Origin of the sequence: Algibacter lectus (genome assembly GCF_900112395.1) — a bacterium.
Taxonomy (GTDB): domain Bacteria; phylum Bacteroidota; class Bacteroidia; order Flavobacteriales; family Flavobacteriaceae; genus Algibacter; species Algibacter lectus.
Genome location: NZ_FOLN01000006.1, coordinates 230,685 through 288,355, shown reverse-complemented (window position 1 = coordinate 288,355; position 57,671 = coordinate 230,685). Strand labels below are relative to the sequence as shown.

The 57,671-nt window shown below is 31.8% G+C and carries 54 protein-coding genes, 1 tRNA gene and 1 pseudogene (2 of these 56 cut by a window edge); 46 read left to right on the top strand and 10 right to left on the bottom strand.

Annotated elements, in window-relative coordinates:
* Positions 1 to 1,747 carry the 3' portion of an HAD-IIB family hydrolase gene (locus BM246_RS12645; RefSeq protein WP_074938354.1) on the top strand. Its footprint begins 341 nt before the window's first position, so the window shows 1,747 of its 2,088 coding nt (coding positions 342-2,088); its start codon lies beyond the left edge, outside the window; the stop codon is at positions 1,745 to 1,747.
* A 16-nt stretch (positions 1,748 to 1,763) separates the two neighbouring features.
* Positions 1,764 to 3,047, top strand: a pseudogene (locus BM246_RS12640) (glycosyltransferase); the annotation flags it as partial.
* A 14-nt stretch (positions 3,048 to 3,061) separates the two neighbouring features.
* Here BM246_RS12640 and BM246_RS12635 read toward each other — a convergent pair.
* The 3 genes from BM246_RS12635 to BM246_RS12625 all read right to left on the bottom strand — a co-directional run bounded on the left by BM246_RS12635 (position 3,062) and on the right by BM246_RS12625 (position 6,236).
* Entirely contained in the window at positions 3,062 to 3,634 is a 573-nt protein-coding gene (locus tag BM246_RS12635) for a YdeI/OmpD-associated family protein (protein WP_042500170.1), read from the bottom strand.
* 5 nt (positions 3,635 to 3,639) lie between these two features.
* Positions 3,640 to 5,253 (bottom strand): M1 family metallopeptidase, encoded by a 1,614-nt coding sequence (locus BM246_RS12630; protein WP_074938353.1) that lies wholly within the window; start codon positions 5,251 to 5,253, stop codon positions 3,640 to 3,642.
* A 236-nt stretch (positions 5,254 to 5,489) separates the two neighbouring features.
* Positions 5,490 to 6,236 carry a hypothetical protein gene (locus BM246_RS12625; protein WP_074938349.1) on the bottom strand — a complete coding sequence of 249 codons (747 nt, stop codon included), beginning with the start codon at positions 6,234 to 6,236 and terminating at the stop codon, positions 5,490 to 5,492.
* A gap of 201 nt (positions 6,237 to 6,437) precedes the next feature.
* Between BM246_RS12625 and BM246_RS12620 the strand changes: the two genes are divergently transcribed.
* The 5 genes from BM246_RS12620 to BM246_RS12600 all read left to right on the top strand — a co-directional run bounded on the left by BM246_RS12620 (position 6,438) and on the right by BM246_RS12600 (position 11,118).
* The gene (locus BM246_RS12620; RefSeq protein ID WP_074938347.1) at positions 6,438 to 7,304 is read left to right on the top strand and encodes a PPK2 family polyphosphate kinase; all 867 of its coding nucleotides are present in this window, start codon (positions 6,438 to 6,440) and stop codon (positions 7,302 to 7,304) included.
* A 202-nt stretch (positions 7,305 to 7,506) separates the two neighbouring features.
* Positions 7,507 to 8,919: a M20/M25/M40 family metallo-hydrolase gene (locus BM246_RS12615; protein WP_074938345.1), complete on the top strand. Its 1,413-nt coding sequence runs from the start codon at positions 7,507 to 7,509 to the stop codon at positions 8,917 to 8,919.
* The gene (locus BM246_RS12610; RefSeq protein WP_074938343.1) at positions 8,920 to 9,387 is read left to right on the top strand and encodes a type II secretion system protein GspG; all 468 of its coding nucleotides are present in this window, start codon (positions 8,920 to 8,922) and stop codon (positions 9,385 to 9,387) included.
* Between the two features lie 3 nt (positions 9,388 to 9,390).
* A complete protein-coding gene (locus BM246_RS12605) occupies positions 9,391 to 9,942 on the top strand; it encodes a hypothetical protein (RefSeq protein ID WP_074938341.1) in 552 nt (183 codons plus the stop codon).
* Between the two features lie 177 nt (positions 9,943 to 10,119).
* A complete protein-coding gene (locus BM246_RS12600) occupies positions 10,120 to 11,118 on the top strand; it encodes a T9SS type A sorting domain-containing protein (protein ID WP_074938339.1) in 999 nt (332 codons plus the stop codon).
* Positions 11,119 to 11,167: 49 nt separating this feature from the next.
* Here BM246_RS12600 and BM246_RS12595 read toward each other — a convergent pair whose 3' ends face one another.
* The gene (locus BM246_RS12595) at positions 11,168 to 12,106 is read right to left on the bottom strand and encodes a sterol desaturase family protein (RefSeq protein ID WP_042506518.1); all 939 of its coding nucleotides are present in this window, start codon (positions 12,104 to 12,106) and stop codon (positions 11,168 to 11,170) included.
* A gap of 136 nt (positions 12,107 to 12,242) precedes the next feature.
* Positions 12,243 to 13,478 carry a diaminopimelate decarboxylase gene (gene lysA / locus BM246_RS12590; RefSeq protein WP_042500254.1) on the bottom strand — a complete coding sequence of 412 codons (1,236 nt, stop codon included), beginning with the start codon at positions 13,476 to 13,478 and terminating at the stop codon, positions 12,243 to 12,245.
* A gap of 194 nt (positions 13,479 to 13,672) precedes the next feature.
* On the opposite strand from lysA, the gene sucC reads away from it, so the two are divergent.
* Both sucC and BM246_RS12580 read left to right on the top strand, forming a co-directional pair.
* On the top strand, positions 13,673 to 14,863 hold the full coding sequence (gene sucC, locus BM246_RS12585) for an ADP-forming succinate--CoA ligase subunit beta (protein WP_042500186.1): 1,191 nt from the start codon (positions 13,673 to 13,675) through the stop codon (positions 14,861 to 14,863).
* Between the two features lie 146 nt (positions 14,864 to 15,009).
* Positions 15,010 to 15,972 (top strand): D-2-hydroxyacid dehydrogenase, encoded by a 963-nt coding sequence (locus BM246_RS12580; RefSeq protein ID WP_074938337.1) that lies wholly within the window; start codon positions 15,010 to 15,012, stop codon positions 15,970 to 15,972.
* Positions 15,973 to 15,996: 24 nt separating this feature from the next.
* Here BM246_RS12580 and BM246_RS12575 read toward each other — a convergent pair.
* Positions 15,997 to 16,082 (bottom strand) — tRNA-Leu (locus BM246_RS12575).
* A gap of 69 nt (positions 16,083 to 16,151) precedes the next feature.
* The gene (locus BM246_RS12570) at positions 16,152 to 16,547 is read right to left on the bottom strand and encodes a hypothetical protein (RefSeq protein WP_042503288.1); all 396 of its coding nucleotides are present in this window, start codon (positions 16,545 to 16,547) and stop codon (positions 16,152 to 16,154) included.
* Between the two features lie 123 nt (positions 16,548 to 16,670).
* Between BM246_RS12570 and BM246_RS12565 the strand changes: the two genes are divergently transcribed.
* The gene (locus BM246_RS12565) at positions 16,671 to 17,111 is read left to right on the top strand and encodes an Lrp/AsnC family transcriptional regulator (RefSeq protein WP_074938334.1); all 441 of its coding nucleotides are present in this window, start codon (positions 16,671 to 16,673) and stop codon (positions 17,109 to 17,111) included.
* A gap of 10 nt (positions 17,112 to 17,121) precedes the next feature.
* On the opposite strand, the gene BM246_RS12560 is transcribed toward BM246_RS12565, so the two are convergent.
* Both BM246_RS12560 and BM246_RS12555 read right to left on the bottom strand, forming a co-directional pair.
* Positions 17,122 to 17,508 (bottom strand): VOC family protein, encoded by a 387-nt coding sequence (locus BM246_RS12560; protein WP_074938333.1) that lies wholly within the window; start codon positions 17,506 to 17,508, stop codon positions 17,122 to 17,124.
* Positions 17,505 to 18,722 (bottom strand): MDR family MFS transporter, encoded by a 1,218-nt coding sequence (locus BM246_RS12555; RefSeq protein WP_074938330.1) that lies wholly within the window; start codon positions 18,720 to 18,722, stop codon positions 17,505 to 17,507. The genes BM246_RS12560 and BM246_RS12555 overlap by 4 nt, the downstream gene beginning before the upstream one ends.
* 292 nt (positions 18,723 to 19,014) lie before the next feature.
* On the opposite strand from BM246_RS12555, the gene BM246_RS12550 reads away from it, so the two are divergent.
* Both BM246_RS12550 and BM246_RS12545 read left to right on the top strand, forming a co-directional pair.
* The gene (locus tag BM246_RS12550; RefSeq protein ID WP_074938327.1) at positions 19,015 to 19,536 is read left to right on the top strand and encodes a DUF4252 domain-containing protein; all 522 of its coding nucleotides are present in this window, start codon (positions 19,015 to 19,017) and stop codon (positions 19,534 to 19,536) included.
* Between the two features lie 5 nt (positions 19,537 to 19,541).
* Positions 19,542 to 20,147: a DUF1684 domain-containing protein gene (locus BM246_RS12545; RefSeq protein WP_074938324.1), complete on the top strand. Its 606-nt coding sequence runs from the start codon at positions 19,542 to 19,544 to the stop codon at positions 20,145 to 20,147.
* Between the two features lie 56 nt (positions 20,148 to 20,203).
* On the opposite strand, the gene BM246_RS12540 is transcribed toward BM246_RS12545, so the two are convergent.
* Complete coding sequence (locus BM246_RS12540; protein WP_042500199.1) at positions 20,204 to 22,069, bottom strand: ABC-F family ATP-binding cassette domain-containing protein; 1,866 nt, start codon at positions 22,067 to 22,069, stop codon at positions 20,204 to 20,206.
* Positions 22,070 to 22,174: 105 nt separating this feature from the next.
* Here BM246_RS12540 and BM246_RS12535 point away from each other — a divergent pair, with 105 nt between their 5' ends.
* From BM246_RS12535 to BM246_RS12370, 34 genes are all read left to right on the top strand, one after another.
* Positions 22,175 to 22,978: a polysaccharide biosynthesis/export family protein gene (locus BM246_RS12535; RefSeq protein WP_042503273.1), complete on the top strand. Its 804-nt coding sequence runs from the start codon at positions 22,175 to 22,177 to the stop codon at positions 22,976 to 22,978.
* A 9-nt stretch (positions 22,979 to 22,987) separates the two neighbouring features.
* Complete coding sequence (locus BM246_RS12530; RefSeq protein ID WP_074938321.1) at positions 22,988 to 25,438, top strand: exopolysaccharide transport family protein; 2,451 nt, start codon at positions 22,988 to 22,990, stop codon at positions 25,436 to 25,438.
* 73 nt (positions 25,439 to 25,511) lie between these two features.
* Positions 25,512 to 26,333, top strand: a complete 822-nt coding sequence (locus BM246_RS12525) for an ABC transporter permease (protein WP_231961856.1) — start codon at positions 25,512 to 25,514, stop codon at positions 26,331 to 26,333.
* 1 nt (position 26,334) lies between these two features.
* Positions 26,335 to 27,609, top strand: coding sequence for an ABC transporter ATP-binding protein (locus tag BM246_RS12520; RefSeq protein ID WP_074938318.1), 1,275 nt, complete (start codon positions 26,335 to 26,337; stop codon positions 27,607 to 27,609).
* Positions 27,610 to 28,374, top strand: a complete 765-nt coding sequence (locus BM246_RS12515) for a TylF/MycF/NovP-related O-methyltransferase (RefSeq protein WP_042503265.1) — start codon at positions 27,610 to 27,612, stop codon at positions 28,372 to 28,374.
* Positions 28,375 to 28,378: 4 nt separating this feature from the next.
* A complete protein-coding gene (locus BM246_RS12510; protein ID WP_074938316.1) occupies positions 28,379 to 29,083 on the top strand; it encodes a class I SAM-dependent methyltransferase in 705 nt (234 codons plus the stop codon).
* On the top strand, positions 29,084 to 30,187 hold the full coding sequence (locus BM246_RS12505; protein ID WP_074938313.1) for a glycosyltransferase family 4 protein: 1,104 nt from the start codon (positions 29,084 to 29,086) through the stop codon (positions 30,185 to 30,187). It begins immediately after the preceding gene.
* A gap of 2 nt (positions 30,188 to 30,189) precedes the next feature.
* Complete coding sequence (locus BM246_RS12500) at positions 30,190 to 31,137, top strand: glycosyltransferase family 2 protein (protein WP_074938310.1); 948 nt, start codon at positions 30,190 to 30,192, stop codon at positions 31,135 to 31,137.
* Positions 31,138 to 31,144: 7 nt separating this feature from the next.
* A complete protein-coding gene (locus BM246_RS12495; protein WP_074938307.1) occupies positions 31,145 to 31,459 on the top strand; it encodes a hypothetical protein in 315 nt (104 codons plus the stop codon).
* Entirely contained in the window at positions 31,456 to 32,508 is a 1,053-nt protein-coding gene (locus BM246_RS12490; RefSeq protein ID WP_074938304.1) for a glycosyltransferase, read from the top strand. The genes BM246_RS12495 and BM246_RS12490 overlap by 4 nt, the downstream gene beginning before the upstream one ends.
* Positions 32,509 to 32,519: 11 nt before the next feature.
* Positions 32,520 to 33,203 carry an FkbM family methyltransferase gene (locus BM246_RS12485; RefSeq protein ID WP_074938301.1) on the top strand — a complete coding sequence of 228 codons (684 nt, stop codon included), beginning with the start codon at positions 32,520 to 32,522 and terminating at the stop codon, positions 33,201 to 33,203.
* Positions 33,204 to 33,206: 3 nt separating this feature from the next.
* Positions 33,207 to 34,028 (top strand): alpha-1,2-fucosyltransferase, encoded by an 822-nt coding sequence (locus BM246_RS12480; RefSeq protein ID WP_074938298.1) that lies wholly within the window; start codon positions 33,207 to 33,209, stop codon positions 34,026 to 34,028.
* 1 nt (position 34,029) lies between these two features.
* The gene (locus BM246_RS12475) at positions 34,030 to 35,061 is read left to right on the top strand and encodes a glycosyltransferase family 2 protein (protein WP_074938295.1); all 1,032 of its coding nucleotides are present in this window, start codon (positions 34,030 to 34,032) and stop codon (positions 35,059 to 35,061) included.
* Between the two features lie 7 nt (positions 35,062 to 35,068).
* Positions 35,069 to 35,398 (top strand): hypothetical protein, encoded by a 330-nt coding sequence (locus BM246_RS12470; protein WP_074938292.1) that lies wholly within the window; start codon positions 35,069 to 35,071, stop codon positions 35,396 to 35,398.
* On the top strand, positions 35,399 to 36,355 hold the full coding sequence (locus BM246_RS12465) for a glycosyltransferase family 2 protein (RefSeq protein WP_074938289.1): 957 nt from the start codon (positions 35,399 to 35,401) through the stop codon (positions 36,353 to 36,355). It begins immediately after the preceding gene.
* Positions 36,355 to 37,302: a glycosyltransferase family 2 protein gene (locus BM246_RS12460; protein ID WP_074938286.1), complete on the top strand. Its 948-nt coding sequence runs from the start codon at positions 36,355 to 36,357 to the stop codon at positions 37,300 to 37,302. Before BM246_RS12465 ends, BM246_RS12460 begins: the two co-directional genes overlap by 1 nt.
* Positions 37,302 to 38,453, top strand: coding sequence for a glycosyltransferase family 4 protein (locus BM246_RS12455; protein WP_074938284.1), 1,152 nt, complete (start codon positions 37,302 to 37,304; stop codon positions 38,451 to 38,453). The genes BM246_RS12460 and BM246_RS12455 overlap by 1 nt, the downstream gene beginning before the upstream one ends.
* Positions 38,454 to 39,338: a glycosyltransferase family 2 protein gene (locus BM246_RS12450; protein WP_074938281.1), complete on the top strand. Its 885-nt coding sequence runs from the start codon at positions 38,454 to 38,456 to the stop codon at positions 39,336 to 39,338. It abuts the gene before it with no gap.
* Positions 39,339 to 40,778, top strand: a complete 1,440-nt coding sequence (locus tag BM246_RS12445) for an MBOAT family O-acyltransferase (RefSeq protein WP_074938278.1) — start codon at positions 39,339 to 39,341, stop codon at positions 40,776 to 40,778.
* Between the two features lie 2 nt (positions 40,779 to 40,780).
* On the top strand, positions 40,781 to 41,683 hold the full coding sequence (locus BM246_RS12440; RefSeq protein ID WP_074938275.1) for a hypothetical protein: 903 nt from the start codon (positions 40,781 to 40,783) through the stop codon (positions 41,681 to 41,683).
* 94 nt (positions 41,684 to 41,777) lie between these two features.
* Positions 41,778 to 42,932, top strand: coding sequence for an acylneuraminate cytidylyltransferase (locus BM246_RS12435; RefSeq protein ID WP_074938272.1), 1,155 nt, complete (start codon positions 41,778 to 41,780; stop codon positions 42,930 to 42,932).
* An 8-nt stretch (positions 42,933 to 42,940) separates the two neighbouring features.
* Entirely contained in the window at positions 42,941 to 43,816 is an 876-nt protein-coding gene (locus BM246_RS12430) for an N-acetylneuraminate synthase family protein (RefSeq protein WP_074938269.1), read from the top strand.
* 15 nt (positions 43,817 to 43,831) lie between these two features.
* Positions 43,832 to 45,232: a glycosyltransferase family protein gene (locus tag BM246_RS12425; RefSeq protein ID WP_074938266.1), complete on the top strand. Its 1,401-nt coding sequence runs from the start codon at positions 43,832 to 43,834 to the stop codon at positions 45,230 to 45,232.
* 13 nt (positions 45,233 to 45,245) lie between these two features.
* The gene (locus tag BM246_RS12420; protein ID WP_074938264.1) at positions 45,246 to 46,205 is read left to right on the top strand and encodes a hypothetical protein; all 960 of its coding nucleotides are present in this window, start codon (positions 45,246 to 45,248) and stop codon (positions 46,203 to 46,205) included.
* Between the two features lie 5 nt (positions 46,206 to 46,210).
* On the top strand, positions 46,211 to 47,365 hold the full coding sequence (locus BM246_RS12415; protein ID WP_074938261.1) for a glycosyltransferase family 4 protein: 1,155 nt from the start codon (positions 46,211 to 46,213) through the stop codon (positions 47,363 to 47,365).
* A 7-nt stretch (positions 47,366 to 47,372) separates the two neighbouring features.
* On the top strand, positions 47,373 to 48,920 hold the full coding sequence (locus BM246_RS12410) for a glycosyltransferase family 2 protein (RefSeq protein WP_074938259.1): 1,548 nt from the start codon (positions 47,373 to 47,375) through the stop codon (positions 48,918 to 48,920).
* A gap of 1 nt (position 48,921) precedes the next feature.
* Positions 48,922 to 49,782 carry an FkbM family methyltransferase gene (locus BM246_RS12405; RefSeq protein WP_074938257.1) on the top strand — a complete coding sequence of 287 codons (861 nt, stop codon included), beginning with the start codon at positions 48,922 to 48,924 and terminating at the stop codon, positions 49,780 to 49,782.
* Positions 49,775 to 50,800, top strand: a complete 1,026-nt coding sequence (locus BM246_RS12400; RefSeq protein WP_074938255.1) for a glycosyltransferase family 47 protein — start codon at positions 49,775 to 49,777, stop codon at positions 50,798 to 50,800. Before BM246_RS12405 ends, BM246_RS12400 begins: the two co-directional genes overlap by 8 nt.
* A gap of 6 nt (positions 50,801 to 50,806) precedes the next feature.
* Positions 50,807 to 51,805, top strand: coding sequence for a glycosyltransferase family 2 protein (locus BM246_RS12395; protein ID WP_074938253.1), 999 nt, complete (start codon positions 50,807 to 50,809; stop codon positions 51,803 to 51,805).
* Complete coding sequence (locus BM246_RS12390) at positions 51,805 to 52,926, top strand: glycosyltransferase family 4 protein (protein ID WP_074938251.1); 1,122 nt, start codon at positions 51,805 to 51,807, stop codon at positions 52,924 to 52,926. The genes BM246_RS12395 and BM246_RS12390 overlap by 1 nt, the downstream gene beginning before the upstream one ends.
* Positions 52,926 to 53,996 (top strand): glycosyltransferase, encoded by a 1,071-nt coding sequence (locus BM246_RS12385; protein ID WP_074938249.1) that lies wholly within the window; start codon positions 52,926 to 52,928, stop codon positions 53,994 to 53,996. Before BM246_RS12390 ends, BM246_RS12385 begins: the two co-directional genes overlap by 1 nt.
* A 6-nt stretch (positions 53,997 to 54,002) precedes the next feature.
* A complete protein-coding gene (locus tag BM246_RS12380) occupies positions 54,003 to 55,334 on the top strand; it encodes an O-antigen ligase family protein (RefSeq protein ID WP_042503222.1) in 1,332 nt (443 codons plus the stop codon).
* Positions 55,318 to 56,256, top strand: coding sequence for a glycosyltransferase family 2 protein (locus BM246_RS12375; protein ID WP_074938247.1), 939 nt, complete (start codon positions 55,318 to 55,320; stop codon positions 56,254 to 56,256). Before BM246_RS12380 ends, BM246_RS12375 begins: the two co-directional genes overlap by 17 nt.
* Positions 56,257 to 57,671, top strand: partial view of a hypothetical protein gene (locus BM246_RS12370; RefSeq protein WP_074938245.1) — the 5' portion only. The gene runs 184 nt beyond the window's last position; the window shows 1,415 of its 1,599 coding nt (coding positions 1-1,415); it begins with the start codon at positions 56,257 to 56,259; its stop codon lies beyond the right edge, outside the window.

Here is a 57,671-nt window from a genome sequence, read left to right as displayed (position 1 = left end):
CGACGGCCCAATAAACGAACAACCAAGTAAATATCAGCATGATTATAAGCGTAGTTATTATTTTCACAATGCTACAGAAGCTGTTATTACCGAGATTGAAAATACTTTTGTTAGAGCCAATATGGATATTAACGTGGTATATTCTCAAGAGCAATTTCTAGATATTCTTCCTAAGTGGGCCAATAAAGGAAATGCGTTACAATGGCTTCTACGAAAACTAAATTTAAAAGCTTCGAATGCTTTAGTTGCTGGAGATAGTGGTAACGATTCTGCTATGTTCGATATGGAAGATATTAAAGGAATCGTGGTAGCGAATGCTCACGAAGAACTTTATAAATATACCAAATACCGTCAAATCTACCATGCAGAAAAAGATTGTGGAGATGGAGTTATAGAAGGTTTAGTGTATTATGGTATTCTGCCCGAAGAGGCTATTGTATCAAGCAATACAGACCATACCGAAGATTATATTATTCAACAGGAATTAAATAGTATTGCTTCCGAAGATGATAAAGAAAAACTAGATCTTATTTTAGAAGGCTACGAGAAAGCCATTATTGCTCTAAAGAAAAATATAACACCTCTTGGGTTTTCCGCATGCTCTATTGAAGATAATATTACCCATGGAACCGATGAAAACTACCATAGTGTTTGGGCCAGAGATGGCGCCATTACAGTAATTGGTTCTTTGTCTTTAGTTGATGATGAAGAGATACATAAATGTCAACGGCAGACTTTAGTAACATTAATTGAGAATAGCTCGAGAAACGGACAAATCCCTTCTAACGTACGTTTAAAAGATAAGCAACCCGATTATTCTGGAGTAGGTGGTATTTGCTCTATAGATAGCGGTATATGGGTTGTAATTGCATTTTACGAATATGTAAACGTTACAAAAGATATTAAGTTTTTACGTAAATATATTGGAGATATTAAAGAAACCATGCGTTGGCTTGGTGCGCACGATAGTAATAATGATGCTTTATTAGAAATTCCTGAGGCCGGAGATTGGACGGATTTATTTGGCGGAAGCTACAATATTTTATATGATGAAATTCTTTGGTATCGCTCTAATGTGTGTTTTGGTAGAATGTTAGAAATGCTCGGCGATTATGATGAAGCTGGAGAATACATCCGTTGGTCTCAAGTTATTAAAAAGGAAATTTTACAGAATTTCTGGCCATCTACCCAACAGAAATTATTTCAAACGGTGTCATTCGCAGAGCGTCAGTTTACACTAGGTGATACCCCGTATTTAATTCAACAAACTACTCCATTCGATTTTAGTTGGCGTTGTGATGTTTTCGGAAACGTGCTCGCCTTTTTGTTTGGTACAGTCGATGCAGAAAAAGCGCATCAAACCTTTAAATTTATGTTAGGCGTAGGGGTTAACGATCCTTTTCCGGTATCTAATGTGTATCCGGTTGTAACACCAGGAGATCCAGATTGGAAACCCTATTACACCGTTAATTTATTGAATTTACCAAACCATTATCACAACGGGGGTATTTGGCCTTTTGTAGGTGGTTTTTGGGTGAAGTTTATCGGGAAACTTGGTTTTAGAGATATGGCTATTTCTGAGTTGCATAAGCTGGCATTAATAAATCAGGAAGGTTTAAATGATGAGTGGGAGTTTAATGAATGGGCACATGGTATCACCGGAAAAGCTATGGGGAAAGCTTATCAAGCTTGGTCTGCTGCACAGTATATTTCGGCTTGTCACGATTTAAAAATAATTAAGAAATAATTTAACAAACTATAAAACTATGAAATCAATATTAATGATCTCTTTACATGGATATGTAGGAGCAAATCCAGAACTTGGTAAGCCTGATACAGGAGGGCAAGTAGTTTATGTTTTGGAACTTGCAGAACGTTTTAGTCGGTTAGGTAAGCGGGTAGATTTGGTAACACGTCAATTCGAAGATCAACCGGAGTACGATAATGTTCATGAAAATTATAGTGTTTGGCGAATTCCTTTTGGAGGTAAAAAATTTATTAGGAAAGAAGATATGCACGACCACCTTAAAGCTTTTGTAACAAATACTTTGGCTGCCATAAAAAAAGAGAATAAAAAATATGATGTCGTGTATTCGCATTACTGGGATGCCGGTTGGGCAGGTCAAAAAATAGCTGAAGAATTGGGCATATCTCACGTACATACACCGCATTCTTTAGGTTGGTGGAAACAGCACAGTATGGGAAGCGATATGGACGAAAAGGAAATGGAAAAGACTTATCGTTTTAAAGAGCGCATTAGAAAAGAATATTTTGTTTACCAAATGTGCAACCATATTGTGGCAACTACTTTGCCTCAAGTCGATTTATTGACTCAACAATACGATGTGCTGTCTAAAAATTGCACCATGATTCCTCCTGGTATTGATGAAAATCGTTTTTACCCAGTGCCTTCCAAAGAGAATGATAAAATTAGAGCAAAATACGATATACAACCTACCGATATTCTTGCTTTAGGTAGAATGGCGCATAATAAGGGTTACGATTTATTAATTAGAGCGCTCCCAACAGTTTTTGAGCTTTGTCCAGAAGCACGATTAGTCGCAGCCATTGGTGGTGACCAGTCTGAGCAAGATGATAAAGGTGTTGCAGGTTTAAAAAAATTAGCTAAGGAATTAGGGGTTTTAGATAGAATAACATGGAAAAATTATATCGCTGATGAAGACTTAGCCAACGTCTATCGCGCAGCTAATATTTTTGTAATGCCTTCACGTTATGAACCTTTTGGTATGGTAGCCATTGAAGCTATGGCGTGTGGAACACCGAGTGTGGTAACTGTGCATGGTGGCTTATACGATTTAATAGATTTTGGAAATCAAGCATTATTTGCAGATCCACATAGACCTACAGAATTTGGAGCTATGATGGCCATGCCTTTATTATATCCTAAAATGCGAAATGAGCTATCTGTGGAAGGTGCTCGTTTTGCTAGACGTAATTTTGGATGGACAGGTATTGCCAAACGTATGTTGCAAGTATTTACAAGTTCTATCAGTCAAAACACCATGGAATCTAATCTGTTTTATTAATAGAAATTCTTAATTTACCAGGTATCTCTACTTTTGATATTATTAGCGCATAATCGAATAATTTCGGTTATGCGCTTTGTTTTTGTAGCCTCTCGTTTAGCGCTATGCAACCAAAATAAATAATGTTTTTTATAGGAAGGGGCAAAGTTTTCGTAATTTTTAAAAGCTTCAGGGTTTTCATCAAAGGCTTTTTTTAAAGCATCTGGTATAATGCCTTTTTCAACAGAATCAAGTGCAGTCCAGCTGCCGTTTTGTTTACCTAGATTTATAATGTCTAATCCAGACTGATGCATTAATCCTTCTGCAGTAAGCGTTTTAATATACTTTTTGTTTAAGGCGCTCCAAACGCTTTTTTGGTTTCTTGGAGAGAAATATTGTTTGCGTTTTCCATCTCCCAAACTTTTTACTGTAGAATCTATCCAGCCATAACAAATGGCAACTTTTACGGCTTCTTCCCAGCGCATCGAAGGCTGTTCATTTTCAACTTTATAAAAAATCAAATAGACACCTTTAAATTCTTTATGGTTTTCATGTAGCCATTCGCGCCAAGCGGTGTCTGTTTTAAAATAGAGTTCTGGAGTTTCCAAAGGTATTATAGTTTCTTGGTTTCAACATAAAAATCAATATCCACATCGAATGTTGAAATGTTTGAGTTAAAGTCTAATGTTTTCCATTCAGAAGTTGGTTTTAACCAAACGTCTTCATCATTTATTTTAACTTCAAGAGGCATATCAAAATTGGTAACAATGTTTGTCCATCGATATTTTAGTGTTTTCTTGTCAATAGAATATTCTAAAGTAGGGACTTTCACAGATCTTAAATATTGATTGAAAAATGCTGTTAAATCAATGCCTGATTCTTTAGATAAATAATCTTCAATTTGCTTAGTAGTTACTGTTTGGTGATAGAATGTTACGTTCATTTTACGTAATATTTGTCTCCATTTTTCATCGTCTTCAATGAGTTGACGTAAGGTGTGCAGCATATTGGCACCTTTGTAATACATGTCTCCAGAGCCTTCTTTGTTTACGTTGTAATTTCCAATAATTGTGCGGTCGTTTCTAATGCTGTTTCGAGTTCCAACTACATATTCCGAAGAGGCTTGTTTTCCGTAGTAATAATCTAAAAATAAATTTTCCGAATACGCTGTAAAACTCTCATGGATCCACATATCGGCAATGTCTTTATTCGTAATATTATTGGCAAACCACTCGTGTCCCGATTCGTGAATAATGATAAAATCGAATTTTAAGCCCCAGCCTGTTCCCGATAAATCTCGGCCTAAATATCCTGGTTTGTATTGGTTGCCATAAGTAACCGAGCTTTGGTGTTCCATGCCTAAATAAGGTACTTCTACTAGTTTGTAGCCGTCCACATAAAAAGGATATTGCCCAAACCAATGTTCAAAAGCTTTCATCATTTTTGGCGCGTCTTTAAATTGTTCTTTGGCTTTTTCTAGGTTATCTTTTAAAACATAATAATCCATGTCTAGGTTTCCTCCTTGGCCATCATAAACTTCAGAAAAATGAGCATAATCGCCAATGTTTATATTTACACCGTAGTTATTAATAGGGTTTTTTACAAACCAACTATATGTTTTGGTATCTCCAATACGCTCTTCAAGTCTCAACCTTCCGTTTGATACATTCATTAAATCTTTTGGCACGTTTACGCTAATAAGCATACTGTCTACTTCATCGTACATATGGTCTTTACATGGCCACCAAACGCTAGCGCCTAAACCTTGGCAAGATGATGCAATAAAATCATTTCCATTCGAGTCTTTTTTCCAAGAAATTCCGCCATCCCAAGGTGCGTTAACGGCTTCTTTCGGGTTGCCTTCATAATATACATCTAAACTTTTTACAGTGTTTAAATCTTGGTTTTCTTGAAGTTTAATAAAGTGAGCATTGCCATCATGTTTAACATCAAGTTCGATGTTATCTTGAACAACTTTAGTTATTTTTAAAGGTGATTGTAAATCAATTTGCATTACAGAATCGGCTTTCAATACTTTATATTGAATAGTGTTTTTTCCAGAAATAAATTTATTTTCCGGGTCTACTTTTATGTCCAAGTGATAATAGGTTAGATCCCACCATTCGCGCTCAGGAGTAATACTTCCGCGTAGCGTATCTTGCCTTGTGAAATTGTGTTTTTCTTGCATTAATCCTTGTGAAAACAACGATATAGAAAATAGAAACATTAAGGAGCAAACAGGCCATTTAAATTTCTGAGTAAACATGCTTTTGGGGTATTTGTTGGTTAATATGTTTTGCGCTTATACAATAGTATTATTTTTTACGGCTCGAACCAAATATATTCTATAACTGATTAGAATATATTAAATCTATTTAGTTCTAAAATATTTCAATTCAGACTATAAAAAAACGCCTCAAAAATAAATTCGAAGCGCTGTGTTTTAAGTTTGGAGTAACAGGTTTAGTTGGAGCACAAATCTAACTGCGTAACATAATCTGAAGCTAATTTTTTTAAGCTCGAAATATAGTGCGCCTTAATAGTTTCCATGCTTTCTTGAGATACATCTGTATCTGTAGCTGTTAACTTATTGTTACTGTTACACAATTTTAAACTTTCATTATAAGTTTTAACTGTAGAGCTAATTGCTAGTTTGTATTTGCCTATAAGTTGTTTCTTTTCTAAAGCCAAAGCTTCCGTTTGTTGCTCGGCTAATTTTTGTTTTATTTCTTGTTCCTTAAGTTTTAAAGCTGCTTGTTGTTGCTTTAATTGCTCTTGCTCTTTTTGTAAATTGGCTAAGGCATTATTTTCGGTTGAAGTCTCTTCAACTTCAATATTATTAGCATTGTTGTAGGCACATTTGTCAATTTCAATAACGCTTTGTTTACTTAAATCTCTGGCGCGTTTTACATAAAATCGGCCATCTTCATTTGTCGTTGCAGATTCTACCTGAACTAACAAATCTGAAACTTGATTAGCTAAATCAAGGGCTTTTTGACAATTACAATCTGCTAAATTTTGCTTAGATAATTTTATAGATTCTACCGAGCGGTTAGAGTAGTATTGTAAATGGCTAATATTGTTAGAGTCATAAGCATCCTTAACATGCGAGTAAGAATTAATTAAGTAAGCACTTGCATCTTCGCAATTTCCTTGGCCCTGCATGGCGTAGGTTAAAAATAAAATAGGTAGGAGTAAAAGGGTTTTCATAATAAGTAGGTATTAATAGGGATTTGGATGGGCTAAAGTATTAAAAACAATTTGGTCGAGGGTGCAGTTTGTCGAAAACACAGATAATACTTGGTTTTGTCCTTAAAATTCGAGCAGTTCACCATTTCTAAATTAGGTTAGTAAGTGGTTTTGTAAATTCTTTATTATATTTATAAAAATTAATTTCCGCAATACTATCATATGAAAAATATTGAAATAGATAAATTCAAAGTAACATCAAATATTTCCCTGAAAAACTTAGAAACTAAATTGGTAATAGACGATGCTAAAAGTGAATTAAAAAGCATTCGTAAAAAACTAGGTGAGTGGCAAAACATAATGTATGCGCACGATAAACACGCGGTTTTGGTCTGTTTACAAGGTATGGATACCTCAGGAAAAGATAGTTTGGTGCGCGAAGTTTTTAAAGAATTTAATGTGCGTGGTATAGAATGCCATAGTTTTAAAGTACCAACCGATTTGGAGCGCGGTCACGATTATTTATGGCGTCATTATTTAGTACTTCCACAACGTGGTAAATTTGGTGTTTTTAACCGCACACATTACGAAAATGTATTGGTAACTCGAGTGCATCCCGAATATATTTTGGGTGAAAATATTCCTGGAATAGAAACCGTAGACGATGTAAATGAAGCCTTTTGGGATAAGCGTTTCGAGCAAATTAATAACTTCGAAAAACACCTAGCCGATAACGGTACCATAATATTTAAGTTCTTTTTAAACTTATCTAAAGAAGAGCAAAAAAGCCGATTATTGCGCCGTTTAGATAAGCCTGAAAAAAACTGGAAATTCTCGCCCGATGATCTTAAAGAACGTAAGTTGTGGGACAAATACCAAGACTGCTATCAAGATGCCATAAATAGAACCTCTAAGTCACACGCGCCTTGGTACACTATTCCTGCCGACGATAAACCAACAGCGCGCTTATTGGTCGCGAAAATTTTACACGATAATTTAATTAAATATACCGATATCACAGAGCCAGAATTAAACGATAAAATTAAGGCTAATTTAGAGAGTTATAAAGCTCAGTTAGCTAATGAGTAAAAGGTTTTGGGCGTTTTAACACGCTTTCACTACTCGCTCCCTTCCGCTGGTCGGGGAGCTTAAACAGGCCGTTCAATCGTTAACGCAATTTCGGCTGGTTAATTAACAAAAAGTTATAATTTTCAATCAAGCTCGGTTTTGATGAAATATTATCTTTAACAAAAAAAAACTAACCCATATTAATAACCAAAGTATATTACTAATGATAAAATTAAAAAGAGTTTTAACAATTGCAATGGCTTTAAGTTCTGTTGTTTTAGTTGCCCAAAGTGATGAAGATGTACTTAAAACCATCTACAAGCAATCTTTAACAAACGGACAAAGTTACCAGTGGTTAAATCACCTTTCAAATCAAATAGGGAGTCGTTTATCAGGGTCTTTAGGTGCAGAGAAAGCAGTGGCTTACACCAAAGAAGAACTCGATAAATTAGGATTAGATAAAGTTTGGTTACAACCTGTAATGGTACCACGTTGGGTACGTGGAGCAAAAGAATATGCTTTTATAGAAACCGAACGCGGTAAAACAAACACGGTAAATATATGTGCCTTGGGAGGTTCAGTAGCTACGCCAGGTTTAGGTTTAAAAGCTAATATAGTTGAGGTTAAAAACTTTGAAGAATTAGAAGCTTTAGGGAAGGCTGAGGTCGAAGGTAAAATAGTGTTTTACAATCGCCCAATGCAGGCCGATTTAATTAGCACTTTCGAAGCTTATGGTGGTTGTGTAAATCAACGTTACAGCGGAGCTGTTGAAGCAGCAAAATATGGAGCAGTAGCAGTAATAGTGCGTTCTATGAATTTAAGACAAGACGATTTGCCACACACAGGAAGCATGACTTATGGTAATTTACCAGTCGATGAACGTATTCCTTCAGCAGCCATAAGTACTAACGATGCTAATTTATTAAGTACTATGTTGCAGCTTAATAAGGACATTAAATTCTATTTTAAGCAAAGTTGTAAACAGCTAAAAGATGTACAATCTTATAACGTTATCGGGCAAATTACCGGGAGTGAATTTCCAAATGAATATATGGTCGTTGGTGGTCATTTAGATTCATGGGATTTAGGCGATGGATCTCACGATGATGGCGCAGGCGTTGTACAATCTATGGATGTTTTACGATTATTAAAAGAATCTGGAATAACACCAAAACGTAGCATAAGAGTGGTGCTTTTTATGAATGAAGAGAATGGTTTACGTGGCGGAAAAAAATATGCCGAAGTTGCTAAACAAAAAAATGAAAATCATGTATTTGCTTTAGAAAGTGATTCTGGTGGATTTACACCTAGAGGTTTTAATTTCGATTGTAGTGATGCTAGTTTTAGTCAAGTTTTAAGCTGGGAGCCACTATTTAAACCTTACCTAATTCATTATTTTGAAAAGGGTGGAAGTGGAGCAGATGTTGGTCCGTTAAAAACAGAAACTAATGTGTTGGCGGGTTTACGTCCAGATTCTCAACGTTATTTTGATCATCATCACGCTAGTAACGATACTTTCGATGCTATTAACAAACGTGAACTAGAATTAGGAGCAGCAACCATGACATCTTTGGTTTATTTGTTCGATAAATACGGCATTAACCCAATAAATACCTCAAGGAATATTAAAAAATAAATGTGGCTACTTCTAGCAGAATTAATAGCCGATTTATTACTCTTGTTTCAAGATATTAAATTTTGGTTAAAAAAAAGAAAACGGCGCAAATTTGAAAAAGAGCATGGACTTCCTAAAAAGTTCATGCTTTATCCTTCTCAAAAAATAATGCTAATCGTTTTTCCTATTTCCTTAATATTATTCATTTCAGGGGGATTACTATTTACAAATTCTAATCAAGGTTCTACACGCAGTAAAATAATAGAATTAGCAAAAATACTAGAAAAAGAAAAACAAGATATAGGTCGATATCCAGAAAAAAATGGTGATGTTGTTAGGAATAATCCGTTGAGACAAAATGTAATATTCGATTCGTGGAAACAAGAGTTTCACTATGAATCTCTTAATAACGGAACCGAATTTAAACTACAATCTTTAGGAAGTGATGGTGAATTAGATACAAGTGATGACGTTAAACACAATAAATAAATTATGAAATTAAAACTTCTTATTTTACTAATAACAATAAGCGGAGTGGCTATGGCACAAAACAAAGAATTACCTTATTATGAAATTCCAGAAATGACAGAGGCTTATACTGCCGGAACTGTGGCGGCTAGAATGGTTGACGCCTTAGGTTTTCGTTTTTTTTGGGCAAGTGAAGGCTTACGTACTAAAGATTTAGAATATAAAGCAAGCTCGTCAAGCAGAACAAGCGCGGAAACTATTGAGCATATTTTTGGAATGTCTCAGTTTATATTGAATACAATTTCAAAGGAACCAAAGACAACCAATAAAGAGCCATTGTCTTTTAAAGTGCAAAGAGAACAAACCTTATTGAATTTAAAAAAAGCATCAGATATCTTGAGAGTAAGTAATAATTTGGAGCAATATGATACAGAAAGAGTTCAGTTTTGGAACATGATAAACGGACCAATTTCTGATGCTATTTGGCATTGTGGGCAATTGGTAACACTACGCCGTGCTTCGGGTAATTCATTTAATTCTAATATTAATTTGTTTAGTGGGAAAATTCGTAATTAGGTAGTAGGTTTTAGCGAGATTATTTAAAAATTCGCTTTAAAAATGATAATAATAGGGTTTTTCTGAAAAGTAAAAAGATAATCTGTAATTTCTATGAAACGCTGTTTTTCATCGATTTAGGGGAGAGCGTTTTTTGTAAGTTTGTGCTACAATTAATCCTATAAATTACAAATTACTATGAAATTAAAATTACTTTTATTACTTCTCGTTACGAGTTTGGGATATTCCCAAAATTCGATTCCTACGTTTGAGAGTGCGGCAGGTTCTGAATTTGCTGTTGTAAGCGCTCCAACAGACCAAAGTGCTGCAGGAGCAAATGCTACTTGGACTTTTAATGTTACTTATGACAATCAAAATACATCTGATGAGTATTCTACAACAGATGCAGCAATTTCTAACTATCCCGGTTCCACAGCTGTTATAAATACTAGTGTTGGTAATAGTCCAATAAGTAAGATTTTTTTAGAAAAAAGCGGAACATCTATTTCGTTTACTGGTGCAGAGAGCAATGGTTTCACTCTTGTTTACACAGATAAAGGTGAATTAGGTAGTTTTCCTTTAAGTTATTTGTCTGCTCCTAGTAATGATAATATAAGTGGTACTTTTAATTATTCTTCATATAATGGTACTTTTTCAGGTTCATTAGTTCGAACTGTAGATGCTAAAGGAACTTTAAACGTAAACATAAGTGGTTTGGCTGGAGAAAATTTTAGTGGAGGAGTAACTCGGTTAAAAACCGTTCAAGATATTCAGTTGTTTATTAGTTTTGGTGGGTTTCCAGTTAAAGCGGCAGATTTGACACAGACTTCTTACTATTATTATAAAGATAATGGTGATTTGGTGTTTAGAAGTACTAAAATTGATGTTTCTGGGGATGCTATAAACGACTCTTTCGAAACAGCTGAAAGTTTAATAACTAGTACTCTCGGTTTAGGTGATCATACAATAAGTGATGCAGATTTTTCTATTTTAACTAACCCTGTAAAGGAAGAGTTAAACATTAATGTTAAAGCAGAAGTAGAGTCTATTTCAATAGTAGATCTCTCTGGTCGTCAAGTTTTAAACGTAAAAACTAACGAAAGAAAATTAGTTGTAGATCAATTGAAATCTGGTTTATATATTGCAAATATCGCTACAGATAAAGGTATGTTCTCTCAAAAATTTGTGAAGCAATAATAAAATATTCGTATTTACATTTTACACAAAAAAAAACAAAACCTGAAAATTAAATTTTCAGGTTTTGTTTTTCTAATAGTTTTCTTTGTTGCTTAATGGTAAGCGAACTTCCATCATGGCTCCAACCAGGAGCGGCAAATGCATACATAAATTTATGATACCAGTTTTTCGATTTTTTCATATCGTTCCAGATATCTTTGTATTCGTGCGTTAAAATCACCAAAGGATTATATGAGTTTGGTGCATGTGTAACACCGTATTTTATTTCTATATTTTCATCTAGTTCTTTCCAAGTCCCAAATATTTTATCAAAAATATTTAAGAATCCACCGTGGTTTTTATCCATGTATTCAAAGTTTTGAGCATGGTGTACTTGGTGCATGGTGTGTGTGTTCATAAATTTTTCTATAATTCCCATTTTAGGAATATAAACAGAGTGTAATTGAAACTGCCAAAGCGCTTCAATACCTAAACAAACTACTAACATTTCTGGCGGAAAACCAATAGCAACAATCCACATATAGAAAAAAGGTTTGTATAAAATAGTAAACCAACCGTTTCTTACAGCAGTACCTAAATTAAAATTATCTGATGAGTGGTGTACAATGTGAGCGGCCCATAAAAAACGAACGTTATGGTTTTGTCGGTGGAACCAGTAATAACTAAAATCGTCTAGCAATTGGCAAATAATCCAGATGTACCATGCGTATCCAAAAGATTCATAACCCATAATATTGGTGCGTACACCATCTACTATAGGATTGAAAATTTCGTATACATAGTTAAAAAGAACAATAGCTGCTATGGTTTTTGTAAGTGGAGCTAAAACAGCGGAGCCAATCCCCATAGTAAGGCTGGCAGCTAAATCTTTCCAGTTGTATAGTTTCTGACTTCGTTCTTCTTTACGATGCTTACTGTATGAGAGTTCTAATAATATGAGTCCTAAAAAACAAGGAACTCCATATACTAAAGGGTTTGTAAAATCCATTAAAAAATATTTGTTTGTCTCCAAAAATAGCGTGATTTTGCTCGAAAACCTTAATAAAAATAGTTTTTTTGAATAAAAAAATCCGTTTTAAGATAAATTTACCTCAAAACGGATTTAAAATTTTATAAAAAGTAACTTACTTGGCAGCTACAGTTTCTTTTTGTTCAGAAAAATCGACAGCTATTTGATTGTGTAAAATATCATCAAAAGTTTCTCTTTTTCTAATTAAATGTGCTTTTTCATTGTACCATAAAACTTCCGCAGGGCGCAAACGTGAGTTGTAATTGCTCGCCATAGAGAAGCAATAAGCGCCTGCATTTTTAAAGGCTAAAATATCACCTTCATTTATTTCGTTTATTCTTCTGTTATTTCCAAAAGTATCGGTTTCACAAATGTAACCTACCACGGTGTAAAAACGCTCACGACCTTTTAAGTTCGAGATGTTAGTGATTTCATGGTGAGATCCGTAAAACATTGGGCGGATTAAGTGGTTGAATCCAGAATCTACCTGTGCAAAAACAGTTGATGTAGTTTGTTTTACCGCATTTACTTGCGCTAAAAAGTAACCCGATTCGCTTACTAAAAATTTACCTGGCTCAAAGGCTAAGGTTAATTCTTTACCGTAATCTTTACAGAAATCGTTAAATCTTTTTGAAAGCTTTTTTCCTAGCTCTTCAATATTAGTTTCTATATCGCCTGGTTTGTAAGGCACTTTAAAACCAGAACCAAAATCGATAAACTCTAAATTATCAAATTGTTTTGCGGTTTCAAATAAAATTTCACTTGCATAAAGGAATACTTCAATATCTAAAATATCACTTCCCGTATGCATGTGGATACCGTTAATATTCATTTTAGTATTTTCAACAATACGTAAAATGTGTGGTATTTGATGAATTGAAATTCCGAATTTAGAATCAATATGTCCAACAGAAATATTTGCATTTCCACCGGCCATAACATGTGGGTTTATTCTAATACAAACCGGTGTGTTTGGGTGTTTTGCACCAAACTGCTCTAAAATAGAAAGGTTATCAATGTTTATTTTAACACCTAATTTAGCAGCTTCTTCAATTTCGTTTAAAGAAACTCCGTTTGGTGTGAAAATAATTTGCTCAGGCTTAAAACCAGCAGCTAAACCTAATTGCACCTCTTGTATAGAAACGGTATCAATACCAGAACCTAAACTATGTAAAAGCTTTAAAACAGAAATGTTTGATAATGCTTTTACCGCATAATTAAGTTTTAACTTCTTAACATTTTTAAAAGCACTAGTTAAGCGTTTATACTGGTTCTCAATTTTATGACCATCATAAACATATACAGGGCTGCCAAATTCGTTGGCAATTTTAAGCAATTGACTCTCTTGCATGGTTTTTATAATTTTTGTCAAAGATATTTTTTTTGCTTCAATAAAAAATAAATAAAGTAAAAATTATACAAATTAAACATTTTGTTAATTATTTAACACTGAAAAATGGATAAATGATAATTTCCGCATAAAATAATTAGTGTAATTACCAACGATTATTTACATTTGTTGCACTTAAAATTATCAAGCAGATTATGAATTTACACGAATATCAAGGTAAAGAAATATTAAGCAGTTTTGGTGTACGTATCCAACGTGGTATGGTTGCTCAAAATGCACAGGAGGCAGTTGCTGCCGCAAAACAATTAACTGAGGAAACGGGAACAGGCTGGCACGTGATTAAAGCACAGGTTCATGCAGGTGGTCGTGGAAAAGGTGGCGGAGTAAAATTAGCCAAAAACCTTCAAGAAGTTGAAGACATTGCAGGACAAATTATTGGGATGGACTTAGTAACACCTCAAACGTCTGCTGCTGGTAAAAGAGTACACCAGGTTTTAGTTGCTGAAGATGTTTACTATCCAGGTGAAACTGAAACAAGTGAGTTTTATGTATCTGTTTTATTAAATAGAGGTACAGGTCGTAACATGATTATGTATTCTACTGAAGGTGGGATGGATATTGAGACGGTTGCTGAAGAAACTCCACATTTAATTTTTACTGAAGAAATAGATCCAAATACAGGTTTATTACCATTTCAAGCAAGACGCGTAGCATTTAACTTAGGGTTATCTGGTTTAGCGTTTAAAGAAATGACAAAGTTTATCACTAATCTTTATACAGCTTACGTAAAATCTGATTCTTCATTATTTGAAATTAATCCTGTTTTAAAAACAAGTGATAACTTGATAATGGCAGTTGATGCTAAAGTGACTATCGATGATAATGCACTTTACAGACATAAAGATTACTTAGCTTTACGTGATGTACGTGAAGAAAGTGCTATTGAAGTAGAAGCTGGAGAGCTTGGCCTTAACTATGTAGACTTAGACGGTAACGTTGGTTGTATGGTAAATGGTGCTGGTTTAGCAATGGCAACTATGGATTTAATTAAGCAAGCAGGTGGTGAGCCAGCTAACTTTTTAGATGTTGGTGGTACTGCAGATGCAGCACGTGTTGAAGCAGCATTTAAAATTATATTAAAAGATCCAGCAGTAAAAGCTATTTTAATTAACATTTTTGGTGGTATTGTTCGTTGTGATCGTGTTGCTCAAGGTGTTATTGATGCTTATAAAAACATGGGAACTATTAACGTGCCAATTATTGTACGTTTACAAGGTACCAATGCTGATATTGCAAAAGAATTAATTGATAATTCTGGATTGGCAGTAATGAGTGCTACAGAATTTCAAGAAGCTGCAGATAAAGTACAAGAAGTATTGGCTTAAGCTTTTACTACATTATATATTAAAAAGAGTAACGTTTAGGCGTTACTCTTTTTTTTGTGATATATTTTGAAATAGTTGCTGTTATTGTAATTTTCTTATAGTTTTATAGTTGAATGATTTTTGAAAAGAAATAACAGCAAAAAGATATGAAAATAGTAGTTCTAGACGGTTACACATTAAACCCAGGAGATTTAAGTTGGAAAGCAGTTGAGGCCTTTGGCGATTTAGAAGTGCATGATAGAACAGCTTTTGATCACGATACTATTATTAAACATATAGGTGAAGCTGAAATGGTACTCACCAATAAAACACCTTTACCAAAAGCGGTTTTAGAGAAAGCTCCAAACCTTAAATATATTAGTGTTTTGGCAACAGGATATAATGTTATTGATATTATAGCAGCTAAAGATTTAGGTATCGTGGTGTCTAATGTTCCTGTTTATGGTACACAGGCCGTGGGGCAGTTTACTATGGCGCTTATTTTAGAATTGTGCCATCATGTAGGTGACCATAGCAAAGCCGTTAAAAATGGCGATTGGACAAAGTCTAAAGATTTTTGTTTTTGGAATTCACCACTTATAGAACTTTCAGGTAAAACCTTAGGTATAATAGGTTTTGGAAGAATAGGGCAGGCTACAGCAAAAATGGCGCAAGCTTTTGGATTAAATATTTTGGCTTATAACCGAAGTCAGGATTTACGATTAGAATCGGAAACTTTAAAATATGTTGAATTAAATGAACTTCTTAAACAATCAGATTTTGTGAGTTTGCATTGCCCATTAACTGAAAGCACAGAAGGATTGATAAATTCGGATTCTATTTCAAAAATGAAGGATAGCGCGTTCTTGATAAATACATCGCGAGGTGGTTTAATTGTAGAAGAAGATTTAAAAAATGCTCTTAATAACAATAAACTAGCCGGAGCGGCTGTAGATGTTGTTTCTAGTGAGCCTATAAAAGCAGATAACCCTTTGTTAGAAGCTAAAAATTGTATTATTACGCCACATATTGCTTGGGCATCAAAAGAGGCTAGAGCAAGATTAATGCAAACCACGGCAGATAATATAGGAGCTTTTTTAGAAGGAAAACCAACTCATGTAGTGAGTTAACTATTTAGGTAGAGAGTAATATAGTGCGCACGAGAAGATTCGAACTTCCACATCCTAAAACGGATACTGGCCCCTCAAGCCAGCGCGTCTACCAATTCCGCCACGTGCGCATTTGAGGTTTTAAATCGGGCGTAAATATAATGATGTCTGTGTGAACTAAAAATATAAAAAGCAAATAATTACAAAGTAAGCAACCAACTGCGTTGAAGTTTCTTAAATTTCTTTAACTCACTACGTAGAATAGGTAAAAAGTCTTTCCCGTTACTATTAGATTTTTCTAAGCGGTACGAGTTTTTATAAAGCATATTTGTTAATCGTCTTAAAGATGCAATATGTTTATACTTTCTTTCAGAATAACGCTCTAATTCTACATTTACAATTTCGGGAACAAGTGATACAGATTGCTGAACAATATCTCCTGAAAAATAAATATCGGCATCTTCTGTTCCATCGGCTTTTAAACCCGATAAATCGTGACTTAAATACATAGAAATACGTTGAGATAAAGATAAAATCTCGATGGCTTTTTTATAAACCGGTAATTCCGATAGATTTGATGGGGTATTAGAATTCATTATTTTTTCTCTTCAGCAATTTTATCAAATTTAGCAACAAGAAATTATATTTGTCTTTAGATTTTAAAGTTAAAATGTATATTTGCTTTAAATATTAATTTATTATAGTTAAAATTCTTTTAAATGAAGTTAGATGCGCTTAATATAAAGATTTTAAAGTGTTTACAGCAAAATGCACGTATGTCTAATGCGGAAATAGGTAGGCAAGTTGGGATTACTTCGCCAGCAGTTTCCGAACGTATTAAAAAAATGGAAGACTTAGGGATTATTGAAGAATATAAAGCCATAGTGTCTCCTTTTGAATTAGGATATCAGCTAAAAGCCATTATTACACTCCGTGCTTTTATGGGGAAATTAAAGCCTTTTTTAGATAAGGTGAAAACGTATGATGAAGTAGTGAATTGCTACCGTATTACGGGCGACGAAAACATTGTAATGGAAGTGGTATTAAAAAACCATAAACATTTAGAAGTTTTCATTGATCAATTGATAAGTTATGGTGAAACTAAAACACAAATTGTACTGTCTCGTGTTGTTAAACAAAAGGGAATTAAGCCGATTTAAATGTTGCAATTTACACTTCGGAAGGTATACGCCAAGCCGGATTTTTTCTGTTTTCTCCAGCATAGAATAAAATAATATTATTGTCATCAGGATCTTTCAAATGTGCTTCACGCCAAAGCCAAGGTTTATCGTTTGGTAATTCAGTGAAAATAATGCCTTTCGTCATAAGTTGTTCAACCCAATCATCTAGATTTTCATCTTCAAAATAAACAGTGATACCGTTTCCTTCAGGTAATTTTTCTACTCGATGTATTGAAAACGTCGCATCACCATCTAGACATTCAAAACGTACATATCTTGGAATGGAATCTACAATAAGCTTCAATCCCAAAATAGTGTAAAACTCTACTGCTTTTTCAACATTAGTAGAAGGTATCGTTATTTGGTTTAAGTTCATGCTAGTCTTTTCTTTTTCTGTGTATTTAAATATCGACTTAAAGAGAATAATAAAAGTACGCAAAAGCCTGCTAACATTGTAAAAATGTACCAAGTATTATTAAAACCTAGATCGTCAACCATGTGCATACCTGCATTGTGTGCAAAAATATGGGCAATTGAAAATGCTATGGAATAGAGTGCCATATATTCACCTTGATTTCCTTTTTTTGCACGATCTAGGGCAAAAGCATTCGAGAAAGGAAACGTGATCATTTCACCTAAACTCATAAATAACATACCAATTATTAATACGCCAGTCCATGAGGTTAGGTTTAAAACCAAGATGCTTATACCAAGCAATATGGTGCCGAAAATCATGAGACCCGATTTTGTGAAATTGGTACTCTCTAACCATTTTATTAATGGCATTTCCAATAGGAAAATAGCAAAACCATTCATACCCAAAAGAATTCCAATATCAAATTCTGTTAAGCGATGGATATCTTTGTAGTATAAGGGCATAGTAGAAAAATACTGTAAAAATACAATGCCAAATAATACCATAGCAACTAAGAATATTAAAAATGCTTTGTCATGATATGCAGAGCTTGGGTTTTCATTTTTTACTGTATCTAAGACTCTAGCTTTTTTAGGGTGTAAAACTTTAATAAGTAAACCTGTTGCTAAAATACAAGTTATACCATCGACCCAAAATAACCCACCATAACTTAGAGTTGTAATTATAATACCGCCAACTGCTGGGCCTACAGAAAAACCAAGGTTTATAGCAAGTCTAATTAAGGTTACCGATCGCGTTTTGTTCTCAGGTTTGCTGTATGCGCTAAGTGCGACAAACATGGCCGGACGAAACATATCGGCAACGAGCATAACTAGAAATATACCAAAGCAAAAGCTTGCAAAGGTGTTTAGAAATTGAAGCGCAATAAATAAAACGCCGGTTGAAATTAAACTTCTAACCATAACTTTGTAGTAACCAATTTTATCGGTTAATTGTCCGCCAAGCCAAGATCCAACCACAGAACCAAGGCCAAAGGCACTCATAATCCATCCAACATCTTTTAAAGTGAAATCTAGATTTTCGGTGAGATAAAGCGATAAAAACGGTATAACCATGGTGCCAGCTCTATTTATTAAAGTAATAAGAGCGAGCCACCATACTTCGTGAGATAAGCCTTTAAATGTGTTGATGTAGTTGTTAAATAGCGTTTTCATTTTTATTGATTTTTATTGCTTAGTTAGAGCAACTTTTTGAAAATATAATTTTGATTGAATTTGAAATTTTGGAAAATAAAAAAGTCCGACTGCGAAGTCGGACTTTTAAAATACTGAAAATAATATATGTTTATATCATCACAACATAGAGCAAGCCCAACCTATTCTCTTATAGCGAGAGGTCCATAACTTTCTATAAATAGTGACGTTACTTTGCATTATTGATAATTTATTTGGTTAAATGTATTTAAAATTTTCTTAAGTTGTATTTTTGAAATGAAATAATTTAAAAATGAAGAAAATATACATAGGTTTAAGTTTGTGCTTTTTACTGGTATCTTGTGGTAGTAGTTTTCAAGGGTTTTATAACAATCATAAAGCCGATATGGGAACCACATCTTTTCAAGTTCCTAATTTTATGAAAGCAGTTTTAAGTCAAATTTCACCTGAAGTAAAACATGCTATCGGTAATATATCAGACTTGAAATTTATAAAGTTTGATGCGCTTAGTAAGTTTAAACGCGAGAGTTTAATTGCTGAAATTAATGCCGTAACTAATAGTGGTTATACTGATGTTTTTAGAAAGAATGATGTGGTTAATACGCGTATAATTTCAGTAAAAGAATTAGGCGTAGTGGTAACCGATGCTATTATCTTTAATAGTACAGAAAACGAAACAATAGCTTATTATTTACAAGGGAATTTTGACCCGGAAAAAATTAAATCTCTAGCAGATGAAGATGCTTTTGGCGAATTTTCTAACAGTTTAATGCAATCTTATAATACCAATATAAACCCATCTTTTAATCCATAAAAACAATGAAGAATTTAATGTTAATGGCTGTAGTTTTAATGTCTGTTTTTAGTTGCGGGCAAAATAAACGTCCCATTTTAGGGGAAACGGAATTCCAAAAAACAATAAATGCAGAGTATAAAGATGCTTCTACATCACCACTAAAAGACAAAGACAGAAAGGTGTTTGAAAGTTTAGAGTTTTTTAAATTTGATTCTACTTATGTTGTTACAGCTCAATTTAAACGTGTTGAAAATGCCGAATGGTTTAATATGAAAACTACAACAGACCGTGTTTCTAAAGAGCGTGTTTATGGCGTTTTGACTTTTGAATTGAAAGGAGAAACGTTTAGTTTAAATGTTTATCAAGGACAGGAATTAATGACTAAAGAAGGTTTTGAAGATTATCTTTTTCTTCCTTTTTTGGATGAAACTAATGGTTTGGAAAGTTATGGTGGCGGTCGTTATCTCGACATGAAAATCCCAGACTCTAATACCGTAGTTATAGATTTTAATAGCGCCTATAATCCATATTGCGCTTATAATGAGCGTTTTTCTTGCCCGGTTGTACCTCGTGTTAATTATTTAAAAACCCGAGTAGAGGCTGGTGTTAAAGCGTTTAAAAAACACTAATATTTAATTCCCACAAGTTTATTGAGCTTATGGGAATATATAGTTGAATGTGGTTGTTAATCGTCCAGCTTTGCTGAAAGTTCTAACCAACGTTCTTCTTTTTCTTCTATGGTATCAATAATAACTTGAAGTTTTCCGGAAAGTGTGTTTATTTGGTCAGGTGTTAAATCTGGATTGTTAAATTTTGATTCTAATTCCTTTTTATCAAACGTTAAAGACTTTATTTTGCTTTCAATGTTATTTAACTCCTTTTCTTCGTTGTAAGAGAGTTTTTTTGCATCCGTTTTCTTCCAAGCATTTTTTTCTTTTTTATCCTCGGAATCAGCTGCGGAAATAACATCTTGACTGTCCTCGTAAATCCGGTAATCGGTGTAATTCCCTGGGAAATCTTCAATTTCACCTTCGCCTTTAAAAACAAATAAGTGATCGATTACTTTGTCCATAAAGTACCTATCGTGAGTTACTACAATTACGCAACCGGGAAAATCTAAAAGGAAACTTTCTAGTACGTTTAGTGTTACAATGTCTAAATCGTTGGTAGGCTCATCTAGTATTAAAAAGTTTGGGTTTTGAATTAAAATGGTGCATAAGTACAAGCGTTTACGCTCGCCACCACTTAGTTTTTCAACAAAATCGTATTGTTTTTTTCTACTGAATAAAAAGCGTTCTAAAAGTTGTTGTGCAGAAATTTGTTTTCCTTTTTTTAACGGAATGTAATCTCCAAACTCACGAATAACGTCTATAACTTTTTGTTCTGGTTTTATGGTAATTCCGCTTTGAGTATAATAACCAAATTTTACAGTTTCACCTTTGGTAACTTTACCAGAGTCGGGCTGCGCTGTTTGGGTTAATATATTTAGAAATGTTGTTTTTCCTGTTCCGTTTTTTCCGATAATACCGACACGTTCTCCTTTTTGAAACATGTAGTTAAAGTTGTCTAGAATTGTTTTGTCTTTAAAGCTTTTTGATACTTTATGAAATTCTAAAATTTTACTACCCAAACGTTCCATGTTTAGTTCTAATTGAACTTCGTGATCGTTACGGCGTTGGTGTGCACGGTGTTTTATATCTGCAAAATCATTAATTCTAGATTTTGATTTTGTAGTACGTGCTTTTGGTTGACGACGCATCCAAGTAAGCTCTTTTTTGAAAAGTTGTTTAGCTTTGTTGGTTTCTATGGCATCATTTTCTATACGTGCTTCTCTTTTTTCTAGGTAATATGAGTAGTTTCCTTTGTAATTAAAAATCTGACCTTCGTCTAGTTCTACAATTTCATTACAAACACGTTCAAGGAAATACCTGTCGTGCGTTACCATAAAAAGTGTAATATTTTCTTTAGCAAAAAAGGATTCTAACCACTCAATCATTTCTAAATCTAAATGATTTGTTGGTTCATCTAAAATTAGTAAATCCGGTTTATTAATTAATGCATTTGCTAGTGCTAAACGTTTTATTTGTCCACCAGAAAGCACGCTTACTTTTTGAGATAAATCTTCTAATTTAAGTTTAAAAAGTATTTGCTTGTATAGGGTTTCAAAATCCCATGCTTCATGGCGTTCCATAGCATCAAAAGCGACTTGATAAGCGTCTGTGTCGTCTGGGTTTAAAAGTGCTTTTTCATAATTCGAAATCACTTTTAAAATTGGGTTTTCACTAGCGAAAATAGTTTCTTCAATTGTTAAGTTTTTATCAAACTTAGGGTCTTGTGATAAAAAAGAAACGGCAATACCTTTTCGGAAAGTTACGCTACCAGAACCTGGTTCGTCATCTCCTGAAAGAATATTTAAAATAGAGGTTTTACCCGTACCATTTTTAGCCACGAAAGCTATTTTTTGATCTTTGTGGACACTGAAAGAAACGTTTTCAAAAAGTGTAAGTTCTCCGTAAGATTTCGATATGTTTTCTACTGTTAAATAATTCAAGTCTATTTGTTTTTTTACAAAGAACGTCTAAAAAACCAAAAAAAAGGGTATAAGTTTTATTCTTCACGGTGAAAAGTTATATTTGTGGTTAATCTATTAGCCTATATGTTAAAACAATTTGCTTTTTTTACTCTTTTCGCAATTACGTTAGTAAGTACTTCTTGTATCACAAATAAAGACGTTGTCTATTTACAAGATAAAGGAACCGTAATTAGTGATTCTTTGCAAATACAAGCATTGGCTAAGCCTTATAGGGTGCAGATTAATGATATTTTGAGTGTTAATATAAAATCTTCAGATAGCGAATTAAAAGAGTTGGTTGAAATCTTTCAGCCTACAGAACAAAGTGGTAGTGTAGGAAGTTCTCAAAATTTATATTTTAGTGGATTTACGGTAGATTTACATGGGAATATTGAATTTCCTATTTTGGATAAAATCAATGTTTTGGGATATACTACTGACGAAATTGAAGATGAAGTTAAAAAAGCATTGTTAGATAAGTATCTAAAAGATGTTTCTAAAATTTTTGTTACAGTAAAATTGGCTGGATTACGTTATACAGTTACCGGTGAAGTTGGAGGTGGAGGTGTATTGACTTTGTTTCAAGATAGAGTGAATATAATTGAAGCTTTGGCAAATGCTGGGGATATTCTTGATACTGGAGATCGAAAGGATATATTAGTTATAAGGCAATACCCTGATGGACAGAAAATTCATCATATTGATTTAACAGATATAGCGGCTATGAAATCTCCATTCTATTATATACAGCCTAACGATATGATATTGGTTAAACCTTTAAAACGTAAATCTTTAGGAGCAGGCCAAACAGCTACACAAACTTTAACAACAATAGCGAGTATTTTTTCTGTAGTGATATCAACTTATTTCTTAGCTAAAAATCTTTAATTCGGAAATATGAAAGAAGAATTTGATGATTTAGACTCTACTCCAGCATTTGATATAAAGGCGTTTTTATTTAAGGCACTTAGCTATTGGAAGCTTTTTATTTTATGTGTTGGTATAGGTGTTTTTGTTGTTTATCAACAGAATATTAGAAAACAGCAGTCTTACAGGTTATCAACAAAGATATCGATAGAAGATGATAAAAATCCATTGTTTACTTCTAGCACAAACTTAACCTTTAATTACGGAGGGGTTTCAGGAAAAGTACAAACTTTAATAAATACTTTACAATCAAGAAGTTTACATGAGCAAGTGGTTAGTAATCTTCAATTTTATGTTACGTATTTAAAACAGTCTAGGTTTAGGAAAGATGATGTATATAAACAGGTTCCATTTAAATTTGTAATAGATACATCAGCTTTTCAATTAATCAATATTCCTGCAAAAATCACTTTTTTAGGGAATAATCAAGCAGAACTAGAGCTTAATTTTGAATCTGATGTAGCCTATGCTCAAAAGTATTCTGATTTTAAAGTTAAAACAATAGCAGTGCCTATTGGTGTGATTACAAAACATTTTAGATTAGGAGAGGTAATTGATCTACCATATTTAAAAGGCAGAATAGATTTGCTAGAGGATGAATTCGTGAAACCTGGAGATTCTTATTTTTTGCAGTTTAGTAACTTTGATGCTGTCGTAGCGCAATATCGTGGTCGGTTAGCAGTCAATAATCCTCGGAATTCTGCGATAATAAACCTTAGTATGGTAGATAATAATACTAAGAAAATCGAGGACTACCTTAACGAAACGGTTCGTGTGGTTACTAAAGAACAGTTGGCTCGAAAAAATCAATTTGTTACGAATACTATTAAATTTATTGATAGTCAATTGAGTCGTGTCAAAGATTCTTTAACAGGCAATGCAGATGCTTTAAATGCTTATCGTTCTAAAAATGGAATTTATAGCCTTGATCAGGAAAGTGAATTACTTTCATCTAAATTAGCTGATCTTGAATTACAACGTGATGAGATTAATCGAAAAAAGGAATATTACTCAAGCCTAAAGTCTTATTTACAAACTAGTCAAAGTTTTACAGATTTACCCGCTCCTTCTGTTGCAGGTATTGATGATGGAAATATTTTATCTAATATATCTAAAATTAACTCTTTATCTGTTCAGAAAGCGAAATACGAAGCAACAGTTAAACCTGGAGCATCGATTTTTGACGATTTAAACAGTCAAATAGAAAGTATCAAGTTGGTGTTGTTAGAAAATATTAGTTCCACTACTAACGGTATTAATAGAGATTTTAACAGTATTAATTCTAAAATATTATCAGTCAAGGAACAATTTAGTAGATTACCGAGAGATCAGCAAAATTTGTTGGATATAGAGCGCCAATATTTACTAAATGAAAAAACTTATAATTTGTTTTTATCTAAACGTGGTGAAGCAGATATTATCAAATCTGCAACCGTCTCTGATATATTATGGATTGATTCAGCAAAAAACACAGGTGCTCAACCTATAGATTTGAAATTAAGTTCTCGGTATATGTTTGCTTTGTTTGGAGGCATTTTGCCACCTTTATTGTTAGCTTTTTTAGTTACATTTTTCGATACAAAAATTCATTCACCGCAATCTTTGGAGGGGCTAAGTGTTATACCCTTATTAGGTGTAGTTGGTAAGAATGTTCTAGATAATAATTTGGCAGTTCATAGAAAACCTAAATCATCTGTAGCAGAATCATTTCGGGCTATTCGGTCGAGTTTGCAGTATATGTATAAGCAACATGATGCCGATAGTACAAAAACAGTTATGATTACCTCGTCTGTAAGTGGTGAGGGTAAAACGTTTTGTTCTATTAATATTGCAACGGTATTTGCTTTAAGTGGAAAGAAAACCGTTTTAGTGGGATTAGATTTGCGCAAGCCTAAAATTTTTGGAGATTTTAATATTCAAAATGATATTGGTGCTGTAAATTATTTGATAGGTCAGAAAAATTTAAAGGAGGTTACTCAGGCTACTAAGGTTGAGAATTTGGATGTTATCACTTCTGGACCTATACCTCCGAATCCATCAGAGCTTTTAATAAGTAAAAAGATGACGGCTTTAATGGAGGAACTTAAATCGAAATATGATTATATTATTTTAGATACACCTCCGGTTGGTTTGGTTGCAGATGCCATAGAGTTATTGAGGTATTCGGATGCATCCTTGTATGTTGTTAGACAGGATTATTCCAAAAAAGAGATGCTGACTTTAATCAATGATAAGTATAAGAAAGGCGAAGTTAAAAATATCAGTTTTTTATATAATGGTTACGATCAAAAAGGGAAATATGGATACGGCTATGGTTATGGATACGGTTATGGTAACTATGCGAATGGTTATCATGAAGAAGTTAAAACCAAAGTGTCTTTTATTGAAAGTCTAATTAGTTTTTTTAATCCTTTTAAATAAATAATAAAATATAAATTTGGAAAGTAAACCTATTAAATCTGATTGGTTATACACCATATCACCTAAAAAAAAATTGATTAATCTTAATTTTAAAGAGATATGGAGGTATCGTGATTTATTGTTTTTATTTGTAAAACGTGATATCATCACACAGTATAAACAAACCATATTAGGGCCTTTATGGTATTTTATACAACCCTTATTTACCTCAGTAATTTTCACACTAATATTTAACAATCTAGCAGCTATACCTACAGGTAATGGGATTCCTTCCTTTTTATTTAATTTAGCAGGTATCACCTCTTGGAACTATTTTAGCTCTTGCTTAACAGGTACTAGTGATACATTTAAGGCTAATCAAGGGATATTTGGTAAGGTGTACTTTCCTAGAGTCATCACACCATTATCCATTGTATTTTCTAATCTTATAAAATTCGGAATTCAGCTATTAGTCTTTATTACGTTTTATATCTACTTTGTGTTTTTTACAGATGCAGCCAGTAATGCCTTACCACAACTGACTATTATACTATTACCCATACTAATTTTATTTATGGGTTTATTAGGGTTAGGTTTAGGGATGATTATATCTTCAATGACCACTAAATATCGTGATTTAACCTTTTTGGTAGGTTTTGGAGTACAATTATTAATGTATGGTTCTGCAGTGATGTATCCCTTATCGTATTTTAAAGAGAAATTGCCAGAATATTCATGGTTAGTAGCCTATAACCCAATGACAACCATTATAGAGTTATTTAGACAGATGACTTTGGGCGTTGGAAGTTTTGCGTTTAGTAATTTTATTTACGCAGGTGTTATAAGTGTTATCTTGTTTTTAATAGGACTAGTTATATTTAATAAAACCGAAAAGTCTTTTATAGATACTGTTTAATATGGAAGAAAAAGACATTATTTTAAAAGCAGAACACATCTCTAAACAATACCGTTTAGGATTAGTCGGAACAGGAACCATCAGTCACGATTTAAATAGATGGTGGCATAAAGTACGAGGTAAAGCAGATCCCTATTTAAAAGTAGGCGAGAGTAATGATCGTAGTACTAAAGGACAGTCAGAATATGTATGGGCTTTACAGGATATTAATTTTGAAGTTGAACGTGGTGAGGTTTTAGGAATTATAGGGAAAAATGGCGCAGGTAAATCAACTTTGCTTAAAATTTTATCTAAGGTTACAGGACCAACAACAGGAGAGATAAAAACTAGAGGACGTATTGCGTCTTTGTTAGAAGTAGGTACAGGATTTCATGGCGAAATGACTGGACGTGAAAACGTCTATCTTAATGGTGCTATTTTAGGAATGACTAAAAAAGAAATTTCGTCTAAAATTGATGAAATTATTGAGTTTTCAGGTTGTCAGCGTTATATAGATACTCCAGTTAAACGTTATAGCTCTGGTATGACTGTACGATTAGCGTTTGCAGTAGCAGCATTTTTAGAACCAGAGATTTTGGTGATTGATGAGGTGTTAGCGGTTGGTGATGCCGAGTTCCAAAAAAAGGCTATTGGTAAAATGCAGGATATTAGTCGTGGTGATGGACGAACAGTTTTGTTTGTCAGTCATAATATGCAATCCATATCAAGTTTAACACAACGTTGTATCGTTCTAGATAAAGGAAATATAATTTTTGATGGAGAAACTGCAGATAGTATAGATTTTTATTTAAATAATAATACTATTAATTCAGAGTATATTTATGAAGCTAAACCTAAAGCTGACAAACCGAATATAATTAAGGCATCTGTAAAGACTAGTAATATAGGTCAAGTGCATATTTGTGGAGAGCCTTTAGAGGTTAGTTTTGATTTGAACATTCCTTTCAGTTTAAAAGGAGCTTCATTAAGTTTTCAAATTATAGATAAACATGAAACTCCAATTGTTCATTTATGGACTTTTGATTCTGAGAAAGAAATGTGTCGAGAACCTGGTATTTGGAAACTTAAATGTATAATTCCAAAAGCTAGATTATATATGGGTGAGTATTCTTTAAAAGTATATTTTACAGGTCCTCCAGGTGGAGATAGATACGATATAATAGAAAATATTTGTCCTTTTAAAATTGAAATGTTTAAAATTTACAGAGAGTTTGAGTTTAGAGCTAATACATGTAAATATATAGAAGATTCTGATTGGTCAATTAATAAACAGTAAATGATTAAAAAAATAAATCATAGATTAAAGTCTATAATAAAAAGGATATTGAAGGTTGAGAGTTTGTCAGAGCAAACCAATATTTATTCAGACTTTAGCAAACAAGATATTACTATTTTAAATACTGTAAAACCGTATACCATGACATCTCCAGAAAGAATTAAGGTTCTTTTAGATGCTGTTAAGTATGTTGTTGATAATGATTTAGAAGGTGATTATGTTGAATGTGGTGTGTGGAAAGGCGGAAGCACATTAGCTGTAGCATCGTTATTGCATAGTTTAAAAAAAGAGGATAAACAATTGTGGTTATATGATACTTTTGAAGGTATGAGTGAGCCAACAGATGTTGATCAAGATTTACAAGGTAGAAAAGCAAAAGATAGGCTTCATAAAGAAGATAAAAAAACGTCATGGGTTTGGGCTTATTCAGGTCTTGAAGAAGTAAAGAAAACAATGTGTTTGTCTAATTATCCCACTTCTAAAATAACCTATATAAAAGGTAAGGTAGAAGATACTTTATTAAAAGATAAGCAACCTGAAAAAATTGCGATTTTAAGACTAGATACTGATTGGTATGAATCTACTAAAATTGAATTAGAATTACTTTTCCCAAAAGTAGTCAAAGGAGGAATTGTTATAATTGACGATTATGGACACTGGAAAGGCAGTAAAAAAGCAGTAGATGAATATATTAAGGAAAACAATTTAACTGTTTTTTTAAGTCGAATAGATTATACAGGAAGATTAATCGTTAAGACATTTTAATATAATGGCTGATTTTGTAGATATTAAGTTAACTTATAATAATTTAGATACATATTATATTAGGACTTCTATTTTTAAATATTTAAATCACCATTTACCAATGTTTAATGGTGATTTGCTAGATATCGGTTGTGGTAAAATGCCTTATAAGCATTATATTTTGGATAACTCTGCAGTTACAAAGTATGTAGGTTTAGATATAGATACTGCAATAGTTTACGATCAAAAGATTAAGCCAGACTTTTTATGGGATGGACAAGTAATGCCTTTTGAAGACAATAGTTTTGATTGTGCTTTTGGTACTGAAGTTTTAGAGCATTGTCCAAATCCTGAAGTCATTTTAAAAGAAGTCAATCGCGTTTTAAAGCCTGATGGCGTATTTTTCTTTACAGTACCTTTTTTATGGAATCTACACGAAACCCCTCATGACGAATATAGATACACACCTTTCGCTCTAAAAAGACATTTGGAAAATTCAGGATTTACATCAATTCAAATTAACGCTACAGGTGGTTGGCATGCAAGTATGGCTCAGATGTTAGGATTATGGGTAAGAAGAAGTCAGATATCTCAGAAAAAAAGAAAAATTTTATCATACATTTTAAAACCTATTATTAAATATTTAATAAAACTAGATAAAAATATAAATGTAAATTTTGTGGATGGACAGATGATTACTGGGTTATATGGAATTGCAAAAACTAAATAAATGAATATAGCTATACTCTCTCCAAGTCAAAACCCTTATTCAGAAACTTTTATACAAGCTCATAAAAACTTTTTGAAAGGCAAAGTGTATTACTACTATGGTCAAAAAGGAGGTGTTTGTCTAGAATCCGAAAAAAAATTAGGTCACCCAATAAAAAAAGTATTTTACAAATTATATAGGTCTATTTTTAAAAAACCTTACAGTTATATAAATAATAAACAGCTAATAGACTCTTTTAACAAGAATAAAATAGATGTTATTTTAGTTGAATATGGTAATCATGCATTTAAAATATTAGATGTCTTAAAGCTGTCTAAAATACCGTTTGTAGTTCATTTTCATGGGTACGACGCAAGTGTTAATTTTGTGATTGAACAATGTCAAAATTATTCAGAAGTGTTTAAATATGCCTCTAAAATAATTTCAGTATCACAAGTAATGTCTAATAACCTTTTGGATTTAGGTTGCCCTAAAGACAAATTGTTTTATAACGTGTATGGTCCTAATCCATTGTTTGAAAAAGTACAACCTACTTTTTCTAAAAAACAATTTATTTCAATAGGGAGGTTTACTGATAAAAAAGCGCCTTATTATTTAATTCTTGCATTTAAAGATGTAATTAAAACCCATAAAAAGGCACAGCTTTTAATTGGTGGAAGTGGCGAGTTATATAATACTTGTAAAAATTTAATAGCTTATTATAATTTACAAGATAATATTAGGTTATTAGGAGTGGTTACTCCTCAAAAATATACCACGTTATTAGAAGAAAGTTTAGCTTATGTACAGCATTCTGTTACAGCTTTAAATGGAGATATGGAAGGTACACCTTTATCCATTTTAGAAGCAAGTGTAGCTGGTTTACCCGTAATCTCCACTTATCACGCAGGTATCTCGGATGTAATAATAAATAATAAAACAGGTCTCTTGGTCCATGAGCATGATGTTTCTGGTATGACTGAAGCTATGATTAGTTTGTTGGATGACATTGATTTAGCTAAAACGCTTGGAAATAATGGAAAACAAAATATTCTTTCCAATTTTTCCATGAATAGACATATTAAACAATTGAATATAATTCTATCAGATAGCGTAAATCCATAACCATGTCCTTACCTCTAGTTTCCATAATAATACCAACCTATAATAGAGCACATCTAATTGGTGAAACTTTAGATAGTATTTTAGCACAAACCTATACTAATTGGGAGTGTATTGTGGTAGACGATGGAAGTATAGACGATACGTCTGTAATTGTAAATAATTATTGTGAACAGGACCAGCGTTTTAAATATTACAAAAGACCATGCAATAGAAAAAAAGGAGCGAATGCATGTAGGAACTACGGTTTTGAGTTAAGTAAGGGAGAGTTTATTAACTGGTTTGACGATGATGATATTATGACAATACATTTTATCGATTTAAAAATCAAGCATATTTTGTTGTCGAATGCTGATTTTTTATTTTCAAAATCAAATGATTTTGATTTGAAAGACAACGAAAAGCCAATGTTTAATGTTGATAACAATCTACATCAAATTAATGCAGTTAATTTTGTAACACAAAAGATTGTATGGTGTACCTTAGATTTTTTTTCTAAAAGGGATTTTTTAGAAAATGTAAGATTTAATGAAATTTTAAAATCAGGTCAGGAGTATAATTTTTTCTGTAAGTATTTACAACAAAATCTTGTTGGACTCTTTTTAAATAATGTTTTGGCTAAACGTAGAGTTCATAATAATTCAATACAGCAAAAGCAATCCAAAAGTGCTTGTGATTATGCGCTAAATAAATATTTAGTTTACTTTATAACTTTTTTTGAAATTGAGTCAAAAGCGACTAATACAGAATTGAATTATTTGCTAAGTATGGCAATGAGTAGAGCTTATGATTTGTCAGTTTTAAAAAAGAATGTTCCACATAAAGCTAATTTATTATATGCTGTTTTTAAGCATAAAAGAATTTTAAAATTTATGTCTTTTTGTATATCCTTAGTATGTAGTTATATTTCTGGTAAAGGATACGTTCTCTTAAACTATTCTAAAAAAAAATAATTAAGTAATGATAGTTAGATTGCACTGGTGGAAAGAGTTTAGAAAAGATGGTTTGCAAAACTATGGCGACTTAATGTCTAAATATTTGGTTCAAAAACTTTCAAAAAAAATTGTTTTTACAACTAGAGATAAAAGTAACACTTATATAAAAAAAATAATAAAACCGTATTACATAGTAATCGGTAGTATTATAGGTGCTGCCAATAAAAATGCCATAGTTTGGGGAAGTAGAAAAGCTATAAAAATCAAATTATATATTGCTAAAGTCCTATCAAATTTAGGCTTAGGTTATTTAAATAGATTTATCATAACACATAGATGAGAAAAGGCGAAAACATAGTACGTAATAAAACACTAGAATTACAACCTTGTTCGCATCGTGTAATTATTCCTTTATATATTCCAAATGAGGAAGGGTATTATCAAGATGCTTTTAAGATATTTAAAATGTGTTTGTTGTCTGTGCAAAAAACAGCAATTTCACCTTTAAAAATTTCTGTTATATCAAATGGAAGTACAGCTATAGTCAATGAAAAACTATATAAATTATATGAAGATAATTATATTGACGAGCTGATTATAGAAACCGAAACCATAGGTAAAATAAATAGTATATTAAAAGCTTTACGCACTGCAGAAGAGCGTTTAATAACTATTACAGACGCTGATGTATTATTTTTAAACGATTGGGAAAAAGAAGTAATTGCAACATTTGAGGCTTTTCCAAAAGCAGGAATGGTTAGTCCTGTACCAATCTACAGAACACAACTACGTCATACAGGAAATATTTGGATGGATTATTTGTTTTCAAACAAATTAAAGTTTAGTCCAGTAAAAAATCGGGAAGGCTTAACCAAATTTGCAAAAAGTGTAGGTTGGCCAGATTTAGAACTACATTTAAAAGATGTTATTGCCACTTTAGAAGGTAAAAATAAAATTAAAGCTGTAGTTGGTAATTCTCATTTTGTGGGAACTTACAAAAAAGAGGTGTTTGATAAAATCCCTTTAACCAATAGTAACTATAAACTAGGTGGAACTAGCGAGTATCTTTACAACGATTTACCCATCCTTAAAATGGGAGGTTATCAATTAGCGACATATGATAATTACGCGTATCATATGGGAAACGCATTAGAACAATGGATAGAAAAAGAGTTTGAAAATTTAAAAACAGAACATAAACAGTATAACAATTTTCAAACTATTAAAACTCTTAAAGCAAGTCCTATTAAATATGTAGTTTCGGAAAAAATATTTAAAAAAATGTTTAAGTACAAAGGTTTTAAACAATGGATTTATAAACAAAAAGGACTTACTAAAGACCAAATCTACAATTTTTTAGAGCGTGATTTTTTAGGTGATAACAATTAAATAGATATTACATGTTTAAAAAAATTAAAAGAAAACTAAGATATATTCTTTTTAAAAAACAAATAGACCTGCAAAACCAACAAAATCAACTACAGCACGAACGTTGCAAACCATGGTTTGCTGTAAAAGGAGATGAAACCTTACGCTTTGATTATTCTTTAAATAATATATCCATAGTATTTGATTTAGGAGGTTATAAAGGTGAGTTTGCTGCAGATATTTACAATAAATATCAATCTACTATTTATGTTTTTGAGCCTATTCAATCGTTTTACAATATAATAAAGCAACAATTTGCAGATAACCCTAAAATTAAAGCGTATCAGTATGGTTTAGCTGGTCAAGATCAAACCATGCAAATTAGTTTAACAGACAATTCGTCCTCAGTATATATTAAATCTAAACTAACAGAAACCATTCAGCTTAAATCTATTGTAGATTTTATAAAAACTAATAATATTGACCATATAGATTTGATAAAAGTAAATATTGAAGGTGGTGAATATGAAGTGTTAGAGGAATTAATAGCACATAACATGCTACCTTTATTTACAAATTTACAAATTCAGTTTCATGATTTTATTATCCCAAATGCAACTGAAAGAATGAAAAAAATACAAGCCGAATTATCTAAAACCCATCACTTAACTTATCAATATGAGTTTGTTTGGGAAAATTGGACATTAAAACAATAAGCATTGGTAATTGTAAAACTAATAGGAGGTTTGGGTAATCAAATGTTTCAGTATGCTGCAGCTAAAGCACTAGCCTTACATACTAAACAAGAATTAAGACTAGATTTATCAGGTTTTGACGATTACAAGTTACGTGCTTTTGATTTGCATCATTTTAACATTAATGCAAAACCATTTAGGCAAAAAAGTAAGTGGATTAGAAAGTTAGAAAACAAACTAAAATTGACTACTTATTACAACGAACAGTCTTTTAGATTTAACCCAGAAGTCTTTAACATTATAACCAAAAACATTCTGTTACAGGGTTACTTTCAGGCAGAAGACTATTTTATAACTTATAGAAACGATATTTTAAACGATTTTAAAATTGTTTCACCTTTAAAAAAACAAACCCAAAACCTATTGGTAGAAATGTCAAAGACCAATGCAGTATCTATTCATATTAGACGAGGTGATTTTTTAACACATGAGGTGCATAATACTTCTAAAGAGGAATATTATAGAGAGGCTATGATTGTTATTGAAAACAAAATAGAACAGCCAACTTATTATGTGTTTTCAGACGATATGGACTGGGTAAAAGCCAATTTTAAAACTAAATATAACACCGTTTATGTCGATTTTAATGATGCATCTACTGCATTTGAAGATATTAAACTCATGTCCAACTGTCAGCATAATATTATTGCTAATAGTAGTTTTAGTTGGTGGTCTGCGTGGTTAAACACTAATCCAAACAAGATAGTTATTGCACCCAAACAATGGTTTAATGGAGAGCAGTATGATTATACAGATGTTGTACCCAAACGTTGGATAAAACTATAATATGACTCACCAACCACTTATAACCGTTTTAATACCCACTTACAACTGCGAGCAATATGTACAAGAAGCTATACAAAGCGTTTTAGATCAAACCTATACCCATTTTGAATGTATTATTATTGACGATTGCAGTACAGATGCTACAGTAGATATTATAAAAACATTTGATGACCCACGCATCAACCTAATAGTTAAGCCTAAAAATTCTGGATATACCAATAGCTTAAATTATGGATTAACCATTGCTAAAGGAAAGTATATTGCAAGAATGGATGGAGATGACATTAGTTTACCAAACCGGTTTGAAAAACAAGTACATATTTTAGAACAAAACGACGAAATTGTAGTTTGTGGATCTATTTTTAAACTAATAGATACTGACACTATAATTCAAGCTCCAGAATATCATGAACAAATAAAAACTGGATTGTTAAAAGACTCTTGTATTGGTCATCCTACTGCTATGATTAAAGCATCTGTATTGCAACAACACAATATTAATTACAACACAGCTTATGAGCCTGCAGAAGATTATGATTTATGGGTAAGACTATCACAAGTAGGACAGCTGCACAACCTTCAAGAGGTGTTATTTTTGTATCGTGTGCACGACAATCAAGTCTCGATTACTAAAAAAGAAATTCAGCGTAAAAGTGCCAGTTTATCTCGATTTAATATGTTAAGTCAACTTGATTTTGACTATTCTGAATTTGAAAAACAAGCTTATATTAAACAGTTTTCGTTTACCGAACGTTTAAATTTTAAAGAGCTTAAAGCTTTAATTAATTTGAATAATAAAGCTTTGAAAGCAAATAGTAGTGGGTTATTTGATTCTAAAAAATTAATAACTATTATTCAAACGTTTCAAACAGAAGCTATAAATCAGTATTTCAAAGCTAATAGTATGTATAGTCCAAAGTATATTGGGGAGCTTAAAGAAATATCCCAATTAACTGATGTAAATTTCAGCTTTTCAGAAAAGGTAAAATTGTATATCAAAGCTCTAATATTTTTTAATAATAATAAAGTATAACTTATAAATGTTTAGTATTGCAATTAGAAATAAATATGAAGCAAACCATTTAGAAAAGGTTTTATCTAATTTAAAACAAATGTATTCTATTGATTTTGATGGGTTTATTATCGTAGATAATAAATCTACAGATAATAGTTTTGTAATAGTAAATGTATATAGCTGCAATATTTGTGCTCCTGATCTATTGTTTTACGTTAAGTTAATTAATTTATTAATCGCGCAGCAAATTATATTAAAAGCAGTATACGTTATTAAAAATAATGCTGTAAATTTTAAAGGTGTCACTAGTTTAAATAGTGTAAAAAAACACTTACTAAATAAAACTATAAATTAAGTGTATACATCTTTAATCTCCATAATCATCCCAGTTTTTAATCGAGAGTCTATTATAAAAATGACGCTGGATTCAATTATAGCACAAACCTATACTAATTGGGAATGCCTTATTATTGATGATGGAAGTACAGATAATACAGAACAAACCATAGCAGAATATTCAAAAAAAAACAATAGATTTAAGTTTATAAAACGACCAAATCATTTGGTTAAAGGCGCAAATAGTTGTCGTAATTATGGTTTTACTTTAGCAAAAGGACAGTATATAAATTGGTTTGATAGTGATGACATTATGAAGCCTGCTTTTTTAGAAAAAAAAATAGCAGAATTTAAAGCTAATACAGATGCAGTAATTCACAGAAATAATTATGCAAACTATCAATTAACCGCGTTTAGAGATAGTAAATTTGAATATGATAACGGAAAAAGTTTATTCTATAATTACGCAATGGAAACTATTGAAATTCAAACGTGTGGTTTTATGTGGAAAAAAACTTTTCTGGTTGATAAACCACTATTTGATGAAACCATTATGCGTTATCAAGATAACGAGTTTCATATTCGTATGTTAGCAATACAATCTTTAAAAGTTGAAATTATCGAGACTGTTTTAGCAACTATTAGGAGTGGAGATGGACATGATAGTCAAATAAGCGCCAAAGCTAATTTAACAAAAAAGAAATTATTTGATGTGTTTTATTATCGCTATCAATGCTTAAAATTAGCCAAGGAGCACACTATAAGTATTGATCCTAATTTTAACAAGACGATCTCTAAAAAGGCATTATGGGCTTTTTACGCTGCGTTACGCTTCGAGACTAGTTTTGTTAAACGCATTAATTATGTTATTGCTTATTATTCAAGACTTCAATTTGTATATTATAACCCTCAAATGTCAATTTTAGATAGTTTTAAGTCGCGTTTTTATATACTTAAAACCATAGTTTTTAGATAATGATATCCATCATAATCCCAATATACAATCGCCAACATTTAATAGAAGAGACCCTTAACTCTATTAAAGCACAAACCTATGCAAATTGGGAGTGTATTATAGTGGATGATGGTAGCACAGATAACACCTATAATATTACTAATAATCTAATTAAAGGAGATAATCGCTTTCAATTGTATAATCGTCCTTTAGAATTTGCAAAAGGACCCAGTAGTTGCCGAAACTTTGCTATCACCAAAATGTCAGGTAATTATATTCAGTTTTTTGATAGTGACGATGTCATGCATCCCAATCACCTTCAGCTAAAAATTGAAGCCATCAAAACCCATGATTTTGTAATTTGTCAGTTACAAGAATTTACTGGAGCATTTGATACAAATTTATTTTCATCAGCTAAGCAACCCTATATTAAACCTAGTAAAAATGTATTCGAGGATTTTACTACAGGTACTTTTCCTATGCTAATGGTAGCTCCACTATGGAAAGCCTCAAGCTTAAAACCTTATTTACCGATTAGAGAAGATTTGCATATTCTTGAAGATCATGAGTTGTATGCCAGAGCATTATCACAAGATAAAACATACGCTATAATCAATATACCTTTAATATTTTATCGTGTAGGATCAAGCTCTTCCACCAATAGTTTTTATAGTAACGTGTCTTATGGTTTAGCCTCTTATTTTGAAGCCAAAAAGACCGTATTACATTTATCAAGTGCAAAGCCAATAAAACTGGCTATATTAAAAATGACTTTAGGTTTTTTTAGGTTAGCACTTGCTGAGCGTGATTTTAAATCCGCACAACAGTGTTTAAATTTTATTAAAAACCATAAATTGGCTTATAGTTTTAAGTTGAAAGTAAAACTGTTTCGTATTATATTTTTCTACTCTATTTTTAAAATTGTAAAAAAAGGAGATACTAAATTTAAACCCCTATTTAAATTATAATGAAGATTTTAATGGTAGCCATTCCAAACCATCACTTTTTTCAGTGGGTTAACCAATTGAAGCAGTCTGGCTATGAGGTGTATTGGTTTGACGTGACTGATGGAGGACCTAAATCTTCAAAAATAGAGTGGGTTACTCAAATAAAAGGCTGGAAGTTAAAATGGGATTTTCCTTTTAGAAGTACAATAAAAAAACACTTACCTAATCTATATAAAAACATTCAGAAAAATAATGAAAACAGCGTTTTAAAAACTTTTCAAAGTACTATAGATCGTATACAACCAGATATTGTACATTGTTTTGAAATGCAGTTAGCAGGATTGCCTATTCTGCCCATAATGTTAGACAATACAATACCATTTATCTATTCATCTTGGGGCAGTGATGTGTTTTATTTTAAGCAATTAGGTGTCTCAAAACAAGCATTGCAGCAGTTTTGCACACGTGCTAATTATTTAATCACAGATTGTAAACGCGATTATAAGTTAGTTTTAAAAAATGGTTATAAAAATCAATTTTTAGGCGTGTTTCCTGGTAATGGAGGGTTAACTATCCAAACATCTAAGATTAACCCCTTCGATAAAAGACCGCTTATTTTAATTAAAGGTTATGATGATGGTGTTGGCAAAGCGTCTAAAGTTTTAGATGCCTTGCTTTTAGTTTCAAAAGACTTATTTTATAATAAACATATTGTTATTTACAGCGCAGATGACGTTATTCAGCGACAAATAAAAGCCTCAAAACAACTTTCAGATTTTAATATTACTGTATATTCTAGACATAAATTTATTCAAAATACAGACTTATTGGCTGTTATGGGACAAAGCTGTATTCATATAGCGAATAGTATTTCCGACGGAATGCCCAATGCACTTTTAGAAGCCATGTCAATGGGAGCTTTTCCAATTCAATCTAATCCAGGACACGTTACAGAAGAAGTGATTACGCATAATAGTAATGGCTATTTGATAACTAATCCTTTAGATGAAACTGAAATTGCATGTCATGTAAAAAATGCGCTTCAAAATGATACTTTAAGACGACAAGCTCAAAATTTTAATATCGATTTCATCCAAGAAAATTATAATCGTGTTACCTTGCAATCCAAAATAGAAACCCTATACCAAACCGTTTATTCCGCAAACCAATAAATGCAAATTTCTTTTTTAATAGTCACAAAAAATAGACCAGAAGATTTAGCTTATACATTAAAGAAGTTGAAATCTTTAATAGATTTTTCTATTCATGAAGTGTTGGTTTTTATAGATGGTTGTTCCAAAACCGAAACCATTATTAATGATTTTGACTGGGTTAATTGGACAGTATCTAAAAAAAACATTGGTGCTTCACCAGCCAGAAATAGCTTATATAATAAAGCGAAAGGACAAATTCTTATTGGCTTAGATGATGATGCACACCCAATAAGTGAAGCCTTTATAAAATCTATTGAAGAAGATTTTAGTGCCAATCCCAACCTTGGTATAATCGCTTTTCAAGAAATAAGAGGGTTATACAAATCCGATAATGAGGCTTTAAGTTTTGCAAAATATACTGAATCGTATTATACAAATGATTTTATTGGTTGTGGATTTGCTATTAAGAAGGAAGCGTATGATGCCTCAAGAGGTTTTCCTGTTTGGATTGATATTTATGGTGAAGAACCAGCTTTGGCTTTAGAGGTTTTAGATTTAGGCTATCAAATAGTCTACAATTCTAAAATAATAGTAAACCATCGTGTGGATATTATAAAAAGGAAATTACAAGGTAAAAATTATTTTAGATTTGAACATCAATTAAAAAATACAATACGTTTGTATCTTGTGTATTATAAGTCGCCTTTAATAAAAATAGCTAAATTGTTATTGCATAATTTTAAAAAGTATGCTTTAAAAGACTTTAAGTATTTTAAAGCTTTTGTATATGTTTGCTTATCGACACTTTTAAAGTTGCCCACGATTTTAAGATATAGACGTCCTGTTAAAGCTAGTACGTTACACATTATAAAAAAACTAAAAGGACTAAATTATTCTGGATAAATGTATTTTAACTCCCTAGACTTCGCCCTATTTTTACCAATAGTTTTTATACTTTATTGGTTTATAACTAATAAAAATTTAAAACTTCAAAATGCGTTATTAGTTGTTGCTAGTTATGTGTTTTATGGTTGGTGGGATTGGCGTTTTTTATCTTTAATTGTTTTTAGTTCTCTTGTGGATTACACTATTGGATTCCAATTAAACCAAACAGCACAACCCTCTAAAAGAAAGTTGTTGTTGTGGACCAGTATCCTTGTTAACTTAGGGTTTTTAGGTTTTTTTAAATATTACAATTTTTTTGTTGATAGTTTTGTTGACGCCTTCTCGTTTTTTGGGAGTCCAATTCAGCCTAATACTTTAGATATTATTTTGCCTGTTGGTATTAGCTTTTACACCTTTCAAACCTTAAGTTACACTATAGATGTTTATAAACGAAAACTAGAACCTACAAGAGATATCGTTTCGTTTTTAGCCTTTGTTAGTTTTTTTCCACAATTAGTGGCAGGTCCTATAGAGCGTGCGACTCATTTATTACCACAATTTTATAAAAAGCGCCAATTTCATTACAGTCAAGCTGTGGATGGATGTAGACAAATACTTTGGGGCTTTTTTAAAAAAGTGGTTATTGCAGACAATTGTGCCGAGTATGCCAATCAAATCTTTAATAATTCGGCAGAGCATTCGGGAAGCACATTGTTAATGGGGGCGTTGTTTTTTACTTTTCAGATTTATGGTGATTTTTCTGGGTATTCTGATATAGCCATTGGTACTTCAAGATTATTTGGTTTTGACTTAAAGCAAAACTTTGCCTTTCCCTATTTTTCAAGAGATATAGCCGAATTTTGGCGACGCTGGCACATATCCTTATCCACATGGTTTCGGGATTATTTATACATTCCTTTAGGAGGCAGTCAAGGAGGCACTTGGATGAAAGTACGTAACACGTTTATAATATTTTTAGTCAGTGGATTTTGGCATGGTGCCAATTGGACGTTTATTATTTGGGGATTTTTAAATGCACTTTACTTTTTGCCATTATTATTGGCCAAACGTAATCGGACACATTTAAATGTGGTCGCTCAAGATTCAAAATTACCAAGCATTACAGAGCTAGTGCAAATGGGACTTACTTTTGGATTAACTGTTATTGCTTGGGTCTTTTTTAGGTCAGAAAGCGTTACACATGCAGTAACCTATTTAAAAGGTCTATTTAGTTCTAGTTTATTATCCTTACCAACTATTAGACCAACTAATTTACTAGTGCTCATTCTTCTTTTTATAGGAATAGAATGGATTGGAAGACGTCAACACTATGCAATTGAAGTGTTATTGCTTAAGCAATCTAGGGTTATTAGATGGGCTTTTTATATGATTATAATCGCTATAATTTTTGTTTTTAGCAGTGATACTCAGCAAGAGTTTATATATTTTCAATTTTAAGCATGAAATTATTTTTAAGGCATATATTACTTTTTGGAGTATTATTTTTTGTTGTAGAAAAGGGATTGTACTTTTTTATTCAAAATGCACCTCAAAAAGAACATGACAAAAGACTTGAATTAATTCTTGAAGGTAAAATGAAAAAAGACATTGTTATTATTGGTTCCTCAAGAGGAGCCAATAATATCTCTGCTAAACAACTAGAGGATGAAACAGGGATGAGTTGCTACAATTTATCTTACAGAGGATCTAGCGTTGTCTTTCATGAGTTTATTTTAAAAACACTAATACTACATAATAATAAACCCAAAAAAGTTTTATTGGTAATTGATAATGGTTATCAATTTCTTAAAAATCATTCATTACATTTTAGATTTGACAGGTTATTTCCCTTAAAAAATTATAGCTATATAAATGATAAATTAATTGAAAATAATAAAAAAAGCTATATATCTAATTTTTTGTATTCAGTTAAAATAAATCGAGAAGATTTTTCGTTAAAACCCAAAAGAGTATATGAAGTAAATGTAATGACTTCACATGGTTCTAAGTTACTATCAGGAAAAAATAATGAAAAGTTAGATTATAAAAGTGAAATAAAAAGCTATGACATCAATGATGAAGAATTGCATAAATTAAATTCTTTCAAGGCAATTCAAGAAATGTGTAGCAAGAACGATATCAATCTTTATTTTGTATTTACACCTGGTTTGATGTCATTCGATAATGATTTTCTTACAAGATTTAAGGAGTTAGTGAATGCTGATGAGAAAATCATAGTTTATGATACTCTTAATAAGAGATATAAAGAAAAAAACATCTACAGGGATCACACACATATGTTTTCTAATGGTGCAGAAATTTTCACCTCAGAAATCAGTGAATTTATAAATTCAAATAAATAATAAGATTGCTTTATTTTATTAACGTTTTGAAAGATTTTCGCTGTTAAATTATGTATTTTAGCACTTGTTACAAAGATTTAAAGTCACCCAATATATGAAAGCAATAGGTTTTATTCCTTTACGTAAAGGCTCAAAAGGTATTCCTGGTAAAAACAAACGTAAAATGGTTGGAAGACCTTTGTATACATGGGTTTTGGGTGAAGCATTACATTCTGATTTAGAAGTTGTTTATGTGTATACAGACGACCAATCCATATTAGATTTTATTACAAAAGAATACCACTATACAGATAAAATTAAAGGGTTATTAAGAAGTGACAGTAGTGCGACTGATACTGCATCCACAGAAAGTGCTATGCTAGAATTTGCAGAAAAAATACACTACGATTTTGATGTATTTTGTTTGTTGCAAGTCACGTCACCTTTTACTACAGCACAAGACATTAACAATTGTTTGACCGCTTTGGATAACGGAAAAGATTCCGCCTTAACCGTTGTAAATACCCATCGTTTTTTATGGAAAGCAGATGGTACTGCTATAAACTACAATCCCAACAAGCGTCCAAGACGTCAAGATTTTGAAGGCTTGTTAATTGAGAATGGCGCAGTTTACACTTGTACTAAGCAGGTGTTACAAGATCATAAAAATAGACTAGGAAATAACATAGGTATTGTTAAAATGCCAGAGGATAGCTTACACGAAATTGATACGGAATCCGATTGGATCATAGTAGAAAACCTATTAATAGCACGTCAACAACAATTAAAAAAAGCCGAAAAAATTACACATTTAGTCCTAGATGTAGATGGTGTTTTTACGGACGGAACTATAACCTATACCAAGGATGGCGAACATACCAAAAGCTTTGACATGCGTGATGGTATGGGATTAGAGATTTTAAGGCAATTTGGCGTTGAAGTTATGATCATGACAAGTGAGCAATCCGAGTTGGTAGCAAAACGCATGCAGAAGCTTCAAATTAAGCAAGTGTTTTTAGGCGTAAAAGATAAATATACTTTACTTAAAACCTTATCAAAACAACAAGGCTTTTCATTAAATAATGTGGCTTACTTAGGAGATGATGTAAACGATATGTCTAATATTTGTAGCGTTGGTTGGTCATTAACACCTCAGAATGCCATGACAGAAATTAAAAACATTGCAGATGTTGTTTTGTCTAAACCATCGGGAGCAGGAGCCATTAGAGAGGCTTGCCATTTTATAAAAAATTATAACAAAAGATATTAGAATATAGAATGACTAACTATCATAAACCATACATCATTGCCGAAATAGGTTGTAATCATAAAGGTGATATGCAAATAGCCAAAGAATTAATTCAAATGGCTAAAATCTTTTGTAATGTAGACGCTGTAAAGTTTCAAAAGCGTCATAACATTGAGTTGTTAACGGAAGAACAATATAATAATCCGCACCCAAACCCTTCAAACTCTTATGGAGATACTTATGGTGAGCATAGAGAATATTTAGAGTTCAGCGTAACGCAACATAAGGAACTTAAATCATTTTGTGAATCTATCGATATAGATTATTCAACATCGGTTTGGGATTTAACATCAGCAAAAGAGATAGCTTCATTACAGCCAAAGTTTATCAAAATTCCTTCGGCTTGTAATAATAATGCGACCATGTTAGAATGGTTATGTGAACATTACAAAGGCGAACTTCATATTTCTACAGGAATGACTACCAAGTCTGAAATTGAAGATTTAGTACAATTGTTTAGTAAACATAACAGAGCCAAAGACTTAGTGTTATATAACTGTACTTCTGGCTATCCAGTACCCTTTGAAGATGTTTGTTTATTAGATATTAATTTATTAATTGAAAAATACGGTAACCAAGTCAAGCATATTGGTTTTTCTGGACACCATTTAGGCATTGCAGTAGATATTGCAGCTTACACCTTAGGTGCACCAATTATTGAGCGTCATTATACCTTAGATCGTACTTGGAAAGGAACGGATCATGCTGCGTCATTGGAGCCTATGGGTTTACGTAAATTATCAAGAGATTTAAATGCAGTGCATAAAGCATTAACATTTAAAAGTCAAGACATTTTACCCATAGAGCAAGTACAACGAGATAAATTAAAAAATCAAAAAGGATAATCTGTTTTTATTATAATGAAAAAAAAAGTATTTGTCTTTTTTCCTGATGGTGTTGGTTTGCGCAACTTTGCCTTTACTGACTTTAAATCTATTGGAGAACAGCATGGTTTTGATATCACATATTGGAATAATACTGTTTTTTCGTTAAAAGACCACTTAGGTTTTAATGAAGTTAAGATAGATAACCATCAAATCCATCCATTAACACCAATTTATTCTCGTGCTAGAAAGCGAGCCGAATTGAATGTGTCTCAGGATAAATTTAATGATGACGTGTATCCAACTTATAAGTTTCCTTTTAATTATAAAGGTGTAAAAAACACGCTTAAAAGTTTATATACCAAGTTACTCATAGGGCTATATTCTTCAGAAAAAGGTATTGAAAAAATCAGACAAAAAATAAATACATTAGAGCGTCAAAATCCTAAATACGCCTACTGTAAAGCGCAATTACAACAACATAAACCAGATTTAATATTTTGTACAACACAACGTGCCACACAATCTATAAGTGCGTTATTAGCTGCTAAAGATTTAGGCATTCCTACGGTTGCTTTTGTTTACTCATGGGATAATGTACCCAAAGCGATGCAAGTGGTGGAAACCGATTATTATTGCGTTTGGAGTGACCACATGAAGCGCGAAGTCTTACAATATTATCCATTTGTGAAAGCAGAACAAGTGTTTGTAACAGGGACACCACAGTTTGAACCACATTATGATACTAGCTTAAAACAAAGTCGAGCAGACTTTTTTAAGCAATACAATTTAGACGTAAATAAAAAATATATTTGTTATTCTGGTGATGACGAAACGACGTCACCTTTAGATCAATATTATTTAGAAGATTTAGCAAATACGGTAAGGCGTTTAAATGCTAAAGGCGAAAATTTAGGTATTATTTACAGGAAGTGTCCCGTGGATTTTACAACCAGATACGATGCTGTAATCCATGCTAATAAAGATATTATTGAGGTTTTAGATCCCATTTGGAAGCCAATAGGTGACCAATGGAACCAGGTATTACCAGCAAAGGAAGATTTTAAAATGTTGTATAATGTTTGCGAACATTCAGAGTTTGTAACAAACGTTTGTTCATCAACAGTTTTTGATTTTGTTGCGCATGATAAAGCATGCATTTATTATAATTATGAGCAACCCCAACTTAAAAAAGGGATTAGAGATATAGGTCAAAACTATAACTACGTGCATTTTAGAAGTATGCCAAGCCATCAAGCAGCAGTGTTTTGTACCGATAAAAACGATTTGGACCATTTGGTAAAACAAATTTTAGATGGTCAATTATCAAATGTGGCAGAAGGAAAAAGATGGTACGAGATTATCGTTGGTACCACACCCACTAAAGCCTCAGAAAATATTTGGAAGGCTTTAAAGATTATTTTAAATATTAGATAATATACCCAAAAAATTGAAGTATTTCCTATTTAAAGCATTAAAGTTTTTTATAATAATTACCATATTTTTATATGCTATTCAATTTTCTGTAGATACTTTTTTGAAAAGTTCATTGGTATGTGATCCTACATGGTCTAAAGTATTTGAAGGAGAGATAGAATCGGACATTGTTATAATCGGAAATTCTAGAGCTCAATTTCAATACAATCCCAGTATTATTAGTGAGACCACAGGTTTGACCTGCTATAATTTGGGTTTAAGCGGGACACCCATAAATATTTTTGATATAAGATGGAAGGCTTTTGTAAATCGTAATAAGTTACCAGTTATATTAGTCATAGATGTTGATTATAATTTTTTAGGAAGTGCAAAGGGTATATACGAAAAGCATCAATATATTCCTTATGTTAATGAGAGAGAGTATGAGATAGTTGCAAGTAAGATTGATAATGACTTGGTTTTAGATCAATTTGTACCTTGTTTTAAATTTAGAGGTCAAGCGACAGCTATTACTGCTAAAATTAGTTCGACTTTTAGTCAAAATTGTGATAATTTTATAAATGGGTACTCAATTAACAATAATAGTTGGAATGATATAGATTGGTTTTTATTTGAAAAGCATCGATTATATGAAACAGCAGACTCTAAAAAGTTTCATGATTTGTATGAAGATGGTTTTTCTAAACTTTTGTCGATTTTAGATTTTAGTAAAGAAAAGAATATAAAAGTTATTTTAGTATGGTCTCCACAATACATAAAGGTGCAAAAGTTTAAAGAAAATCAAAGACGATATGTTGATAGTCTGATTACTGACGTAGCAAACAAATACAAGTTAGATTATTTAAATTTTTCTACCAATAACTTAGTAAACGATAAGTCAAATTTTTATAATCACTCACATCTAAATTATAAAGGAGCTTCTGAGTTTTCTTTGCAAATAGCCAATTATATTAAAAATAACACCTCTTTTTAATCATTATGCACATCGCTTTTTTAACATCAGAGTATCCACATCCTAAAGTGACTCACGCTGCAGGAATAGGTACTAGTATAAAAAATCTGGCAGATGCTTTAGTTAATAAAGGTGAGCAAGTTACTGTTTTTGTGTATCATCAGTATACCTCAGAAATTATAGAAGATCAAGGTGTAACAATTCATTTGATTCCTAAAAAGACATCACTATTATTTACCTGGTATTTTTATAGAAAGCGCCTCCAAAATTATATTAATTCTGTTGTAGAAATACAGAAGATAGATGTGATAGAAGCACCAGATTGGACTGGTATTACAGCTTTTATGAAGCTAAAAGCACCTTTAGTTATTAGACTACATGGTAGTGATGCCTACTTTTGCAAGCTAGAGAAAAGACGTCAAAAATTTAAAAATTTTGTTTTTGAAAAATTAGCATTACAATCAGCTTCTGCTTACATAGCACCAACCACTTTTGCAGGAGAAGAGACCGCTAAGATTTTTGGTTTAAACCGAAAAAAAATCAAAACCATACATAATGGGGTGCAATTAACTTACTTTGAGAATCTAACACCAAAAGATTACGAAGAAAAAACCATTTTATACATCGGTACAATTATCAGAAAAAAAGGTGTTTTAAAGCTAGCTGAAATTTTTAATACAATTTTAGAAACAGAACCAAACGCTAAATTAAAATTGATAGGTGGTGATGCTCCTGACATAAAGACTGGACACAGGTCTACTTATGCTTTAATGCAATCTATCTTTTCAGATCAAGCTAAACAAAATGTAGAGTATTTAGGTAAAATACCTTACAGTGATGTTAAAGCACATATTAAAAAAGCCCATGTTTGTACTTTTCCTAGTTTTGCTGAAACTTTAGGTATGGTTACTATAGAGAGTATGGCTTTAGAAAAACCGATTGTTAATACTAGCATTGGTTGGGCACAAGAGTTGATTGATGATGGTGTCAATGGATTTTTGGTGCACCCTTCTGACATTGAAGGTTATGATAAAGCTATATTAAGATTATTTAAAGATGTTGAGTTATCGGCAACTATAGGTCGTGCTGCTAGAAAAAAAACTGAATTATCTTTTGATATTAATAGTATTGCAGATAAAAATATTGCATTTTATAATGATGTAATTTTAAAAAGAGATTAAGATATTAATGGCATTGATTATAGTTCATAACAAGAATAAAGTAATATCAATTTTAGATGATAATTTTAAGCCTTTATCTGATTTTGAGTTGGGTAAAACTGTGCCTAAAACTTTGCAATTAATAGCATTGCAATTTGATAACCAATTAGTAGTATGGTGTCATCAATTTCTTTTGAAATACTTGAATATTGAGGCTTTAAAAGATATATTTCATCATAATGGTGTTTTAGCAAGTTTTAACCCATCAGAGACAGATTATTTTCCTAAACAAATAGGATATATAGAGCGTTCTTTTGTACTCAAATTTAATAAAGCAACAACTTTTCCAACGTGGATAATGAGTAGTCAAATTGGAGGAATGAATACAGCAGTACTTGTTCAGCTAGAAAAGCATTTAAATTTTGATCTTAATGCAGATTATTTTTTAAACTCACTAGCCAAATTGACTGTTTCACAAGGTCTATTTTGTTATTCAGAACCTAGATTGCTAAAATCTGGTTATATAGCAGAGGTCAATGAAAAGCAAGCGTCAATCTATATTTTATTTAAATTTGTTAAGCAGCATTACAAATGGGTTTGGGTGTTTTTTCTAAGCTTATCCTATCTTGTTTATGAAAAAAAAATAACACTATTACCATTAATTAAAAGTCTGTTTTTTAAACAACTTAGTACAACATTTAATTTAAAAGCAATACCAATACGGTCCAGCAAAACTGTAATTATTAAACACGAGATTGATGTTATCATCCCAACCATTGGTAGAAAACAATATTTATATGATGTTTTAAAAGATTTAGCTGAACAAACGCTGTTGCCTAATAATGTTATTATTGTTGAGCAAAATCCTTTAAAGGAATCCGTATCAGAATTATATTATTTAAAGACTGAAGATTGGCCATTTACTATAAAACATACCTTTACAAATCAACCTGGTGTAGTTAATGCTCGAAATATAGCGTTGTCTGAAGTGCAAAGTGAATGGGTGTTTTTTGCAGATGATGATATTAGATTTGATAAATATTTATTAGAACATTCTTTTAAAACTATTAATCAATATGGGATTTCTATTCTAAATTATTTATGCTTATTACCAAATCAAAAGCAGCTTTTTTTTAGATTGCAACAAACCAGTATTTTTGGCTCGGGTTGTAGTCTTGTGAAAAGTGAAGCTTTAAAAGGTATACTCTTTAATAGTGCATTTGAGTTTGGTTTTGGCGAGGATAGTGATTTTGGAATGCAATTAAGAAACAAAGGATATGAGGTTATTTTTGTGCCGCATATAAAAATCACGCATTTAAAAGCACCAATTGGCGGTTATCGTACTAAAGTTAAACAACGCTGGGCTGACGATGCTATTCAGCCTAAACCGTCACCAACCATACAGTTATTATATCAAACTTATTTTACACCAGAACAATTATTAGGTTATAAATTATTATTAGGTTTACGCAACTATAAAAATAGTGATATTAAAAACCCATGGACCTATATTATCTATTATAAAAAACAATGGAAACGTAGTCAATTTTGGTCTGCTAAATTACCAAATCTTTAAGATGAATGTAAGTAAATCTATAAAAAGAATTTTATTAAGATATAATACCATAAAAAAACATCCTTTAACTAAAGATACCACTTTAGCTGCATTAATGCGTTATTTTTCATTTAATATCACACAATTTATATTTAAAAAACCAAGAGTGTATAATTGGATATATGGTTTAAAGTTTTATGTAGAAAAAGGCGATGCTGGTCTAGTTGGAAATATCTATTATAAATTAATGGATTATGAAGATTCTATGTTTTTGATAGATAGCCTTAAAAAAGATGAATTATTTGTAGACGTAGGAGCAAATTTGGGACACTTTAGTTTATTAGCAAGCGGAATTTGTAAAGCAAAATCTATAGCTATAGAGCCAATAAAATCGACAATGGATAAACTGAATAGAAATATTAAATTAAATAATTTAACCTCATACATAACTTTATTAAATATTGGTATTGGAGATAAAAGTGAGACGCTTAGTTTTACAACTAATAATACAGTAATGAATAGTGTGTCGCTAGAAGAAAATAGTAATACTGTTAAAGTGGAAGTAAAAACTTTAGACCAAATACTTAAAAATGAAAATCCAGTTTTTATAAAAATTGATGTTGAAGGTTATGAGTATAAGGTGTTAAAAGGAGCACATTATACATTGTCTAACCCTAGTTTAAAGTATTTGTTAGTTGAGTTTAATAACTCAGGTTCTAAATTTAATTTTGAGGATCAAGCAGTTTTTGATTTAATAACGAAACATAACTTTATACCTGCCCTTTATGAACCCAGAAGTAAGCAAATAACAAAGGTTAAAACGTTTAATAGAGATAAATTTAATACACTTTTTATTAAAAACGATATTAACCCAAATGCTTAAACTATACACAAATACTAATTTTTTAACCGAAGCGTATCGACGTCAAGTCTTTCCGTTGTTATTTGATTTGGTATTTAAGCAACACCAAAAGTTACTTGAAAAGTATAGTATCGTTTCTAATGTTAATGATGCAAATATTGTTGTTTTACCATTAGATTATGCAGTGTTTTTAAAGCAAAGGGAGCCTTTTTTAGCGCTTTTAAAAGCTGCTAACACAGCAAAACTTCCTATATGGATTTATACTGCTGGAGATTATGGTTTTACCAATTTTATACCTAATAGTTACACCTTTAGATTAGGTGGTTTTGATAGTAAAATGGATGCAAACACTTATGTTTTGCCTTCATTTATAAACGATCCTTATACTTCAGTGTTGACGCAAGGTTTTACTGTTTTAAAAAAAACAAATAAACCAAATATTGGATTTGTTGGTCATGCACAATCTGGCGTTTTAAAATATTTAAAAGACTATTCCAATCATTTAAAATATCAATTTAAACGAAAGTCTAATAAAATATTGGCAGATAAACAGAGGTTTTATCCATCCAGTGTTAAGCGTGCCAACTATTTACAAACACTAGCTATAAATGAAGGTTTAGAAACCAATTTTATTCTTAGAACTAAATATAGAGCAGGCTCGCATTCTCCTAAAACACAACAAAAAACTACTCAGCAATTTTATAATAATCTATTTAACAATGCTTATACTTTTTGCATTAGAGGTGTTGGTAATTTTTCGGTTAGATTTTACGAAACCCTAGCAGTAGGTCGTATTCCTATTTTGTTAAACACAGATTGTAGATTACCCTTAAACACGCACATTGATTGGGCTAAACATTGTTTAGTTTTAGATACATCAAGTCACATTAAAATAGCAGATCAAATTTTAGAATTTCATAAAGGGTTATCGGCATCAGAATTTGAGAATATCCAACGTTCTAATCGCAACTTATGGCTTAATACGTTGCAACGCGACGCTTATTTTTTAGAAATTTATAAACAGTTTAAAACTACATAGTAATTTATGAATTTTTCTGTTTCATTAGTCATTTGCACCTATATGCGACCAGAAGCTATCCTTAAGCTTTTAAAGTCCGTTGCCTTGCAGTCATTGTATCCTAATGAAATACTTGTAATAGATGGCTCTTCAAATTCTGAAACTGAAACAGTTTTAAATAAAAAAACTTTTAAAAACCTTAAATATTTTAAGGTTGATGAGGCTAATAGAGGCTTGACCAAACAACGTAATTTTGGAATTAGTAAAGTCGATAAATCCAATGAGGTTGTTTGCTTTTTGGATGATGATGTTGTTTTAGAAAAAGATTATTTTGAGCAATTAATTACTACCTATCAAACGCATCCACAAGCGCTAGCTGTAGGAGGTTATATCACTAACGAAGTAAAATGGGAAGTATCAGATAAAGCCAATAAATCATCCAAATTCTATTTTGATAACTGGATGCGCAATGAGCCCTCTAGATTTAAAATCAGAGCCATTTTTGGTTTACAACCTGATACAAATCCTGGATTTTTACCAACATTTGCACATGGACGTTCGGTTAGTTTTTTACCACCTTCTGGTAAAGTTTATGAAGTAGAACAACTAATGGGTGGCGTTTCTAGTTATAAAAAAGAAGTCTTTAAGCAGTTATCATTTTCAACTTATTTTGAGGGTTATGGCTTGTATGAAGATGCCGATTTTTCAATACGATTAGCTAAATTAGGACCATTATATATTAATACCAATGCTAAACTGGCTCATTTTCATGATGGTTCTGGACGACCAAACCAGTATAAATATGGAAAAATGGTAGTTAGAAACAGTTGGTATGTGTGGCGCGTCAAATATCCAAATCCTACTTTAAAAGCTAGCTTTAAATTTCATGCGACCGAGTTATTATTAATGACCATTAGAGCTACAAATATCATCACTTCTAAAGAGAAATTAAAAGCATTAACCGAAACCTTAGGTCGTAACATTGGTTGGATTTCGCTTATATTTAACAAACCTAAAATTCAATAATGCGTTTTTTAATTATCACACATGTTTTTCATAAACCAAAAGCACAGCAATGGTTTGCCTATGCACCTTATGTGCGTGAGATGAATTTGTGGTTAAACTATGTAGATGAGGTTGAAATTGTAGCTCCAACAACAGATACACCCATTTCTGAAATAGATATAGCTTATCAGCATAACAAAATTAAATTTACACCAATACCATCTCTAGCATTTATTAATTTTAGTCATGGTTTAAAATCATTATTAGCGATACCATTTATTCTCTATAAGTTATTTCAGGTTTGTAAACGTGCAGACCATATTCATTTAAGATGTCCAGGAAATATAGGTTTACTAGGTTGTATGGTTCAGGTTTTTTTTCCGAAGAAATTAAAAACCGCAAAATATGCAGGTAATTGGGATCCAAATGCGAAGCAACCCTTAAGTTACAAACTTCAAAAAAAAATACTTTCAAATACCACTTGGACTAAAAATATGACTGCTTTAGTTTATGGTGAGTGGTACAATCAGGCTAAAAATATCAAGTCATTCTTTACAGCCACCTTTAAAAATGTAGATCGAGAAGCGATTCGTTTAAGAGATTATTCTGCTGATTTACATTTTATTTTTGTAGGCAGTTTGGTTGAAGGGAAACGTCCATTGTTGGCTATACAAATTGTTGAAGCTTTAATTAACAGAGGCACGCCAAGTTACTTATCAATATATGGCGATGGTATTTTAAAATCAGAATTACAGCAGTACATAGACCAAAATAATTTGGGGAATTATATCGTTTTACACGGAAATCAAACCAGTGAAACCATAAAAGCTGCATTAAAACAATCACATTTTTCAATATTAGCATCAAAGTCCGAAGGTTGGCCCAAAGCACTAGCGGAAGCTATGTTTTATGGCGTCATACCTATTGCTACGTCAATATCTTGTGTGCCAAATATGTTAGATCATGGAAAAAGAGGCCTTTTGATAGCACCTGATTTAGAGTCTGCAGTTAACAAAATTGAAAGTTGTTTGTTGGATAAAGCCTTGTTACGCGAACAATCCATAAATGCTTCTGAATGGTCACAACAGTACACTTTAGATGTTTTTGAAACAGAAATAAAACGTTTATTAACCTCTAACTAATGAAAGTACTACAATTAATTGATAGCTTGGAAGCAGGAGGCGCAGAGCGTGTTGCAGTAAACTACGCCAATGGCTTAGTGCACATGATTGACGCAAGTTATTTGTGTACTACCAGAGCAGAAGGACTTTTGAAAGGCGAATTAAATAAAGGCGTTGGCTATTTATTTTTAAATAAAAAGAAAACCATAGATGTAAAAGCTATTAAACGATTACATCAGTTTATTAAAAATGAAGATATAGACATTATCCATGCGCATGGTTCGTCTTTTTTTTTAGCAACTTTAATTAAGTTGTTACAGCCCAAATTAAAATTGGTTTGGCATGATCACTATGGTAAAAGCGAATTTTTAAAGCAACGACCAAAGCAGATGTTAAAACTTTGTTCACGTTTTTTTAATCATATATTTAGTGTAAATTCTAAATTAGAAACTTGGGCAAAAACAACACTTAAAGTGAAATCAGTTAGTTATTTACCTAACTATGCAGTAAAAAATAATAATGCGCTAACTACAAAATTAAAAGGAGTAGAAGGGAAGCGCATTGTATGTTTAGCAAATTTAAGACCACAAAAAGATCATTTAAATTTACTGAAAGCTTTTAAAGCGGTTTTAAAAACTGAACCAATGTGGACTTTGCATTTAGTAGGTCAGGATTTTAATGATGCGTATTCTAAATCTATTTTTGAGTTTATTAATTTAAATAAATTAGAAACGTCGGTCTTTATTTATGGTAGTTGTGCAGATACTTCTGCTATTTTACAGCAATGCACGATTGGTGTTTTGTCCTCAAAATCTGAAGGCTTACCTTTGGCATTGTTAGAGTATGGATTAGCAGGACTACCTGTTATTTGTACCAATGTAGGAGATTGTAGTTTGGTAATGTCTCATGCTAATGAAGGACAATTGATAGAAGCTCAAAACAGCATTCTTTTAAAAAAAGCTTTAATAGAATATATTAACAATATCGAAAAGTCTAAATTAGCGGCTGTATGTCTCAAAGAAAAAATTGAGATGCAATTTTCAGAAGATACAACCTTAATTAAAGTAAAAACTGTTTACAAAACTATTTAGTTGGTAATGACTACAAGCGAACGAGTTAATAATAAAATAGAACACTTGTTTAAATCAATCTATGTTAAGGTTGCTTTACTACTTATGGTGATTTCCTATTTTTATAATTTGCCAGCGCTTAAATACAATTTAACAGGAGGTAACGAGTTAAGACTACATGACCTCGTTGGTTTTGTTATTTTATTCATTGTATACAATAACCTGAAGTTATTTGCTGTATATATAAACTCAAAAACGTATTTTAAATATTTAAAAATTTTTGTTTTATGGGCTGGTTTTTCTTTAATTCTAAATGCCGCTTTCAGTATATATAAAGGTCGTCCATTATGGTTCGTGCAAACATGTCTATATTATTATCACTTGTTAGCTTTTTTTTATACAGCAGTTTTAATGTCTATGTACCTCAGAAAGCGTTCTAATTATAAGTATGCTGCAAGTTTAATATTGATATTAGCAATAGCAGAAGCTATTTTAGTGTTTTCTCAACACGCTGGATTGGTCCCGTTTCTATGGAATGATATTTATTTAGAATCTTACGGAGGTTTTTTATCAGGTGCTTTGGGACCTAATAAAATTAACTTAGGTATGAATATGTTTTTTTCCTTCATATTTGCTACAGGTTTACTACTCCAGAGTCAATTAAAAGTAAATAAAATATTAGTTATAAGTGCTTTATTAACTAGTTTGGCGACAATTGGAGTTTCTGGATCTCGGACAACTTATCTAGCTTTAATCATCTTTGTTTGCTATTTATTTGTAGTGAATACTAAAAAGTTTATTGGATTATCAATTCTTATTTCAGTTGGAGTTATTGTTGCTTTTTTCTTGAACCTCGACTTAATTGAAAATATAACTACAACTATTGAAAACCGTGTGGTTAATAAGGTTTCTAATCCTGGTGTTTTTACGGGAGAGAGTTTAGATGTTGGTGATTTGTATGAGGATTTAGGAGCAGGGCGAAAACAATTATCTGTTAGGTATTTTTATTATTTGATAGAAAACCCTTTAATAATGCCTTTTGGTATAGGTTTGAATAATAGGTTGTTAATTCAGTTTTCCGCGCATAATATCTATTTAAGTTTAATAAATGAATTAGGATTAGTGGGACTGTTTTTGTATTTTAAATGGTTGTCAAATTACTTGTTTTTAAAATTTGGAAAAGCTAATTCTTTAAGAACAGTATTACAAGGGCTTGTTTTAGCCATGATGGTTACTTTATTTTTTGGAGAACATTTATATATATACCGTTCATTATTTACTATTTTAGGGTACTTTTTGTTAATTGTGGTTATGCTAATAGCACCACGTTATTATTTTATTAATGCTAAATCAAAATAAAATAGCCGTTGTTATACCTTACTATAATGCATCTAACCATATAGTTGATGTTGTCCGTGAATTACCAGATTTTATAGATAACATTTATATTGTTGATGATTGTGGAGATGAAACTTTACCAAAAGAAGAGTTAAGTGTGTTTAAAAATTTAGTTTACCTAACTAATGAAGTTAATATTGGTGTTGGTGGGGCTACTAAAGCAGGTTTTAAAGCGGCTATTGTTGATAATATAGATATTGTTGTTAAAGTAGATGCCGATGATCAAATGGATACGAGCTATATTGAAGCTCTAATTAATCCGTTGATAAATAATAATGCTGAATATGCTAAGGGTAATCGTTTTAGAGATTTTAAAGCTTTAAAGTCAATGCCTTTGGTTCGTAAAATAGGAAATTTAGTTTTATCTTTTTTAACAAAAGCAGCCACCGGGTATTGGAATAACTTCGATCCAACAAACGGTTTTTTTGCAGTAAAAACAGAAACCTTAGCTAAGTTAGATTATGATAATATTGCCGATCGGTATTATTTTGAAACATCTTTAATTGCTGAACTGTATTTTCAGGATGCTAGGATTAAAGATATTGCTATGCCAGCAATTTATGGAACCGAAAAATCGAGCATGAGTGTTTGGAAAATGCCTTTTGTATTTCTGCCAAAGCTGTTTAAAACTTTTGTTAAGCGTATTACTAAGTCTTATTTTATTTACGATTTTAATATGTCATCCATTTATATCTTGTTTGGTGTTCCTTTGTTCTTGTTTGGTTTGATTTACGGGGTGTACAATTGGTGGTTTTATACTAGTCAATCTATTTTCGCTCCAACTGGCACGATTATGTTGGTGACGTTAACAATTATCATAGGCTTTCAGTTATTATTACAGGCCATTCATTATGATATTACGAAAGCACCAAAATCTAATTAAATGATGGGGTTAGGTAGGTTTAAATTGCACTTAGTTATTGTATTTAATATTGTAATTGCTCTAGCTTATTATTTAGATAATTTAAACGCTAGCTATAGCGAACTATCTTCCGATATTCAGAATATTATTCCGGTTGCTCAGAAGTTTGATAATCCAAAATTATTTAAAAGTGATTTGTTTTTAGATAACATCGAAAATGTAAAATACTATACACCGTTTTACGTGCAATCGTTACGTTTTATTGCAGGTTTTACCAATCACGATTATGTTCAAGCAATTAACGTTTTAGGATTAATTTGCCATTTACTATTTGGTATATTGTGGTTTTTTCTGTTTTTTAAATTCGTGAATAATTTTTGGATAGCCTTCTTGGTGTCGATTGTAATTCGCGGTGTTATTTGGTTGCCTGGGCTCGAGATTTGGGGTATATCAGATCTTTGGACTATTATGCCTAGAACAGTCTATATAAGCTTATTGCCTCTGCCATTTTTACTACTATCATCATCATCATCATCATATTTAAGGATTGTGATGTCAGGGTTTGTAATGGGGTTTATTTTTAATTTTCATCCTATTACGGGGCTTGGAGGGATTTTGTTATTTATTACTTTTATAGTATTAATCCCTGTTTATTTTCCAAAGGAAAAATGGTTTACATGGCCTAAGTTTATTATTGTAATATTAAGTGTCTTACTAGGTATGTTGCCTTTTGTTTTAACGTATTTTGGAAAAACATCTTCGGAAGTTACTTATAGTATAGATGATTTTAATGCTGCTTTTACAACAAGAATTCCTTCTTATTTTAATGAGCCGCTTCAATTTTTAAAACAATGGATTCATTTTAAAACATTATTTTTTATTTTACCTTTAGTTTGGTTTTTAATATCTTCTATAAAAAATAGAGTTGAATTTCAGAAGGCCAAACTGTTAATTTTGATGACATTAGTTTTAGTACTAATCCCGACCATTAGTGTGCCGGTAGAACAATTAGTAAACAGACTATTAGGTCTTAATTTAAGATTGTCCTTTCAGTTAATACGTGTTCAAAAAGTAGCTGTTGTTCCTGGGTTTTTTGCGCTTGCGTTATTTTTGAAATCTTTTTTTGAAACAAAAAAAATTAGAGCTGAGGTTTTGCCATATCTTGTTGGAGTCTATTTGGTGCTAATAATATTTAGTCAAAGTATTTGGTTTAAAACGATACCTTTTATTGGAGACGATATTACAAAAACTATTTTACCTCATAATTTAAGTGCTTTTTCAACAGAAAGAGATAATATGTTGAGTGTTGATAAAATGGCTAATTATATTAAGAAGCATACCGAAATGGATGATTTAATCTGCGCAAGTCATCTGTATAGAGGTTCTACACAACGTTCAGTTGTTTTTGATGGTAAAGGTGCTTCTATGTTGATTGA

Coding starts and splice junctions, on each gene's coding strand:
- BM246_RS12630 (WP_074938353.1), bottom strand. CDS start 5,253: ATGTTTCTATTTTCTATATCGTTGTTTTCACAAGGATTAATGCAAGAA.
- BM246_RS12625 (WP_074938349.1), bottom strand. CDS start 6,236: ATGAAAACCCTTTTACTCCTACCTATTTTATTTTTAACCTACGCCATG.
- BM246_RS12620 (WP_074938347.1), top strand. CDS start 6,438: ATGAAAAATATTGAAATAGATAAATTCAAAGTAACATCAAATATTTCC.
- BM246_RS12615 (WP_074938345.1), top strand. CDS start 7,507: ATGATAAAATTAAAAAGAGTTTTAACAATTGCAATGGCTTTAAGTTCT.
- BM246_RS12610 (WP_074938343.1), top strand. CDS start 8,920: ATGTGGCTACTTCTAGCAGAATTAATAGCCGATTTATTACTCTTGTTT.
- BM246_RS12605 (WP_074938341.1), top strand. CDS start 9,391: ATGAAATTAAAACTTCTTATTTTACTAATAACAATAAGCGGAGTGGCT.
- BM246_RS12600 (WP_074938339.1), top strand. CDS start 10,120: ATGAAATTAAAATTACTTTTATTACTTCTCGTTACGAGTTTGGGATAT.
- BM246_RS12595 (WP_042506518.1), bottom strand. CDS start 12,106: ATGGATTTTACAAACCCTTTAGTATATGGAGTTCCTTGTTTTTTAGGA.
- lysA (WP_042500254.1), bottom strand. CDS start 13,478: ATGCAAGAGAGTCAATTGCTTAAAATTGCCAACGAATTTGGCAGCCCT.
- sucC (WP_042500186.1), top strand. CDS start 13,673: ATGAATTTACACGAATATCAAGGTAAAGAAATATTAAGCAGTTTTGGT.
- BM246_RS12580 (WP_074938337.1), top strand. CDS start 15,010: ATGAAAATAGTAGTTCTAGACGGTTACACATTAAACCCAGGAGATTTA.
- BM246_RS12570 (WP_042503288.1), bottom strand. CDS start 16,547: ATGAATTCTAATACCCCATCAAATCTATCGGAATTACCGGTTTATAAA.
- BM246_RS12565 (WP_074938334.1), top strand. CDS start 16,671: ATGAAGTTAGATGCGCTTAATATAAAGATTTTAAAGTGTTTACAGCAA.
- BM246_RS12560 (WP_074938333.1), bottom strand. CDS start 17,508: ATGAACTTAAACCAAATAACGATACCTTCTACTAATGTTGAAAAAGCA.
- BM246_RS12555 (WP_074938330.1), bottom strand. CDS start 18,722: ATGAAAACGCTATTTAACAACTACATCAACACATTTAAAGGCTTATCT.
- BM246_RS12550 (WP_074938327.1), top strand. CDS start 19,015: ATGAAGAAAATATACATAGGTTTAAGTTTGTGCTTTTTACTGGTATCT.
- BM246_RS12545 (WP_074938324.1), top strand. CDS start 19,542: ATGAAGAATTTAATGTTAATGGCTGTAGTTTTAATGTCTGTTTTTAGT.
- BM246_RS12535 (WP_042503273.1), top strand. CDS start 22,175: ATGTTAAAACAATTTGCTTTTTTTACTCTTTTCGCAATTACGTTAGTA.
- BM246_RS12530 (WP_074938321.1), top strand. CDS start 22,988: ATGAAAGAAGAATTTGATGATTTAGACTCTACTCCAGCATTTGATATA.
- BM246_RS12520 (WP_074938318.1), top strand. CDS start 26,335: ATGGAAGAAAAAGACATTATTTTAAAAGCAGAACACATCTCTAAACAA.
- BM246_RS12515 (WP_042503265.1), top strand. CDS start 27,610: ATGATTAAAAAAATAAATCATAGATTAAAGTCTATAATAAAAAGGATA.
- BM246_RS12510 (WP_074938316.1), top strand. CDS start 28,379: ATGGCTGATTTTGTAGATATTAAGTTAACTTATAATAATTTAGATACA.
- BM246_RS12505 (WP_074938313.1), top strand. CDS start 29,084: ATGAATATAGCTATACTCTCTCCAAGTCAAAACCCTTATTCAGAAACT.
- BM246_RS12500 (WP_074938310.1), top strand. CDS start 30,190: ATGTCCTTACCTCTAGTTTCCATAATAATACCAACCTATAATAGAGCA.
- BM246_RS12495 (WP_074938307.1), top strand. CDS start 31,145: ATGATAGTTAGATTGCACTGGTGGAAAGAGTTTAGAAAAGATGGTTTG.
- BM246_RS12490 (WP_074938304.1), top strand. CDS start 31,456: ATGAGAAAAGGCGAAAACATAGTACGTAATAAAACACTAGAATTACAA.
- BM246_RS12485 (WP_074938301.1), top strand. CDS start 32,520: ATGTTTAAAAAAATTAAAAGAAAACTAAGATATATTCTTTTTAAAAAA.
- BM246_RS12475 (WP_074938295.1), top strand. CDS start 34,030: ATGACTCACCAACCACTTATAACCGTTTTAATACCCACTTACAACTGC.
- BM246_RS12470 (WP_074938292.1), top strand. CDS start 35,069: ATGTTTAGTATTGCAATTAGAAATAAATATGAAGCAAACCATTTAGAA.
- BM246_RS12460 (WP_074938286.1), top strand. CDS start 36,355: ATGATATCCATCATAATCCCAATATACAATCGCCAACATTTAATAGAA.
- BM246_RS12455 (WP_074938284.1), top strand. CDS start 37,302: ATGAAGATTTTAATGGTAGCCATTCCAAACCATCACTTTTTTCAGTGG.
- BM246_RS12450 (WP_074938281.1), top strand. CDS start 38,454: ATGCAAATTTCTTTTTTAATAGTCACAAAAAATAGACCAGAAGATTTA.
- BM246_RS12445 (WP_074938278.1), top strand. CDS start 39,339: ATGTATTTTAACTCCCTAGACTTCGCCCTATTTTTACCAATAGTTTTT.
- BM246_RS12440 (WP_074938275.1), top strand. CDS start 40,781: ATGAAATTATTTTTAAGGCATATATTACTTTTTGGAGTATTATTTTTT.
- BM246_RS12435 (WP_074938272.1), top strand. CDS start 41,778: ATGAAAGCAATAGGTTTTATTCCTTTACGTAAAGGCTCAAAAGGTATT.
- BM246_RS12430 (WP_074938269.1), top strand. CDS start 42,941: ATGACTAACTATCATAAACCATACATCATTGCCGAAATAGGTTGTAAT.
- BM246_RS12425 (WP_074938266.1), top strand. CDS start 43,832: ATGAAAAAAAAAGTATTTGTCTTTTTTCCTGATGGTGTTGGTTTGCGC.
- BM246_RS12415 (WP_074938261.1), top strand. CDS start 46,211: ATGCACATCGCTTTTTTAACATCAGAGTATCCACATCCTAAAGTGACT.
- BM246_RS12410 (WP_074938259.1), top strand. CDS start 47,373: ATGGCATTGATTATAGTTCATAACAAGAATAAAGTAATATCAATTTTA.
- BM246_RS12405 (WP_074938257.1), top strand. CDS start 48,922: ATGAATGTAAGTAAATCTATAAAAAGAATTTTATTAAGATATAATACC.
- BM246_RS12400 (WP_074938255.1), top strand. CDS start 49,775: ATGCTTAAACTATACACAAATACTAATTTTTTAACCGAAGCGTATCGA.
- BM246_RS12395 (WP_074938253.1), top strand. CDS start 50,807: ATGAATTTTTCTGTTTCATTAGTCATTTGCACCTATATGCGACCAGAA.
- BM246_RS12390 (WP_074938251.1), top strand. CDS start 51,805: ATGCGTTTTTTAATTATCACACATGTTTTTCATAAACCAAAAGCACAG.
- BM246_RS12385 (WP_074938249.1), top strand. CDS start 52,926: ATGAAAGTACTACAATTAATTGATAGCTTGGAAGCAGGAGGCGCAGAG.
- BM246_RS12380 (WP_042503222.1), top strand. CDS start 54,003: ATGACTACAAGCGAACGAGTTAATAATAAAATAGAACACTTGTTTAAA.
- BM246_RS12375 (WP_074938247.1), top strand. CDS start 55,318: ATGCTAAATCAAAATAAAATAGCCGTTGTTATACCTTACTATAATGCA.